The sequence below is a fragment of the Streptomyces sp. EDA2-14 genome (assembly GCF_054963755.1).
Genome location: NZ_JBUEGE010000001.1, coordinates 797,666 through 852,491, shown reverse-complemented (window position 1 = coordinate 852,491; position 54,826 = coordinate 797,666). Strand labels below are relative to the sequence as shown.

The 54,826-nt window shown below is 71.9% G+C and carries 52 protein-coding genes and 1 other RNA gene (2 of these 53 cut by a window edge); 30 read left to right on the top strand and 23 right to left on the bottom strand.

Annotated features, from left to right (window positions below; genetic code table 11):
• A protein-coding gene (locus ACY34M_RS03780) for a bifunctional [glutamine synthetase] adenylyltransferase/[glutamine synthetase]-adenylyl-L-tyrosine phosphorylase (protein WP_462717592.1) crosses the window boundary here: on the bottom strand, positions 1–1,303 show its 5' portion. It extends 1,715 nt beyond the left edge of the window; only the first 1,303 of its 3,018 coding nucleotides appear in the window; the start codon lies at positions 1,301–1,303; the stop codon falls past the left edge of the window.
• A 135-nt stretch (positions 1,304–1,438) separates the two neighbouring features.
• Here ACY34M_RS03780 and ACY34M_RS03775 point away from each other — a divergent pair, with 135 nt between their 5' ends.
• From ACY34M_RS03775 to ACY34M_RS03765, 3 genes are all read left to right on the top strand, one after another.
• Positions 1,439–1,957 (top strand): pyridoxamine 5'-phosphate oxidase family protein, encoded by a 519-nt coding sequence (locus ACY34M_RS03775; protein WP_462717591.1) that lies wholly within the window; start codon positions 1,439–1,441, stop codon positions 1,955–1,957.
• A 72-nt stretch (positions 1,958–2,029) separates the two neighbouring features.
• Positions 2,030–2,446, top strand: a complete 417-nt coding sequence (locus ACY34M_RS03770; RefSeq protein ID WP_462717590.1) for a VOC family protein — start codon at positions 2,030–2,032, stop codon at positions 2,444–2,446.
• Between the two features lie 142 nt (positions 2,447–2,588).
• On the top strand, positions 2,589–2,909 hold the full coding sequence (locus ACY34M_RS03765; protein ID WP_462717589.1) for a hypothetical protein: 321 nt from the start codon (positions 2,589–2,591) through the stop codon (positions 2,907–2,909).
• A gap of 32 nt (positions 2,910–2,941) precedes the next feature.
• On the opposite strand, the gene ACY34M_RS03760 is transcribed toward ACY34M_RS03765, so the two are convergent.
• Complete coding sequence (locus tag ACY34M_RS03760) at positions 2,942–4,303, bottom strand: glutamine synthetase family protein (protein WP_462717588.1); 1,362 nt, start codon at positions 4,301–4,303, stop codon at positions 2,942–2,944.
• Between the two features lie 467 nt (positions 4,304–4,770).
• Between ACY34M_RS03760 and ACY34M_RS03755 the strand changes: the two genes are divergently transcribed.
• From ACY34M_RS03755 to ACY34M_RS03745, 3 genes are all read left to right on the top strand, one after another.
• On the top strand, positions 4,771–6,702 hold the full coding sequence (locus ACY34M_RS03755) for a S53 family peptidase (protein ID WP_462717587.1): 1,932 nt from the start codon (positions 4,771–4,773) through the stop codon (positions 6,700–6,702).
• Between the two features lie 111 nt (positions 6,703–6,813).
• Positions 6,814–7,236, top strand: coding sequence for a DUF6153 family protein (locus tag ACY34M_RS03750; protein ID WP_462717586.1), 423 nt, complete (start codon positions 6,814–6,816; stop codon positions 7,234–7,236).
• 69 nt (positions 7,237–7,305) lie between these two features.
• Positions 7,306–8,952 carry a multicopper oxidase family protein gene (locus ACY34M_RS03745; protein WP_462717585.1) on the top strand — a complete coding sequence of 549 codons (1,647 nt, stop codon included), beginning with the start codon at positions 7,306–7,308 and terminating at the stop codon, positions 8,950–8,952.
• Between the two features lie 46 nt (positions 8,953–8,998).
• Here ACY34M_RS03745 and ACY34M_RS03740 read toward each other — a convergent pair whose 3' ends face one another.
• From ACY34M_RS03740 to ACY34M_RS03725, 4 genes are all read right to left on the bottom strand, one after another.
• Positions 8,999–10,216, bottom strand: a complete 1,218-nt coding sequence (locus ACY34M_RS03740; protein WP_462717584.1) for an MFS transporter — start codon at positions 10,214–10,216, stop codon at positions 8,999–9,001.
• A gap of 117 nt (positions 10,217–10,333) precedes the next feature.
• On the bottom strand, positions 10,334–11,353 hold the full coding sequence (locus tag ACY34M_RS03735; RefSeq protein ID WP_462717583.1) for an endonuclease/exonuclease/phosphatase family protein: 1,020 nt from the start codon (positions 11,351–11,353) through the stop codon (positions 10,334–10,336).
• Between the two features lie 162 nt (positions 11,354–11,515).
• Complete coding sequence (locus ACY34M_RS03730; RefSeq protein WP_462717726.1) at positions 11,516–12,184, bottom strand: TetR/AcrR family transcriptional regulator; 669 nt, start codon at positions 12,182–12,184, stop codon at positions 11,516–11,518.
• A 118-nt stretch (positions 12,185–12,302) separates the two neighbouring features.
• Positions 12,303–13,910 (bottom strand): DHA2 family efflux MFS transporter permease subunit, encoded by a 1,608-nt coding sequence (locus ACY34M_RS03725; protein ID WP_462717582.1) that lies wholly within the window; start codon positions 13,908–13,910, stop codon positions 12,303–12,305.
• A 183-nt stretch (positions 13,911–14,093) separates the two neighbouring features.
• Between ACY34M_RS03725 and panB the strand changes: the two genes are divergently transcribed.
• From panB to ACY34M_RS03710, 3 genes are all read left to right on the top strand, one after another.
• Positions 14,094–14,990 carry a 3-methyl-2-oxobutanoate hydroxymethyltransferase gene (gene panB / locus ACY34M_RS03720; RefSeq protein ID WP_462717581.1) on the top strand — a complete coding sequence of 299 codons (897 nt, stop codon included), beginning with the start codon at positions 14,094–14,096 and terminating at the stop codon, positions 14,988–14,990.
• Between the two features lie 336 nt (positions 14,991–15,326).
• Positions 15,327–16,349 carry an ATP-binding cassette domain-containing protein gene (locus tag ACY34M_RS03715; RefSeq protein ID WP_462717580.1) on the top strand — a complete coding sequence of 341 codons (1,023 nt, stop codon included), beginning with the start codon at positions 15,327–15,329 and terminating at the stop codon, positions 16,347–16,349.
• Positions 16,346–17,182, top strand: coding sequence for an ABC transporter permease (locus tag ACY34M_RS03710; RefSeq protein ID WP_462717579.1), 837 nt, complete (start codon positions 16,346–16,348; stop codon positions 17,180–17,182). Before ACY34M_RS03715 ends, ACY34M_RS03710 begins: the two co-directional genes overlap by 4 nt.
• Before the next feature lie 54 nt (positions 17,183–17,236).
• Here ACY34M_RS03710 and ACY34M_RS03705 read toward each other — a convergent pair whose 3' ends face one another.
• Positions 17,237–20,551, bottom strand: a complete 3,315-nt coding sequence (locus ACY34M_RS03705) for a BTAD domain-containing putative transcriptional regulator (protein ID WP_462717578.1) — start codon at positions 20,549–20,551, stop codon at positions 17,237–17,239.
• A 179-nt stretch (positions 20,552–20,730) separates the two neighbouring features.
• On the opposite strand from ACY34M_RS03705, the gene ACY34M_RS03700 reads away from it, so the two are divergent.
• A complete protein-coding gene (locus tag ACY34M_RS03700) occupies positions 20,731–21,531 on the top strand; it encodes a site-2 protease family protein (RefSeq protein ID WP_462717577.1) in 801 nt (266 codons plus the stop codon).
• On the opposite strand, the gene ACY34M_RS03695 is transcribed toward ACY34M_RS03700, so the two are convergent.
• Together ACY34M_RS03695 and npdG are read right to left on the bottom strand one after the other, a co-directional pair.
• A complete protein-coding gene (locus tag ACY34M_RS03695; protein WP_462717576.1) occupies positions 21,521–21,721 on the bottom strand; it encodes a hypothetical protein in 201 nt (66 codons plus the stop codon). The genes ACY34M_RS03700 and ACY34M_RS03695 overlap by 11 nt on opposite strands.
• Before the next feature lie 90 nt (positions 21,722–21,811).
• Positions 21,812–22,525 carry an NADPH-dependent F420 reductase gene (gene npdG / locus ACY34M_RS03690; RefSeq protein ID WP_462717575.1) on the bottom strand — a complete coding sequence of 238 codons (714 nt, stop codon included), beginning with the start codon at positions 22,523–22,525 and terminating at the stop codon, positions 21,812–21,814.
• 126 nt (positions 22,526–22,651) lie between these two features.
• On the opposite strand from npdG, the gene ACY34M_RS03685 reads away from it, so the two are divergent.
• The gene (locus tag ACY34M_RS03685; RefSeq protein ID WP_462717574.1) at positions 22,652–23,263 is read left to right on the top strand and encodes a hypothetical protein; all 612 of its coding nucleotides are present in this window, start codon (positions 22,652–22,654) and stop codon (positions 23,261–23,263) included.
• 95 nt (positions 23,264–23,358) lie between these two features.
• On the opposite strand, the gene ACY34M_RS03680 is transcribed toward ACY34M_RS03685, so the two are convergent.
• Positions 23,359–23,583 (bottom strand): hypothetical protein, encoded by a 225-nt coding sequence (locus ACY34M_RS03680; RefSeq protein WP_462717725.1) that lies wholly within the window; start codon positions 23,581–23,583, stop codon positions 23,359–23,361.
• A gap of 57 nt (positions 23,584–23,640) precedes the next feature.
• On the opposite strand from ACY34M_RS03680, the gene map reads away from it, so the two are divergent.
• Both map and ACY34M_RS03670 read left to right on the top strand, forming a co-directional pair.
• On the top strand, positions 23,641–24,513 hold the full coding sequence (gene map, locus ACY34M_RS03675) for a type I methionyl aminopeptidase (protein ID WP_462717573.1): 873 nt from the start codon (positions 23,641–23,643) through the stop codon (positions 24,511–24,513).
• A 186-nt stretch (positions 24,514–24,699) separates the two neighbouring features.
• Entirely contained in the window at positions 24,700–25,350 is a 651-nt protein-coding gene (locus ACY34M_RS03670; RefSeq protein WP_462717572.1) for a biliverdin-producing heme oxygenase, read from the top strand.
• A 118-nt stretch (positions 25,351–25,468) separates the two neighbouring features.
• Here ACY34M_RS03670 and ACY34M_RS03665 read toward each other — a convergent pair whose 3' ends face one another.
• Positions 25,469–26,125: a PhzF family phenazine biosynthesis protein gene (locus ACY34M_RS03665; RefSeq protein WP_462717571.1), complete on the bottom strand. Its 657-nt coding sequence runs from the start codon at positions 26,123–26,125 to the stop codon at positions 25,469–25,471.
• 157 nt (positions 26,126–26,282) lie between these two features.
• Between ACY34M_RS03665 and efeO the strand changes: the two genes are divergently transcribed.
• Genes efeO through ACY34M_RS03645 form a run of 4 tightly spaced genes read left to right on the top strand, consistent with a single transcriptional unit; the run spans position 26,283 to position 30,644 of the window.
• Positions 26,283–27,428, top strand: a complete 1,146-nt coding sequence (gene efeO / locus ACY34M_RS03660; RefSeq protein ID WP_462717570.1) for an iron uptake system protein EfeO — start codon at positions 26,283–26,285, stop codon at positions 27,426–27,428.
• Positions 27,429–27,478: 50 nt separating this feature from the next.
• Positions 27,479–28,765: an iron uptake transporter deferrochelatase/peroxidase subunit gene (gene efeB / locus ACY34M_RS03655; protein WP_462717569.1), complete on the top strand. Its 1,287-nt coding sequence runs from the start codon at positions 27,479–27,481 to the stop codon at positions 28,763–28,765.
• 3 nt (positions 28,766–28,768) lie between these two features.
• Positions 28,769–29,614: an iron uptake transporter permease EfeU gene (efeU, locus tag ACY34M_RS03650; RefSeq protein WP_462717568.1), complete on the top strand. Its 846-nt coding sequence runs from the start codon at positions 28,769–28,771 to the stop codon at positions 29,612–29,614.
• Positions 29,615–29,663: 49 nt separating this feature from the next.
• The gene (locus ACY34M_RS03645) at positions 29,664–30,644 is read left to right on the top strand and encodes an SCO2278 family lipoprotein (protein ID WP_462717567.1); all 981 of its coding nucleotides are present in this window, start codon (positions 29,664–29,666) and stop codon (positions 30,642–30,644) included.
• 30 nt (positions 30,645–30,674) lie between these two features.
• Here the strand turns inward: ACY34M_RS03645 and ACY34M_RS03640 are convergent, their stop codons facing one another.
• Together ACY34M_RS03640 and ACY34M_RS03635 are read right to left on the bottom strand one after the other, a co-directional pair.
• On the bottom strand, positions 30,675–31,427 hold the full coding sequence (locus ACY34M_RS03640) for a bifunctional DNA primase/polymerase (protein ID WP_462717566.1): 753 nt from the start codon (positions 31,425–31,427) through the stop codon (positions 30,675–30,677).
• A 154-nt stretch (positions 31,428–31,581) separates the two neighbouring features.
• Positions 31,582–32,244, bottom strand: a complete 663-nt coding sequence (locus ACY34M_RS03635; RefSeq protein WP_462717565.1) for a TetR/AcrR family transcriptional regulator — start codon at positions 32,242–32,244, stop codon at positions 31,582–31,584.
• Positions 32,245–32,437: 193 nt separating this feature from the next.
• On the opposite strand from ACY34M_RS03635, the gene ddaH reads away from it, so the two are divergent.
• Entirely contained in the window at positions 32,438–33,307 is an 870-nt protein-coding gene (gene ddaH / locus ACY34M_RS03630; protein ID WP_462717564.1) for a dimethylargininase, read from the top strand.
• Between the two features lie 47 nt (positions 33,308–33,354).
• Here the strand turns inward: ddaH and ACY34M_RS03625 are convergent, their stop codons facing one another.
• The 3 genes from ACY34M_RS03625 to ACY34M_RS03615 are packed head-to-tail and all read right to left on the bottom strand — an operon-like array spanning position 33,355 to position 36,843.
• On the bottom strand, positions 33,355–34,350 hold the full coding sequence (locus ACY34M_RS03625; RefSeq protein ID WP_462717563.1) for a small ribosomal subunit Rsm22 family protein: 996 nt from the start codon (positions 34,348–34,350) through the stop codon (positions 33,355–33,357).
• Between the two features lie 43 nt (positions 34,351–34,393).
• Positions 34,394–35,563, bottom strand: a complete 1,170-nt coding sequence (locus ACY34M_RS03620; RefSeq protein ID WP_462717562.1) for a serine hydrolase domain-containing protein — start codon at positions 35,561–35,563, stop codon at positions 34,394–34,396.
• Positions 35,515–36,843 carry a multidrug effflux MFS transporter gene (locus tag ACY34M_RS03615; RefSeq protein ID WP_462717561.1) on the bottom strand — a complete coding sequence of 443 codons (1,329 nt, stop codon included), beginning with the start codon at positions 36,841–36,843 and terminating at the stop codon, positions 35,515–35,517. The genes ACY34M_RS03620 and ACY34M_RS03615 overlap by 49 nt, the downstream gene beginning before the upstream one ends.
• Positions 36,844–36,950: 107 nt before the next feature.
• Here ACY34M_RS03615 and ACY34M_RS03610 point away from each other — a divergent pair, with 107 nt between their 5' ends.
• A complete protein-coding gene (locus ACY34M_RS03610) occupies positions 36,951–37,946 on the top strand; it encodes a Gfo/Idh/MocA family protein (RefSeq protein WP_462717560.1) in 996 nt (331 codons plus the stop codon).
• A 6-nt stretch (positions 37,947–37,952) separates the two neighbouring features.
• On the opposite strand, the gene ACY34M_RS03605 is transcribed toward ACY34M_RS03610, so the two are convergent.
• Positions 37,953–39,584 carry an alkaline phosphatase D family protein gene (locus tag ACY34M_RS03605; protein ID WP_462717559.1) on the bottom strand — a complete coding sequence of 544 codons (1,632 nt, stop codon included), beginning with the start codon at positions 39,582–39,584 and terminating at the stop codon, positions 37,953–37,955.
• Between the two features lie 109 nt (positions 39,585–39,693).
• Between ACY34M_RS03605 and ACY34M_RS03600 the strand changes: the two genes are divergently transcribed.
• From ACY34M_RS03600 to ACY34M_RS03590, 3 genes are all read left to right on the top strand, one after another.
• Entirely contained in the window at positions 39,694–40,473 is a 780-nt protein-coding gene (locus tag ACY34M_RS03600; protein WP_462717558.1) for an SDR family oxidoreductase, read from the top strand.
• Between the two features lie 117 nt (positions 40,474–40,590).
• The gene (locus ACY34M_RS03595) at positions 40,591–41,154 is read left to right on the top strand and encodes a DoxX family protein (RefSeq protein WP_462717557.1); all 564 of its coding nucleotides are present in this window, start codon (positions 40,591–40,593) and stop codon (positions 41,152–41,154) included.
• 11 nt (positions 41,155–41,165) lie between these two features.
• Entirely contained in the window at positions 41,166–41,513 is a 348-nt protein-coding gene (locus ACY34M_RS03590) for a MazG-like family protein (protein ID WP_462717556.1), read from the top strand.
• A gap of 52 nt (positions 41,514–41,565) precedes the next feature.
• On the opposite strand, the gene ACY34M_RS03585 is transcribed toward ACY34M_RS03590, so the two are convergent.
• On the bottom strand, positions 41,566–41,964 hold the full coding sequence (locus tag ACY34M_RS03585) for an NUDIX hydrolase (protein ID WP_462717555.1): 399 nt from the start codon (positions 41,962–41,964) through the stop codon (positions 41,566–41,568).
• 76 nt (positions 41,965–42,040) lie between these two features.
• On the opposite strand from ACY34M_RS03585, the gene ACY34M_RS03580 reads away from it, so the two are divergent.
• Positions 42,041–42,946, top strand: coding sequence for a glycosyltransferase family 2 protein (locus tag ACY34M_RS03580; protein WP_462717554.1), 906 nt, complete (start codon positions 42,041–42,043; stop codon positions 42,944–42,946).
• 28 nt (positions 42,947–42,974) lie between these two features.
• Here the strand turns inward: ACY34M_RS03580 and ACY34M_RS03575 are convergent, their stop codons facing one another.
• Positions 42,975–44,507 (bottom strand): HtaA domain-containing protein, encoded by a 1,533-nt coding sequence (locus ACY34M_RS03575; protein ID WP_462717553.1) that lies wholly within the window; start codon positions 44,505–44,507, stop codon positions 42,975–42,977.
• Positions 44,508–44,611: 104 nt separating this feature from the next.
• Positions 44,612–46,018 (bottom strand): HtaA domain-containing protein, encoded by a 1,407-nt coding sequence (locus ACY34M_RS03570; protein ID WP_462717552.1) that lies wholly within the window; start codon positions 46,016–46,018, stop codon positions 44,612–44,614.
• A 122-nt stretch (positions 46,019–46,140) separates the two neighbouring features.
• Between ACY34M_RS03570 and ACY34M_RS03565 the strand changes: the two genes are divergently transcribed.
• The 4 genes from ACY34M_RS03565 to ACY34M_RS03550 are packed head-to-tail and all read left to right on the top strand — an operon-like array spanning position 46,141 to position 49,606.
• Complete coding sequence (locus tag ACY34M_RS03565; protein ID WP_462717551.1) at positions 46,141–47,190, top strand: heme/hemin ABC transporter substrate-binding protein; 1,050 nt, start codon at positions 46,141–46,143, stop codon at positions 47,188–47,190.
• A gap of 1 nt (position 47,191) precedes the next feature.
• A complete protein-coding gene (locus ACY34M_RS03560; protein WP_462717550.1) occupies positions 47,192–48,283 on the top strand; it encodes a FecCD family ABC transporter permease in 1,092 nt (363 codons plus the stop codon).
• Positions 48,280–49,107 (top strand): heme ABC transporter ATP-binding protein, encoded by an 828-nt coding sequence (locus tag ACY34M_RS03555; protein WP_462717549.1) that lies wholly within the window; start codon positions 48,280–48,282, stop codon positions 49,105–49,107. The genes ACY34M_RS03560 and ACY34M_RS03555 overlap by 4 nt, the downstream gene beginning before the upstream one ends.
• A 16-nt stretch (positions 49,108–49,123) precedes the next feature.
• Entirely contained in the window at positions 49,124–49,606 is a 483-nt protein-coding gene (locus tag ACY34M_RS03550; RefSeq protein WP_462717548.1) for a hypothetical protein, read from the top strand.
• Positions 49,607–49,610: 4 nt separating this feature from the next.
• Here the strand turns inward: ACY34M_RS03550 and ACY34M_RS03545 are convergent, their stop codons facing one another.
• The gene (locus ACY34M_RS03545; RefSeq protein WP_462717724.1) at positions 49,611–50,990 is read right to left on the bottom strand and encodes an MFS transporter; all 1,380 of its coding nucleotides are present in this window, start codon (positions 50,988–50,990) and stop codon (positions 49,611–49,613) included.
• 106 nt (positions 50,991–51,096) lie between these two features.
• An RNA gene (gene rnpB, locus ACY34M_RS03540) (RNase P RNA component class A) lies at positions 51,097–51,506 on the bottom strand.
• An 81-nt stretch (positions 51,507–51,587) separates the two neighbouring features.
• On the opposite strand from rnpB, the gene ACY34M_RS03535 reads away from it, so the two are divergent.
• Positions 51,588–52,355 (top strand): MerR family transcriptional regulator, encoded by a 768-nt coding sequence (locus ACY34M_RS03535; RefSeq protein WP_462717547.1) that lies wholly within the window; start codon positions 51,588–51,590, stop codon positions 52,353–52,355.
• On the top strand, positions 52,352–53,224 hold the full coding sequence (locus tag ACY34M_RS03530; protein WP_462717546.1) for a hypothetical protein: 873 nt from the start codon (positions 52,352–52,354) through the stop codon (positions 53,222–53,224). Before ACY34M_RS03535 ends, ACY34M_RS03530 begins: the two co-directional genes overlap by 4 nt.
• Here ACY34M_RS03530 and ACY34M_RS03525 read toward each other — a convergent pair.
• The gene (locus ACY34M_RS03525) at positions 53,175–54,620 is read right to left on the bottom strand and encodes an RNB domain-containing ribonuclease (RefSeq protein WP_462717545.1); all 1,446 of its coding nucleotides are present in this window, start codon (positions 54,618–54,620) and stop codon (positions 53,175–53,177) included. The two genes, ACY34M_RS03530 and ACY34M_RS03525, sit on opposite strands and share 50 nt — an antisense overlap.
• Positions 54,621–54,712: 92 nt before the next feature.
• Between ACY34M_RS03525 and yaaA the strand changes: the two genes are divergently transcribed.
• On the top strand, positions 54,713–54,826 hold the start of the coding sequence (yaaA, locus tag ACY34M_RS03520; RefSeq protein WP_462717544.1) for a peroxide stress protein YaaA. Its footprint extends 669 nt past the window's final position; 114 of the gene's 783 nt are visible here — the first part of the coding sequence; it begins with the start codon at positions 54,713–54,715; its stop codon lies beyond the right edge, outside the window.

Below are 54,826 nucleotides of genomic sequence, written 5' to 3'. Positions count from 1 at the left end.
AGAGCTGGATGCGGTGTTCGAGCGTGCGCAGGAAACGGTAGGCGTCGTCGAGCTGCACGGCGTCGACCCGGCCCACGTAGCCGCCGTCGGCGAGCGCGGCGAGCGCGTCCAGGGTCGTCCCGCTGCGCAGCGCTGCGTCGGACCGTCCGTGCACCAACTGCAGCAACTGCACGGCGAATTCGACGTCGCGCAGGCCGCCGGGCCCGAGCTTCAGCTCGCGCTCCATCTCGCCGACGGGGATGTTCGCGACGACCCGCTTGCGCATCTTCTGCACGTCGGGCACGAAGTTCTCCCGCTCGGACACCTGCCACACCATCGGCGACACGGCCGCGACGTACTCCTCGCCGAGGTCCGGGTCGCCCGCGACCGGGCGGGCCTTGAGCAGCGCCTGGAACTCCCAGGTCTTGGCCCAGCGCTGGTAGTAGGCGAGGTGCGAGGAGAGGGTGCGGACGAGCGGCCCGTTGCGCCCCTCGGGGCGGAGGTTGGCGTCGACCGGCCAGATGGTGCCCTCGACGGTCGTGTCGGAGCAGATCCGCATCATGTGCGAGGCGAGCCGGGTGGCGGCCTGGATCGCCTTCCCCTCGTCGGCGGAGCCGTCGGGCTCGGCGACGAAGATGACGTCGACGTCGGACACGTAATTCAGCTCATGGCCGCCGCACTTGCCCATCGCGATCACGGAGAGCCGGCACAGCGCGGCGTCGGCGGGCGCCGCCGTCCGGGCGATGGTGAGGGCCGCGCGCAGCGTCGCCGTCGCCAGGTCGGCGAGTTCCGCGGCGGTCTCGGTGATGTCGGTCGTGCCGCACACGTCGCGGGCCGCGATGGACAGCAGGCAGCGCCGGTAGGCGACGCGCAGCGACACCTCGTCGGTGGCCTCGGCGAGCCCCTGCTCGAACTCCTCCACGCCGGGGTGCAGATCTCCCGACTCGTACGTGACCAGGGCCCGCCAGTCCGTCTCGTGGCGGGCGAGGTGGTCGGCGAGCGCCTCGGACGAGCCGAGCACGCCGAGCAGCCGGTCGCGCAGCGGCTTCGCGGCGACGAGCGTGTCGAGCAGTTCGCGCCGCGCCGTCTCGTCGTCCTGCGCCTCCACCAGCCTGACCAGGCCGAGCAGCGCCAGGTCCGGGTCCGCGGCGGCGCCCAGCGCGTCCAGGAGCAGCGGGTCGGCGCGGACCGCGGTCAGGGCGGGGGCGTCGAGCAGCCGCTCGGCGGTGGACGGATCGGTGAAGCCGAGACGCAACAGCCTGGTGAAGGTGCTGCTCCTCCGGCCGCCCGTCCACCGGCCCCCCTCGTGCGGCACCGACATCATCGCCCGGCCTCCTGTTCGATCAACGGTGGCCTTGAGCCTACTGCGCTCCGCGCCGCACCGATGAGTTGTGCGGGCCCGACAGGTCCGCATCTGTATATGTACGAGAGTCCCTGCCCGCGGAAAGGACACCGCGCAATGCCGGACGACACCAGCACCCCGCACACCTCCGTCGATCCCCGCTACAGCTCGCCCGGTGCGGCGCCCAGCCCCTGGGCGACGGCCGAGCGGCTGCTGACGGGCGCCGAACTGTTCTGGATCTCCACGGTGCGCCCCGACGGCCGCCCCCACGTCACGCCTCTCCTCGCCCTCTGGCAGGACGGGGCCCTGCACTTCAGCTCCGGCGAGCGGGAGCGCAAGTCGCTCAACCTCGCCGAGAACCCGGAGGTCGTCCTCACCACCGGCACCAACACCTGGGCGGCGGGCTTCGACGTGGTCGTCGAGGGCCGGGCGGTACGGGTCACCGAAGCGCAGCGGCTGCGCTCCCTCGCCAAGGCATGGGAGGAGAAGTACGGTCCGGCCTGGCACTTCGAGGTCAGCGGCGGAGCGTTCCAGGGCCGGGAGGGCCCGGCCCTGGTCCACGCGGTGACACCGCGCACGGTCTTCGGCTTCGGCAAGGGCGACGAGTTCACACAGACCCGCTGGCACTTCGGATAACCCGATCGAGTGGCCCGGGCCGGGCCTCATCCGGCCGGTCCGGAACCGACAGTTCGCCCCTACCTTTTCCCCATGGAGATGACCCTCGAAGTAATCGGCCTCCCGGTCTCCGACATCGACCGGTCCAAGGCCTTCTACGTGGACAAGGTCGGCTTCCACTGCGACGTCGACCGCGAGGTGATGCCGGGCGCCCGCGTCGTCCAGCTCACGCCACCGGGATCCGGCTGCTCGATCGCCCTCACCTCCGGCCTCCCGAGCCCCACCGGGACGGCCGCCCCCGGCACGTACCACGGCCTGCAACTCTGCGTCACCGACATCAAGGCGGCCCACGAAGCCCTCCGCGCCCGCGGCCTGGACGTCTCGGACCCGATCACCTACGCCCCCGACGACGGCGGCACCTTCATGCACTTCACCGACCCGGACGGCAACGGCTGGTCCATCCAGCAATACCGCAAACGCACCACGGTGCCCCTCCGGGACACGTTGTAGCCCGCCCGAGTCAGGACGTTCGGCCACACCTTCCGGGCCCATGGGCCGTTTTGCGGCGCCCTCCTGTCAGCGACCTTGGAGGGCGTTGTCAATTGTCGACCGTCCACCCCAAGGACGGCCGGAAGCCCGGAAGGTACATCGCATGAGCGCGCCCGTCACACCCCCGCAGCCGCAGTCCCCGGTCCCGCCTCAGTGGGAGGCCCCAGTCGCCCAACCGAAGAAGAAGCGGCGCGTCTTCCTTTGGTTCTTCCTGGCGGTCCAGGCCCTGTTTCTGGTGTGGATGATCACGGGCGCGAACAGCGGCGGTTCAGGCGACTGCGGCACCCTCGACGCCCAGACCTGCAAGGACGCCGGCGACGTGGGCACCGCCATCGGCCTCGGCCTGGTCCTCGTCCTGTGGATGGTCGTGGACGTCATCCTCGCCATCTCGTACGGCATCTACCGCCTCTGCAAACGCTCCTGACACCAACCGAACGGCCCCTGCCCGACCTACGCCTACAGCACCGGCAGATTCTTCCTCAGCTCGAACGCCGTGACCTCCGAGCGGTACTCCTCCCACTCCTGCTTCTTGTTGCGCAGGAAGAAGTCGTAGACGTGTTCGCCGAGGGTTTCTGCCAGGAGTTCGGAGCGTTCCATCAGGGTGATGGCCTCGCCGAGGTTCTGGGGCAGGGGCTCGATGCCCATGGCGCGGCGTTCCGCGTCGGAGAGGGCCCAGACGTCGTCGTCGGCGCCCGGAGGGAGTTCGTAGCCCTCTTCGATGCCCTTGAGGCCGGCCGCGAGGAGGACGGCGTAGGCGAGGTACGGGTTGCAGCCGGAGTCGAGGGAGCGGACCTCGACGCGGGCCGAGCCCGTCTTGCCGGGCTTGTACATCGGGACGCGGATGAGGGCCGAGCGGTTGTTGTGGCCCCAGCAGATGTACGAGGGGGCCTCGCCGCCGGCGCCCGCGGTGCGCTCGGAGCCGCCCCAGATGCGCTTGTAGGAGTTGACCCACTGGTTGGTGACGGCCGAGATCTCGGCGGCGTGCTTGAGCAGGCCCGCGATGAAGGAGCGGCCGACCTTGGAGAGCTGGTACTCGGCGCCCGACTCGTAGAACGCGTTCCGGTCGCCCTCGAAGAGCGAGAGGTGCGTGTGCATGCCGGAGCCGGGGTGCTCGGAGAACGGCTTCGGCATGAAGGTCGCCTGGACGCCCTGCTCCAGCGCCACCTGCTTCATGACCAGGCGGAACGTCATGATGTTGTCGGCCGTGGAGAGCGCGTCGGCGTAGCGGAGGTCGATCTCCTGCTGGCCGGGGGCGCCCTCGTGGTGGCTGAACTCGACCGAGATGCCCATCGATTCGAGCATGGTGATCGCCTGGCGGCGGAAGTCCATGCCCACGTTCTGCGGGGTGTGGTCGAAGTAGCCGGAGGTGTCGGCGGGCACCGGGCGGGTGCCGTCCAGCGGCTTGTCCTTGAGCAGGAAGAACTCGATCTCGGGGTGCGTGTAGAACGTGAAGCCGAGGTCGGAGGTCTTGGCGAGGGCCCGCTTCAGGACGTAGCGCGGGTCGGCGAAGGACGGCGAGCCGTCGGGCATCAGGATGTCGCAGAACATGCGCGCCGTGCCGGGGGCCTCCGCGCGCCACGGCAGGACCTGGAAGGTGCCCGGGTCCGGCTTGGCGATCATGTCGGATTCGTAGACACGGGCGAAGCCCTCGATGGCGGAGCCGTCGAAGCCGATGCCCTCGTCGAACGCCTGTTCCAGCTCGGCCGGGGCCACGGCCACCGACTTGAGGAAGCCCAGCACGTCCGTGAACCACAGACGTACGAACCGGATGTCGCGCTCCTCAAGGGTGCGGAGCACGAATTCCTGCTGCTTGTCCATCTCTCGCTTCCACCCATCCTTGCTGGTCAGGCCTACTGCTCCCATGCCGCCCAGAGGGCCTGGTCACATCCCACCACACGCCGGTTTCCGGCGCGTTGCCGACCTTGATCGTCCTTGATCGGCCGGTGATGTGTTCATACTGCCCGCTGAACCCCTCAGGGCCATAGTGCCTGCTTTACGACCCGTACCGCCGGATGGGCGAAGCCGGTGCCGGGCCGCGTGCGGCGGACCGGCTCCCGATGTGCCCAAATCGGCTTATCCTGACCGTAGTTGGGCCGACTTGACGTCTTCTTGATCGGCTCATTCCCCCCGCGTGAACGGTTGTTGGCAAGAGTGGGCCCCCTGCGTGTGCATTACACGTGCACTTCAGCACTGTGCACTTCAGCACTGTGCGCTTCAGCACCGTGCTCTTCCGTGCCCGTCCGTGCTCTTCCGTACCTCAGTACCTCGAACCAGGGGGGTTCCACATGAGATCCGATCGCGGCGCACGCCGCACCCGGGCCGGCCTGAGTCTCGCGGCCACCCTTCCGCTGCTCGCCGGCGCCCTCGCCCTCGCCGCGCCCGCGCACGCCCAGTCCGGCCGCGACACCCTCTCCGGCACCAAACCGCTGTGGGCCACCGGCGCCGCCGACAAGGGCGACAGCGCGGACGGCGGCAAGGTCGGCGCGCGCGTCTACCTCGCGGGCCGGGACGCCAAGGGCCTCGCCGCGTACGCGAAGGCCGTGTCCGACCCGTCGTCGAAGCAGTACCAGAAGTATCTGAGCGCCAAGGAGGCACGCAGCCGCTTCGGGGCGACGAAGGAGCAGATAGCCGAGGTCACGGCCTGGCTGAAGTCCTCAGGGCTGACCGTGACCGGCTCCACCGCGCACTACCTGTCCGTGTCGGGCGACGTGGCCGCCGCCGAGAAGGCCTTCGGCACCGAGCTGCACGACTACAAGAAGGGCGGGCACACCTACCGCGCCCCGTCCGCCGCCGCCTCCGTCCCGGCCTCCCTCGACGGCGCCGTGCTCACCGTGACCGGCCTCGACAGCGCCCCGCACAGGGCGACGAAGCAGGACCAGCTGCCGCCGCCGAGCGCCGTGTTCCGCAACGCGGGCCCGTTCTCCACGTACTACGGCTCGAAGACCGCGAGCACGCTCCCGGACGCGTACGGCACCAAGGCCCCGTACGCACCGAAGGGGTACACGGGCAAGCAGCTGCGGGCCGCGTACGGCGCCGGCAAGGCGAGCGGCAAGGGCGTCAAGGTCGCGATCACCGACGCGTACGCCTCGCCGACCATCGCCAAGGACGCGGCGACGTACGCGAAGAAGCACGGTGACGCGCCGTACAACACCGGGCAGCTGAAGCAGGTCCTGCCGAAGAAGTACTCGAAGATCAAGGAGTGCGACGCGGCCGGCTGGTACGGCGAGGAGACCCTCGACGTCGAGGCCGTGCACGCGGTGGCCCCGGCCGCGGACATCACGTACGTGGGCGCGTCCTCCTGCTACGACGACGATCTGCTCGACTCGCTCGGCAAGGTCGTCGACAACCACCTGGCCGACATCGTCTCCAACTCCTGGGGCGACATCGAGGCCAACCAGACGCCGGAGCTGGCCGCCGCGTACGACCAGGTGTTCCAGCTGGGCGCCGTCGAGGGCATCGGCTTCTACTTCTCGTCCGGCGACAACGGCGACAACGTCGCGTCGACGGGTACGAAGCAGGTCGACACGCCCGCCAACTCGGCGTGGGTGACCGCGGTCGGCGGTACGTCGCTGGCCGTCGGCAAGGGAGACCGGTACCAGTGGGAGACCGGCTGGGGCACGTTGAAGTCCAACCTGTCGGCGGACGGCAAGAGTTGGACCGACTTCCCCGGCGCGTACACCTCCGGCGCGGGCGGCGGCACCAGCAGGACGGTGGCGCAGCCCGACTACCAGAAGGGCGTCGTGCCGGACGCGCTGGCGAAGGCCAACGGCGGCGTGAACCGCGTCGTCCCGGACATCTCCGCGATCGCCGACCCGAACACCGGCTTCCTGGTCGGCCAGACGCAGACCCTGCCGGACGGTTCGCTGGGCTACGACGAGTACCGCATCGGCGGCACCTCGCTCGCCGCGCCGGTCGTCGCGGGCGTACAGGCGCTCGCGCAGCAGACGGGCGGCGGCAGGTCGCTCGGCTTCGCCAACCCGGCGATCTACGACCGGTACGGCACGGCGAAGTACCACGACGTGGTGGACAAGCCCACCGGCAAGGACCTCGCCGTGGTCCGCGTCGACTACGCCAACAGCTACGACGCGTCGGAGGGCCTGCTCACCTCGGTGCGCAGCCTCGGCAAGGACGCCTCCCTGAAGGCCGTCAGGGGCTACGACGACGTGACGGGGGTCGGCTCGCCGGCTCCGGGTTACGTGAACTCGTACCGCCGCTGACCGAGGACGCCCCGGCGGCGGGTGGGCGCTCGCCCGCCGCCGGGGCCCAGGGCTCCGTTCCGCGGGGAGGCCGCGCGTCGCGGGATACCCGGTGGGGGTAAGGTGCGGGGCATGGCGAGGACGCGGGGCGGCACCGGGCGGTGGCAGCGGTTGCTGCTGTTCGCCGCGCTGCTCCTCGGGGTCGTGGGGATGCACACTCTGGGGCATCCGTCGGGGCACGGGCCGGGGCACGACGGGGCGATGCCGATGCCGGGCGCGCACGTCGCGATGGCCGGGCACGGCTCACCGCACAGCACCGCCACCACCGTTCACGAGCGCCCCGGCTCCCCCGGTCACGGCGGCATGGACCCGTTGAACGTGTGCCTCGCGGTGCTGGGCTCGTTCACGCTGCTGTTGCTGACGGTGGCGGTGCTGCGCCCGCTGCTCGTGGCGGCGGCACCGGGACCGCGCGCCCGCGGACTGTCCTTCGCCCAGCACCCCAACCCGCCCCCGCCGCGAAGAGTTCTCTCCCGGCTGTCGGTGTTGCGCATTTAGGCCTGCGCACGAGTTCGCGCGCCTGAATCGCACCGCATCCATCACCACCGACAGTTGAGGTACTCACCCATGCGCAAGCAATCCCTTCCGCATGCCCCGGCCCGGCGGACGCTGCTGAGCGCGGCGATCGCCGTGGCGGGCACAGGCACCCTGGCCGCCTGCTCCTCCGGCTCCTCCGGTTCCTCCGGCTCTTCCGCCCACGGCGGCCACGGCGGTTCCGGCGCCGCACCCGGCGGCTACGTCGACCCGGCGGGCAAGGAGGTCGCCGCCGCCGAGAAGAAGCGCGGCGCCGACGGCCGGGTCCGCGAGGTCCGGCTCACGGCCGCCGCGACCCGGCTCGACCTGGGCGACCGCACCGTCACGTCCTGGTCGTACGGCGGCGAGCTGCCCGGCGAGGAGGTCAGGGTCACTGCGGGCGACACGCTCGACCTCACCCTCGCCAACCACCTCCCCGAGCCCACGTCGATGCACTGGCACGGCATCGCGCTGCGCAACGACATGGACGGCGTACCGGGCCTGACGCAGAGGTCCGTCGCGCCGGGCGCCGACTTCACGTACCGCTTCAAGGTGGCGCACCCCGGCACGTACTGGTTCCACCCGCACTCCGGCACGCAGCAGGACCGCGGTCTGTACGCGCCGCTGATCGTGGAGGACCCGAAGGAGCCGCTCTCCTACGACAAGGAGTGGGTGGTCGTCCTCGACGACTGGGTCGACGGGGTGGCCGGCTCGACGCCGGACGCGGTGCTCGATGAGCTGCGGTCGGGGATGGACCACGGGGACGGTTCCGGCGGTTCGAGCGGCGGTCACTCCGGTCACTCCGGCCATGACATGCCGGGGATGGAAGGCATGTCGATGCGCTCCGAGGAGTCCCCCGCGCCCTCGGCGGACGGCCCGTCCCGCATGATGATGGGCGCGAAGAGCGAGCTGCTGGGCGGTGACGCGGGGGACGTGAAGTACCCGCACTACCTGGTCAACGGCCGTACGGCGACGGCTCCTTCATCCTTCAGGGCCCGCCCCGGTGACCGCATCCGGATCCGGTTCGTCAACGCGGGCGGCGACACGGCGTTCCGCGTCGCGCTCGGCGGCCACGAGATGACGGTGACGCACACGGACGGCTTCCCGGTGCGGCACGCGAAGACGGAGGCGTTGCTGCTCGGGATGGGTGAGCGGTACGACGTGCTGGTCACGGCGGGCGACGGGGTGTTCCCGCTGACGGCGCTGGCGGAGGGCAAGCAGGCGTCGGGGCTCGCGGTGCTGCGGACGGGCTCGGGTGCGACGCCGAAGGCCACGTCCCGCCCCAGGGAGCTGGAGGGCCGCCTCCTCACGGCGGACAAGCTCCGCCCGGACGACTCGGTGGCCCTCTCCTCCCGCAAGCCGGACCGCACGATCAGGCTCCGGCTGACCGGCGGGATGGCCGAGTACGACTGGGCGTTCAACAAGAAGCCGTACGACCCGGGCGAGCGCTACCCGGTGCGCGCGGGCGAGCGGGTCCGCCTGGTCTTCGCCAACTCGACGTCGATGTGGCACCCGGTCCACCTGCACGGCCACACGTTCTCCCTGCCGAACGGCCCCCGCAAGGACACGGCGATCGTCCTGCCGAACCGCACCCTGACGGCCGACTTCGACGCGGACAACCCCGGCCTGTGGATGGTCCACTGCCACAACGTGTACCACTCGGAGGCGGGCATGATGACGGTGCTGGGCTACCGGAGCTGACCCGCACGCACGACGGAGGGCGGGGCACACGCGTGTGCCCCGCCCGTCAGTGCCGCACCGTCTCCTGCTCCACCGGCACGTGCGAGGCCACCAGCCGCCCCGGTGCCACCGAGGCACGCCCGCGGTCCACCGCGTACGCCACCGATGCGACGCCCAGGCCGAGGACCGCCAGGGCCGCGCCGGCCGTCGCCGGGGAGGTGACGCCGAAGCCCGCGGCGAGGGCCAGGCCGCCGATCCAGGCGCCGCCGGCGTTGGCCAGGTTGAAGGCGGCCTGGTTGGCGGAGGAGGCCAGGGAGGGGGCCGCGGAGGCCTTCTCCATCACGATGAGCTGGAGCGGGGAGCCCGTCGTGAACGCCGCCATGCCGAGGAGGAAGACCGCGAGCGCCGCGCTCCACTCCGTACGCATCAGGAGCGGGAACAGGGACAGGACCACGGCCAGTGAGAGCAGGCCGCCGAAGAGGGTGCGGCGCAGGGAGTGGTCCGCGAGGCGGCCGCCCATGAGGTTGCCGATGGTGGCGCCGATGCCGAAGAGCGCGAGGAGCAGGGTCACGGATGCCTCCGCGTAGCCCGCCGCGTCCGTGAGCATCGGCGTGATGTAGCTGTACGCCGCGAAGAGCGCCCCGAATCCGGCGACCGTGGTGCCGAGCGCGAGCCACACCGGCAGCGACTTCAGGGCGCGCAGTTCGCCGCGCAGACCGGCGGCGGCCGTCCCGTGGCCGTGGTCGGCGGGGACCAGCGCCACCAGCGCCGCGATCGCGACGAGCCCGATCGCGCTGACCGCGAGGAACGTGGCGCGCCAGCCCAGCTGCTGCCCCATCGCGGTCGCGGCGGGCACGCCCACGACGTTGGCGATGGTCAGGCCGAGGAACATCAGCGAGACCGAGCGGGCCTTGCGCTCCGGCGCGACGAGGGACGTCGCCACCACCGCGCCGACGCCGAAGAACGCCCCGTGCGGCAGCCCGCTGACGAAGCGGGCGAGCATGAGCGAGTGGTAGTCGGGGGCCGCGGCCGAGACCGCGTTGCCGACGACGAACAGCGCCATCAGACCGATGAGGACGCGGCGGCGCGGCATCCGCGCGGTGACCGCGGCGAGCAGCGGCGCGCCGATGACCACTCCGAGCGCGTACGCGGAGACGAGGTGTCCGGCAGACGGGATCGAGATGTGCAGGTCGTCGGCGACATTGGGCAGCAGGCCCATGATGACGAACTCGGTCGTGCCGATGCCGAAGGCGCCCACGGCGAGCGCGAGCAGGGCGAGGGGCATGAGGGAACTTTCGTGTAGCGAGGGCGTAAGTACGTAAGTTTACGTACGGAACAAAGCCTCGCGCGCCGACTATTCCGTGAGGTTAAAGCCCCGTGACGAGCGGTGAACCGCTGAACGTCACAAGTCGACCCGGGCCGCGATCGGCAGGTGGTCGCTCCCGGTCCGCGGCAGCGTCCACGACGTGACCGGCTCCACACCCTTCACCATGATCTGGTCGATCCGGGCCATCGGGAACGCGGCCGGCCAGCTGAACCCGAAGCCGCTGCCCGCCGCGCCCTGCGTGGAGCGCATCTGGGCGGTGACCCCGTTCAGGGCGCGGTCGTTCATCGTGCCGTTCAGGTCGCCGAGCAGGACCACCTTGTCCAGCGGCTCGTCGGCGATCGCCTCGCCGAGCGCGTCCGCGCTCTCGTCGCGCTGGCTCGCGGTGAACCCGGAGTTGACCTTCACCCGCACCGACGGCAGGTGGGCGACGTACGCCGCGACCTTGCCGTGCGGGGTGGCGACGGTCGTGCGCAGCGCCCGCGTCCAGCCCAGCTTGATGTCGACGGACCGGGTGTCCGAGAGCGGGTACTTGCTCCACAGCCCGACCGTGCCCTTGACCGCGTGGTACGGGTACGTCTTCGCGAGCGTGTCCCGGTACGTCGGCAGCGCCTGCGCCGTCACCTCCTCCAGGGCGACGACCTGCGCGCCGGACGCGGCAACGTCCTTCGCGGTGGCGGCCGGGTCGGAGTTCTCGGCGTTGACGTTGTGGGTGACGACGGTCAGGTCGCCGCCGCTGCCCGTCTTGTCGGTGAGCAGCCCGCCGAACAGGTTGAACCAGACGATCGCCGGGGCCAGCACCGCGATCACCGCGGTCGCCGACCTGCGGACGAGCCCCAGGACGAGCAGCACCGGAATGAAGACGCCCAGCCACGGCAGGAACGTCTCGGTCAGCGAACCGAGGTTGCCGACGGTGTTCGGGATCTGCGCGTGCAGCAGCATGACCAGCGCGAGCAGGATCGCGAGCACCGCGAGGACGATCCCGCGCCGCCAGTAACCGCGGTCCCCGCGCAGCCGGCCGCCCTGACGCCGGAACCGGGCCCCCGGTCCGGTGGTCCCGGATCCGCTGCCGTCGCCACGCTTGTACGTCTGCGCCATGCCGTCGTCGCCTCACTGCCTGCCGTGCCCGCTGCCCCCGCCAAACACTAGGCGATGAGCAGCGGCTTTCCGTTCCTCTACGGTGTGGGGGACGTGTGCGGCGGCGTCCCGAGTTCCGGGTGACGGCGCCGGACCCCGGCTTGTGACGAAACCCGCACACGATCATTCAAGCCCCTGCGGCGATTGAGCAGCGGGGTCCGGGGCGGAGCCCCGCGACCGCAACCCCGCCAGCACCGTATCGACGATCCGCTCGGCCAGGTCGTCCGCCAGCGGCGCGTCGGACCGCATGACGGTGCGCAGCAGCATCGGCCCGGTGAACAGGTCCGCGGCGAACTCGACGTCCGTGCCGGCCGGCAGTTCCCCGTCGGCGACCCCGCGCCGCACCACGTCGTGCGTCGCGCGCCGCCGGGGGGCCACGACGAGTTCCTGGTACGCGTCCCAGAGCCTCGGCAGCGTCTTCATCTGCGCGAGGACGTTGTGCAGCAGGGCGGAGGTGCGCATGCTCAGGCCCCGTCTGCGCATGTGCTCCAGGAGCCGGACGAGGTCGTCGCGCATCGAGGTGCCGGGCAGATCGGCGGGGTCGGGCTCCTCGATGGAGGCGACGACGTCGACGAAGAGCGCTTCCTTGCCGCTCCAGCGCCGGTAGATGGTGGCCTTGCCGACGCCCGCGGTGCGGGCGATCCGCTCGATGGACAGCTCGGTCAGGGGCACGCCCTGTTCGAGGAGCTGGATGACGCCCTCGATGATCGCCTGCTCGACGGCCTCGCTGCGCGGACGCCCCCGCGCGGGGGCGGACGGCTCCGGGGTCCCGGCGGCCCTTCGCTGCCGCACCTGCCGCTCGGCCCGTTCCGTGCCCGCGTCCACCGCACTCCGCCTTTCACCGCGCCCCGGGGGCCGAGCCCTGCGGCCGGCCCCGGCGCATTCTCTCAATCAGCAGGTCAGTGGCGGATCAGTGGCCCGCACCGACCTTCTCAGGCTGCTCGCCGCTGTGCTCGGCGGGCGGGCCCTTGGGCTTGCGCGGCAGGAAGAGGCCGGTGAGGACGGCGCTGAGCACGGCGACGCCCGCACCGCACAGCGCGGTGATGTGCATGGCGTGCACGAAGGAGTCGTTGGCCGCCCCGACCAGCGCCTCGCCGCGCGGCCCCAGCTTCTCGGCGACACCGAGCGTCGCCTCGATGGACGCGCCCGCCGCGTCGCGCAGCCCGGCGGGCAGCGGCAGCAGCTGGTCCTCGATCCCGTTCTTGTACGCGGTGGACAGCACCGAGCCGAGCACGGCAATCCCGAGCGCGCCGCCGACCTGCCGGAACGTATTGCTGAGCGCGGAGGCCGAACCCGCCTTCTCGCGCGGCAGCGCCTGCATGATCACGACGCTGGTCGGCGTCATGACGTGGGCCATGCCCGTACCCATGAAGAAGAAGATGACCTCCATGACCCAGATCGGGGTGTCCTGGTCGAGCAGGGTGAACGCGGCGAGCATGGCCGCGAGCAGCAGCAGTCCCCCGGTCGTCGTGACGCGGACGCCGAGCCGGTCGACGACGAGCCGGGCGCGCGGCGCGAAGATCAGCTGGGCGGCGGCGAGCGGCAGCAGGAACGCGCCGGTCTGCAGCGGCGAGTAGCCGCGCACGCTCTGGATGTAGAAGGACGCGAAGAACGTGACGCCCATCATCGCGAAGAAGACGAGCGCGATACCGGCCATGGCGGCCGAGAACACCTTGTTCTTGAAGTAGTTCATGTCGAACGACGGGTGGTCGCTGCGCTTCTCGTACAGCACGAAGGCGACCAGGACGGCGAGGCCCGCGGCGATGGTGGCGAGCACCCGGGCGCCGGTGAAGTCGCCCTCGTCGCCGCCCTTGATGATGCCGTAGACGAGCAGCACGAGTCCGACGATGGAGAGCACGACGCCGATGAGGTCGATTCGGCCGGGCTTGGGGTCCCTGGAGTCGGGCACGAGCGCGAGCATCAGCAGCACGGCGACGATCACGATCGGTACGTTCACGAGGAAGACCGAACCCCACCAGAAGTGGTCGAGGAGCAGACCGCCGGTGATCGGCCCGATGGCGATGGCGAGGCCGACGCCGCCGGCCCAGATACCGATGGCCTTCGGCTGCTCGTCGCGCTCGAAGACGTTCATCAGGACGGCGAGCGTGGCGGGCATGACGAAGGCGGCACCGAGGCCCATCACCGCGCGGAACGCGACGAGTTGGGCCGGCGTGCCGGACTCGGCGGCGAGCGCGGAGCCGATGCCGAACACGATGAGGCCGCCGATGAGGACCTTCTTGCGGCCGATGCGGTCGCCGAGCAGTCCGGCCGTGAACAGCAGGCCCGCGAAGACGAGCGTGTACGCGTTGATGGCCCACTCGAGTTCGCTCTGCGAGGCGCCGAGGCCGACCGGTTCGGGCGTCGAGATCGTCTTTATGGCGACGTTCAGGATCGAGTTGTCGAGGACGACGATCAGCAGGCTCAGCATGAGCACGCCGAGGATCACCCAGCGGCGGCGGTGCACGGACTCGGCTATCCGGGGAGCCCGGGAGTCCTCGGGGGCGGCAGGAGTGGTCATGGACCCGACCCTAGACCCATTTCGATACGGAACCGTCTCGTATTGAAAGCATCGCGGAAAGCCTTGCCGAGGCTTTACCGGCGGACGGGGGGCCTGGCGCGGGAGCGGCACGCGGTGCCACCATGGAGGTGATCCGGGGACGCCGTGAGGGTGCCTCGAGACGACATGAATGGAGCCGTTGCGATGACGCAACCCACAGAGCTTTCGGCTGCCCAGAACACACAGAGCGCGCAGGCCGCACAGGCTGCCCAGAAGTCCACCGCGTTGTACGGGGGCAAGGGCACGCGGCGGGTCACCACGCGGGACATCGGGCTCGCCAAGGAGCGGGGCGAGAAGTGGCCCATGCTCACCGCCTACGACGCGATGACGGCGTCGGTCTTCGACGAGGCCGGGATTCCCGTGATGCTGGTCGGCGACTCGGCGGGCAACTGCCACCTCGGGTACGACACGACGGTGCCGGTGACCATGGACCAGATGGTGATGCTGTCGGCGGCGGTGGTACGGGGCACGTCCCGCGCCCTGATCGTCGGCGACCTGCCCTTCGGGTCCTACCAGGAAGGGCCCACGCAGGCGCTCCGGTCGGCGATGCGTCTGGTGAAGGAGGCCGGGGTCGGAGCGGTGAAGCTGGAGGGCGGCGAGCGCTCGCACGCCCAGATCAAGCTCCTTGTCGACGCCGGGATCCCGGTCATGGCGCACATCGGCCTGACCCCGCAGTCCGTGAACACGCAGGGCTACCGGGTGCAGGGGCGGGGCGAGGAGTCGGCCCAGCAGTTGCTGCGCGACGCGAAGGCGGTGCAGGACGCGGGTGCGTTCGCGGTCGTCCTCGAGCTGGTTCCGGCGGAGCTGGCGGCCGAGGTCACGCGGGCCCTGCACATCCCGACCGTGGGCATCGGGGCGGGGGCCGGTACGGATGCGCAGGTCCTGGTCTGGACGGATGCGATGGGCCTCACCGGCGGGAAGATGCCGCGGTTCGTGAAGAAGTACGCGGAGCTGCGTGGGGTGATGTCCGACGCGGCGAAGGCGTTTGCGGAGGACGTTGTCGGCGGAACGTTCCCTCAGGAGGAGCACTCCGTGCACTGAGCCGAGCCCGGGCGGGGCGATCCGTCCGCTGAGCCAATCCGGTACGACCGCGGCCCGTCGATCTTCCCCCGTCGACGGGCCGCGCCATGCGCTCCGCGGGTCGACCGGTGGGTGTGTGCCGCGGCGTCGCCCCCACGCCACGGGGCTCCGCCCCGGCCCCCGCGCCTCAATCGCCGGCGGGGCTGGAAAAGATCGGGGCTCCGCCCCGGACCCCGCGCCTCAATCGCCGGCGGGGCTTGATTTACCGGCGCCGGCCGGTGCCGCGCAACCGTGACGGTAGGCGCCATGTCGGGGGGATGTCGGTGGGTTGTCGGTGGGGGGTGGGAGCTTGAGGGCATGACGCGAATCGACAAGAACCCCGTAAGCGACCGGCCGGTCGCCGTATCGGTCCGGGGACTGGTCAAGCACTACGGCGAGACCAAGGCCCTGGACGGCGTGGACCTGGACGTGCACGAGGGCACCGTGATGGGTGTGCTCGGGCCGAACGGCGCCGGCAAGACGACGCTCGTGCGCTGCCTGTCCACCCTCATCACCCCCGACTCCGGCACGGCGATCGTCGCCGGCTACGACGCGGTGCGCCAGCCCCGCCAGCTGCGCCGCGTGATCGGCCTCACCGGCCAGTACGCCTCGGTCGACGAGAAGATCTCCGGTCGGGAGAATCTCTACATGATCGGGCGGCTGCTCGACCTGTCCCGCAAGGACGCCAAGGCCCGGGCCGACGGGCTCCTTGAGCGGTTCTCGCTCACCGAGGCCGCCGGCCGCCCCGCGAAGACGTACTCCGGCGGTATGCGCCGCCGCCTCGACCTCGCGGCGTCGATGATCGGCCGCCCGCACGTCCTCTACCTGGACGAGCCGACGACCGGCCTCGACCCCCGTACCCGTAACGAGGTGTGGGAGGAAGTGCAGAACATGGTGCGCGACGGCGTCACCGTCCTCCTCACCACCCAGTACATGGAGGAGGCCGAGCAGCTGGCCTCCGAGCTGACCGTCATCGACCGCGGCCAGGTCATCGCCGCCGGCGGCATCGAGGACCTCAAGGCGAAGGTCGGCGGCCGCACCCTGCGGATCCGCCCGACCGACCCGCTGGAGCTGCGCCCGCTGGCGCACGCGATAGACGACATGGGGCTCACGGGCCTCGCCACCACCACCGTGGACACCGAGTCCGGGGCCGTCCTGGTCCCCGTGCTCAGCGACGAGCAGCTCACCGCCGTGGTCGGCGCGGTCACCGCGCGCGGCATCACGATCGCCTCGATCGGCTCCGAACTGCCCAGCCTGGACGAGGTGTTCCTGTCCATCACCGGCCAGAAGGCATCCGCTCCGCAGGACGCCAGGCCCGAACTCGAGGAGGCCGCCGTATGAGTGCCACCACCCTCAGCCCCACCGCGGCCCCCACGATCACCGTCGAGGCCGACCCCAAGATCGGCCTGCGCGGCCATCTGCGGCACACGGGCGCCCTGGTCCGCCGCAACCTGCTGTGGATCCGCAACGACCCGGAGTCGATGTTCGACGCGGTCCTCATGCCGATCGTCTTCACCCTGCTGTTCGTGTACGTCTTCGGCGGCTCCATCGGCGCCTCGATGGGCGGCGGCCAGGACGCGTACGTGCAGTACGTGATCCCCGGCATGATCGCGATGATGAGCATGAACATCGCGCAGGGCGTCGGCACCGGCTTCAACGAGGACTTCCACAAGGGCATCATGGACCGCTTCCGTACGCTGCCCATCGGGCGCGGATCGGTCCTCATGGCCAAGGTCTCCGTCGAGCTGCTGAGGCTGCTCGTCGCCACCACGATCCTGCTGATCGTCGCGCTGCTCGTCGGCTTCGACATCACCAACTGGGCGGGCCTGTTCGGCGCGATCGGTCTGACCGCGCTGTTCGGCTCCTCCATCATGTGGATCTTCCTGACGCTCGGCGTCACCATGAAGACCGCGCAGGCCGTGCAGGCCATGGGCTTCCTGGTGATGATGCCGCTGCAGTTCGGTTCGTCGATCTTCGCGCCGACCCAGTCGATGCCGGGCTGGCTGCAGTCCTTCACGGACTACAACCCGATGTCGAACCTCGCGGACGCCTGCCGCGGCCTGATGACCGGCGGCCCCGCCGCCCACGACGTGTGGATGACGCTCGGCTGGTCGGTGCTGCTCACCGCGGTCATGGCGCCGGTCGCGATCCGCAAGTTCACGAAGCAGGCCTGAACCGGTCGGCACAGCGGGGCCGGGCGAGCCTCCCCCGTCGATCCGCGTCAGTCGTCAGTCGTCCAGCAGGGCGGTGGCCTCCTCCACGGAGAGGCCGCCGCCCTCCGCGTGTGCCCGGTCGTACGTCTCCTCGTCGAGCAGCGCGCGGACATCGGTCTCGGTGTCCGCGCGCCATTTTCGTTCCAGGAGGGCCGGCTTGTGGCCCTCGGGCGTCGCCGCGTCGGAGGCACCCATCAGCCGGGCGGCGGTCACCGCGTCGCCGGCCCCGCCGCGCTGGGCGACGGCCCGCGCCGCCGTACACAGGTGCAGCCCCACCAGTTGCGGCATGACGAGCGCGGACAGCGGGTCGCGGGCGATGTCGAGGCAGTCGCGCACATGCGTGACGGCGTCGGCGGCGTGCCCGTCGACGACGTCGATCATCGCCTCCATACCGACCGTCATGCCGTGGAAGAAGCCGATCTGCGCCACCTTGAACTCTGCCCGCAGCAGCGCGAGTTGCTCGCGGGCCTCGGCGGTGCGGCCGAGCAGGGCGAGATGGGAGACGAGGAAGAGGCGGGCGGCGGGCCGGGACTCGTTGGTGTGCCGGTGCCCGTCCGCGAGGGACTCCCACAGCAGCGCCTCGCCCTCCTCGGTCGCCCCCTGCTCGATCCGCGCCTGCCCGAGCCGGACCGTGAGGATCGCCGACTGGGAGTGGGCGCCCATGCTCCGCGCGACCTCGCGGGCGCGCAGATAGTCCTCGGCGGCGTCCTCGTACCGGCCGAGCTTCTCGTACGCCTCGCCGCGCGCGGACAGCGCCTCGGCCGTGCCCCACTCGTCGCCGAGCCGGCGGAACAGGGCCAGCGACTCGTCAGCGTCCGCGAGCCCGGCGTCGGCCCATTCCGTGCGGTTGGCGAAGATGTTGGCCCGCATCTGGAGCATGAGGGCCAGTTCCCAGTCGTAGCCGAGTTCGCGGCAGGTCCGGGTGGACACGTCGGCGAGCCGCTGCAGCCGGTCCATGTCGCCGGTCATCAGGACGGCGAAGTACCAGATGTTGCCGGGCGGGCGGCAGGCCTGCGGGAGGTCGGCGCGGTAGGTCTCGATGACGGACTGGAGCCGGTCCTGCGCGGCCTGCGTCTGCCAGTGGTCCATCTCCATGTCCATGTAGCCGAGCCGGCACAGGTGGACCTGGCGGCGTGCCTCTTCGAAGAGCTCGCCGGTCAGCGGGGGCGGGACGTCGGTGCAGCGCTGGTGGATCGGCGGGGCGGGGTGTCCCGGCCCCGCGAACGGGTCGGGGCCGAGCGCCGCGGCCTCCCCCGTCCACGTACGGGCGTCGGTGCGCAGGTCCCGCATCTGCCAGAACCAGGCCAGGGAGAGCACCAGGCTGAACGCCTCCTGCTCGTCGCGGGCGGCGACCGCGTGCCGCAGCGCCGTGCGCAGGTTCTCGTAGTCCCGCTCGATCGTGGCGACGGCCGCGCGCTGGCCGCGGCCGCGGAGCAACGGGTCGGTGGTGCGGGCGAGTTCGCGGTAGTACGTGAGGTGGGCGCGCTCGGCGCCCGCGCGGTCGCCGGACTCGTCGAGGCGGTCGCCCGCGTACTCGGAGACGGTTTCGAGGAGCCGGTAGCGCATGCCGCCGCCGTCGTCCTCGGGGGCGGCGACCACGAGGGACTTGTCGACGAGGGAGGCGAGCGTGTCGAGGGCGTCCGGGCCGCAGACCGCCTCGGCGGCGGGCAGGTCGCAGCCGCCGCTGAACACGGAGAGCCGGGCGAGGGTGTCGCGCTCGGGCGCGTCGAGCAGGTCCCACGACCAGTCGACGACCGCGCGGAGCGTCTGCTGGCGGGGCAGGGCGGTGCGGGCGCCGGAGGTGAGGAGCCGGAAGCGGTCGTCGAGGCGGTCGGCGATCTGGCGGGGCGTGAGCATCCGGAGCCGGGCCGCGGCGAGTTCGATGGCGAGCGGGAGGCCGTCGAGGCGGCGGCAGATCTCGCCGACGGCCGCCGTGGTCTCCTCGGACTCGTCCACCGTGAAGCCGGGGCGCACGGCGGCGGCGCGCTCGCCGAACAGGCGCAGCGCGTACGGCTCCGGGAGCGGTTCCACCGGATACAGCGATTCGCCCGGTACGCCGAGGGGTTCGCGGCTCGTGGCCAGGATCGTGACGCCGGGGCAGTGGGCGAGGAGGTCCTCGGCGAGTGCGGCGGCCGCGTCGACGACGTGCTCGCAGTTGTCGAGGATCAGGAGCAGGCGGCGGCCCTCGCAGTGCTCCACGAGGCGCGCGAGCGGGGTGTCGCCCTGCCGGTCGCCCGCGACGCGGAGTTCCTCGGCGCCGGCGCCGCGCAGCACGGTTTCCCGGGCACCGAGGGCGCCGACGACCGCCTCCGGCACCGCGGCGGGGTCGCCGACCGGGGCGAGCTCGGCGAGCCACACCCCGTCCGGGGCGGTGGGCAGCCCCTCGGCGGCCTCCTGCGACAGCCGTGTCTTTCCGGCGCCGCCGGGCCCGAGCAGGGTGACAAGCCGTACGCGGGCGAGGTCGGCACGGATGGCGTCGAGGTCGCCGCCCCGCCCGACGAACGAGGTGAGCCGGGCGCGGAGGTTACCGGGGACGGCCGGGGCCCTCACATCAAGCCCCGCCGGCGATTGAGGCGCGGGGTCCGGGGCGGAGCCCCGCGGCGTAGGCGCGGCGGGCGCCAACAACTCCTCGTGCAACGCCCGAAGTTCCGGCCCCGGATCCGTACCGAGGCTCTCGGAAAGCTCCCGCCGCACCCCCTCGTACGCCACCAACGCTTCCGCCGCCCGCCCCGCCGAGCGCAACGCCCGCAACCGCAACACCTGCAACGGCTCGTCCAGCGGATGCGCCTCGCACAGCGCCGTCAGCTCCGGCAGGATCTCGGCCGCGTGCCCGAGCGCCAGGTGCGCGGCGAGGCGGGTGCGGCGGGCGTCGAGGTGGCGGGTGTCCCAGCGGGTGGCCTCGGTCGACCGGTCCGGAAGATCGGCGAGGGCGGGCCCCCGCCACAGCGCGAGCGCGTCGTCGAGCGGGTCGAGCGCCTTGGCCGGGTCCCCGTCCGCGAGGGCCCGCACCCCGTCCCCGGTCAGTCGCTCGAAGCGGAACAGGTCGACGTCGTCCGCGGCGGCGGCGAGCCGGTAGCCGCCATCGGTGGAGGTGATCGCCCCGGCCCCCAGGGCTCTGCGCAGCCGCCCGACCAGCGCTTGTAGCGCGCCCGGCGCGTCCGCGGGCGGTTCGTCGCCCCACACCTCGTCGACGAGGAACGCGGCGGGTACGGCGCGGCCGGGCCGCAGCGCGAGCGCCGTGAGCAGCGCGCGCAGCCGCGCCCCGCCGACGGGGACGGCCGTGCCGTCGTCGCGGAGTGCCCGGGTGGTGCCGAGGATGCGGTAGCGCACGTCCCTATTCTCCCCGCCGCCGCGCGACCGCCGCGCCGGGTACCTGCCTGAACGTCCCCCTGAGCATCCCCATGCCCCCTACCTTGACCGGAACTCCCGCAGGACCGCGACACGTTTCCCGCATACAGCGAGTACGTTCGGTGAGCCAGCCGACCAGTCTGCCTCGGGAGTTCCACCCCATGACCACCGCCACCGCACGTCGCGGCGACAACAGGATCAGCCCCGTATTCCTCGGCATTGCCGCGATCACGGCGGTGGCCGGCTGGGCGGTGTGGACCGATTTCGCGTCCCAGCCGGGCTTCGCCGTGTTCCTGTTCGTGACGGGCGCCTGGGTCGTCTCGCTCTGTCTGCACGAGTACGCGCACGCGCGCACGGCGCTGCACAGCGGCGACATCTCGATCGGCGCGAAGGGCTATCTGACCCTGAACCCGCTGAAGTACACGCACGCCCTGCTCAGCATCGTGCTGCCGGTGATCTTCGTGATCATGGGCGGGATCGGTCTGCCCGGTGGCGCCGTCTTCATCGAGCGGGGCCGCATCCAGGGCCGCTGGAAGCACAGCCTGATCTCGGCGGCGGGCCCGCTGACGAACGTCCTGTTCGCGATCGTGTGCACGGCGCCGTTCTGGCTGGACGCGCTGGACGGAGTGCCGGACACCTTCCGGTACGCGCTCGGGTTCCTCGCCCTGCTCCAGGTGACGGCCGCGATCCTGAACTTCCTGCCGGTGCCGGGCCTGGACGGGTACGGGGTGATCGAGCCCTGGCTGTCGCACAAGATCCGCCGGCAGGTGGAGCCGTTCGCGCCGTTCGGCCTGCTCGCGGTGTTCGCGGTGCTGTGGATCCCGGAGATCAACCAGTGGTTCTTCGACGCGGTCAACTGGGTGCTCGAAGCGCTCGGCGTCCACCGGTGGGACACGTACTTCGGCCAGCAGTTCTACCGGTTCTGGCAGGGAACCCCGGACATCCCGGTCTTCACGCGCTAGGCGCGGCCTCGGCCCTCGACGCCTGCTTGTCGGCCTTCGCCTTGCGCAGGTAGAACCACGACATGTTGGACGTGACGCCCGCGATCAGCACCCAGACGATCCCGAGGAAGCTGCCCTCGGCGAAGGAGATCACGGCCGCGACGACCGCGAGGGCGCAGGCGACGAGGGCGAACAGTGCGATGCGGGGCATGGGGTTCGGCTCCAGAGGGCGGCGCGACGGGCAGTACGCCGACCAGTGTCCCCCATGCCCCGCGAGCGCCGGAAGGCACCCCGTACGTGGCTATACGTCTGTTACGCGCAGACCCGCGTGCGCCTTGTAGCGGCGGTTCACCGAGATGAGGTTCGCGACCAGGGACTCGACCTGGTGGGCGTTGCGCAGCCGGCCCGAGAAGATGCCGCGCATGCCCGCGATGCGCCCGGCGAGCGCCTGCACCATCTCCACGTCGGCGCGCTCCTCGCCGAGCACCATGACGTCGGTGTCGATCTCGTCGACCTCCGGGTCGGAGAGCAGCACGGCCGACAGGTGGTGGAAGGCGGCCGTGACCCGCGAGTCCGGGAGCAGCGCCGCGGCCTGTTCCGCCGCGCTCCCCTCCTCCGGCTTCAGGGCGTACGCGCCCTTCTTGTCGAAGCCGAGCGGGTTGACGCAGTCGACGACGAGCTTGCCCGCGAGGTCCTCGCGCAGGGCTTCGAGGGTGGCGCCGTGGCCGTCCCAGGGCACGGCGACGATCACGATGTCGCTGCGGCGGGCGCACTCGGCGTTGTCGGCGCCCTCGACGCCGAGGCCGAGTTCATCGGCGGCGGACTGCGCGCGCTCGGCGGCGCGGGAGCCGAGGATCACCTTCTGGCCGGCGCGGGCGAGTCGGTAGGCGAGGCCCTTGCCCTGCGGGCCCGTCCCGCCGAGCACGCCGACGACGAGTCCGGAGACGTCGGGCAGGTCCCAGGGGTCCTTGGCCGGGGCCTTCTGGCCGCTCTGGCTGCTATCGGTAGAGGTCATACAGCGACCCTACTCAAGCGTATGAGCCTCGTACGGGGCTCATCCCGGTCCCGCACAGGTCTCGTACGGGCGGACTTCCCGCGAACGGGACGAAACGGCACGCCACTTGAGGCACCATGCGACCCCATGGACGCCGTACGAGTAGCACTGCTGCGCGAGGTACTCGCCGGAACCGAGTGGCCCGCCGCGACCCGCCGCTTCGCCGGGGCGCTGCGTTCCTCGGTCGCCGCGCACGGCGGCGGACTCCTCCTCGTGGGCACCCCGACGTACGAGCCCTGGCACCTGGCGGCCCATCTGGTCGACGAGGCGGCCTGGTCCGGCATGCCGGAGCTCGCCCCCACCCTCGTCCGGCACGCGGCGCGCCCCGACGATCCCGCGCATCTGGCCGTCGGGCTCGGGCGCCTGGAGGCGGCGCGGCGCGGCGAGACGCTGCTCGTGGTGACGCCGACCGATCCGGGCGCTCCGCTCCTTGAGCGGGTGCACGATGCGCGGCGGGCGGGGGCGACGGTCCTCGCGCTCGACGCGGAGGCATCCGGCGGGGGTGACCTGCACGCCATGGCGCACGACGGGCTGAGCGTCCCCGGCGACACCGACCTCGATCTGGACACGGTGCAGCATCTGGTCAGTGCGGCGGCCGGGGAGAACGCGACGTCCGCTCCGCGGGGGCGGCGGGGGTTCCGGGACCGGTTGTCCCGGCTCGCGGATCATTTGACCGCGCCGCCGCCCGCGCGGTGGTGAGCCTGCGGTCACCCGCACGGGGCTCCGCCCCGGACCCCGCGCCTCAATCGCCTGCGGGGCTTGAACAACTCAACCTCCGCAGGGGCTGGAGACACTCACTGGTCCGGCTCCTGCGGCTTGTCGTGCCAGCGGGGGTCGGACTCCCACTCCAGGTTGCGTTCCTTCGCGGTGTCCATCGCGTGCTGGGCCTCCTCGCGGGAGGCGTAGGGACCGAAACGGTCCTTGTTCGGGCACTCCGGCCCCTCTTCGACCTTCTTGTGCTCCAGGCAGTAGTACCACTCGCCCGGCTTTCCGACGGTTCGCTTCTTGAACAGCGCCACGGCGGCTCCTCTCGTCTCCGCCATGCTCCCCCACGCGCGCTCGTTACACTCGCTGGCATGTCTGGCCAGTCGCAAGCGTCGCCCACCCTGCTCGTACCGGGGGAGATCTCCCCCATCCGCTCCGTGCCCGGGAACATCCGGCGCCCCGAGTACGTCGGCAAGCCCGCGCCGACCCCGTACACGGGCCCCGAAGTGCAGACCCCGGAGACCGTCGAGGCGATGCGGGTCGCCGGGCGGATCGCGGCGCGGGCCATGGAGGAGGCGGCCAAGGCGATCGCGCCGGGCGTCACCACGGACGAGCTGGACCGGATCGCGCACGAGTACATGTGCGACCACGGCGCGTACCCCTCGACGCTCGGCTACCGCGGCTTCCAGAAGTCGCTGTGCACGAGCGTCAACGAGGTCATCTGCCACGGCATCCCCGACTCGACCGTCCTCAGGGACGGCGACATCGTCAACCTCGACGTGACGGCGTACATCGGCGGCGTGCACGGCGACAACAACGCCACGTATCTGGTGGGCGACGTCGACGAGGAGTCGAGGCTGCTCGTCGAGCGGACCCGCGAGTCCCTCAACCGCGCCATCAAGGCCGTCAAGCCGGGCCGTCAGATCAACATCATCGGCCGGGTCATCGAGTCGTACGCCAAGCGCTTCGGCTACGGGGTCGTGCGCGACTTCACGGGCCACGGCATCAACTCGTCGTTCCACAGCGGCCTGATCATCCCGCACTACGACTCCCCGCAGGCCACGACCGTGATCCAGCCCGGCATGACGTTCACGATCGAGCCGATGCTCACGCTCGGCACGTACGAGTACGACATGTGGGAGGACGGCTGGACCGTCGTCACCAAGGACCGCAAGCGGACCGCGCAGTTCGAGCACACGCTCGTCGTCACGGAGAGCGGCACGGAGATCCTCACGCTGCCGTAGCCGACGCCTTCCGCGCATCGAGCCCGCCCCCCTGTGGGGCGGGCTCTTCCGTTTTCCGTTCCTCGGGTCGGAAGACCGGGTAAGTTTTTACCGACAGACTGTCGGGAAGGCTGTAATCTTAGGCAAGCCTAACCTAATTAATACGTGTTGACCGCTCATTGTTGACTGCTCATTGACGGAGGCCCCATGGACACCCCGTTCTCCACCCTCATCCGCACCGCTTCGCACGAGCAGCACACCGAGGCGGAGTCATCGACGTTCATGGGCGACATGCTCGGCGGCCGGCTCGGCGTGGACGCGTACGCGCGGTACACGGAGCAGCTGTGGTTCGTGTACCGGGCACTTGAGGACGGTGCGCGGCGCCTCGCCGACGATCCGGTGGCCGGGCCGTTCATCCAGCCCGAGCTGGAGCGCCTGCCCGAGCTGGAGCGCGACCTGGCGCATCTGCGGGGCGCGGACTGGCGGGAGACGGTTTCCGCGCTGCCGCAGACGCGGGCGTACGCGGAGCGGGTCGCCGAGTGCGCGGCGTCCTGGCCGGGCGGATACGTGGCGCACCACTACACGCGCTACCTGGGCGACCTCTCGGGTGGGCAGATCATCCGCGACACGGCGGAGAAGACGTGGGGCTTCGCCCGCAAGGGAGACGGGGTGCGGTTCTACGTGTTCGAGCGGGTGGGCAATCCGGCGGCGTTCAAGCGGCACTATCGCGAGCTGCTGGACGCCATCGCGGTGGACGAGTTGGAGAAGCAGCGGGTCGTGGCCGAGTGCAAGGCGGCGTTCGCCTTGAACACGGGGGTGTTCCACGGGCTGGGCGAGGAGTTCCGGTCGGCCGCCTGAACGTCTCGGGGCTCCGCCCCGGACCCCGCTGCTCAATCGCCGCAGGGGCTTGATTGGCCCAGCCGCTCAATCGCCGCGGGGGCTTGATTGGCCCAGCCGCTCAATCGCCGCGGGGGCTCTAAATACCCATGCGGACTCGGCCGCCCACCTCGATCAGGCCGCACGGCTGGGGTGCCGTCAGGATTTGGGAGCCGCGGCCCTGGCGGATGTTGAGGGCGCGGTCCAGGCGGCCGGCCAGGGCCAGGGCCGCCGCCCCCGTCGCCTCGTCCTCCACGATGCCGTCGCCCCGGCCGGGGAAGCCGCGGGCGCGGACCCGGCCCGCGGCCTCGTCCTCCCAGGCCCACGCGTAGATCCACTCGCCCTCCGGGGGCACCGGCAGCGCGTCCACCTCGGCGGCGGAGCCGTACTGGCGCAGGGTGCGCGGCGGGGCCCATTCGGCGCGGGCCTCGATCCAGCTGAACTCGCCGTCCAGGCGCGCCCCGACGACGCCCGCGGGCACGACGAGTTCGGGCACGTCGAGCAGCCAGGCCGTGCCGACGCACGGGTGGCCGGCGAACGGCAGGCGCTCGGTCGGCGTGTAGATGTCGATGACGCCGCGCTCGGGATCGTCGACGAAGACGGTCTCACTGAAGCCCAGCGTGCGGGCGAAGGCCTGCCGCTCGCCCCTGTCGGGCAGGCGGGAGCCGTCGCGGACGACACCCAGCGCGTTGCCCTCCCGGCCGTCGGGGGCGCAGAAGACACGCACCACGTCGTACTCGATGCCGTACTCGTTCATGGCGGCAGTCAACCACGCGACATTCCGGACTTGACCAGCACTTGACTCTTCTCTGACTTGGCCATGGGCGGTACTGAGGTAAGCCTCATATAAGTTAGGTCGGCCTTAGTTAGCCCTGTGCACCCCCTGTGCCATCGCTGTACGTCTTGGAGCCCGCATGCGCGCCGCCCGACTCACCCTGCCCGCCGCCGTTGCCGCAGTGGCCGCCCTGACCGCCGTCACGGGCTGCACTCAGAAGAGCGACGCCAAGAGCGCCGGCACCGGCGCGGTCACGGTGACCGCCGACGACGACAGCTGCACGGTGTCGAAGAAGGAGTTCCCCGCCGGGCACGTGGAGTTGGCGGTCGAGAACAAGGGATCCAGGGTCACCGAGGTCGAGATCCTCTTCCCGGACGACCGGATCGTCTCCGAGCGCGAGAACATCGGCCCCGGCACCAAGCACACCCTCACCGCCGAGGTGAAGAGCGGCGACTACCGCATCGCCTGCATCCCCGGCATGAAGGGCAAGGGACACCGCCAGGACGTGCAGGTGACCGGCGGCACGAGCGCCGCGAAGCGGGACCCGAAGCTCGACGACGCCGTCGCAGCCTACCGCCAGTACACCCAGGCGCAGGCCGACGAGACGCTGCCGAAGGTGAAGACCTTCACCGACGCCGTCCGCGACGGGGACCTGGAGGCCGCCAAGAAGGCGTACGCCCCCTCCCGTATCGGCTGGGAGCGCACCGAGCCGGTCGCCGAGTCCTTCGGTGACATCGACCCGAAGGTCGACGTGCGGGCCGACGGCCTCGAAGAGGGCCAGAAGTGGACCGGCTGGCACCGCCTGGAGAAGGCGCTGTGGCAGGACAAGAAGATCGGCAAGACCGAGAAGGGCCTCGCCGACCGGCTCGACAAGGACCTCAAGGACTGGCAGCAGCGCGTCGGCAAGGCCGCGATCACGCCCACCTCCATGGCCAACGGCGCCAAGGAGCTGCTCGACGAGGTCGCCACCGGCAAGGTCACCGGCGAGGAGGAGCGCTACTCGCACACCGACCTCGTCGACTTCAAGGCCAACGTCGAGGGCGCCGAGAAGGCGTACGAGCTGCTCAAGCCGGTCGCGTCGAAGAACGACGCCGCGCTGGCCAAGGAGCTGGACAAGCAGTTCGCCGCGCTGGACGAGCTGCTCGACAAGTACCGCGAGGGCAGGAGCGGCTACGAGTTCACCTCCTACGACAAGGTCGGCAAGGCGGACCAGAAGGAGCTGTCCGACGCGGTCAACGCGCTGGCGGAGCCGCTGTCGCAGCTGGCCGCAGCGGTCGTCAAGTAGCCGAGGAAGCGGCCGAGAACGTGCACGCGCACCACGAGGAGAGGGTCGCCATGACTGACGACGAGACCTCCAACTCACCGTCCCCTTCCGCCCCTTCGCCGTCCCGGCGTTCCCTGCTCGCCGTCGGCGGCGCCGGGCTCGCGCTCGGTGCCGCGGCCGCGGGCGGCGCCGTCGCCCTGGCCCGCTCCGACGACGGTTCGGACATGCAGCCCGCCGGTGACGCGGGCGGCGCGGTGCCGTTCCACGGAGCGCACCAGGCCGGCATCGCGACGGCGGTGCAGGACCGGCTGCACTTCGCGGCGTTCGACGTGAAGACGGCCGACCGCGAGGAGTTCGTGCAGCTCCTGAAGGACTGGACGAAGGCCGCCGCGCGGATGACCGAGGGGCGCACCGTCGGCGAGGGCGCGTACGGCGGGCTCGTCGAGGCGCCGCCGGACGACACGGGCGAGGCGCTGGGGCTGCAGCCGTCCCGGCTCACGCTGACGATCGGCTTCGGGCCGTCCCTCTTCGAGAAGCACGGCAAGGCCCTCGGCATCGCCGACAAACGCCCCGAAGCCCTCGTCGATCTGCCGAAGTTCCCCGGCGAGAACCTGGAGAAGACCCGCAGCGGCGGCGATCTGTGCGTACAGGCCTGCGCCGACGACCCGCAGGTCGCCGTGCACGCCATCCGCAACCTCGCCCGGATCGGCATGGGCAAGGTCGCCATCCGCTGGTCGCAGCTCGGCTTCGGCAAGACCTCGTCGACGACGCCGGACGCGCAGACCCCCCGCAACCTCATGGGCTTCAAGGACGGCACCCGCAACATCGCGGGCACGGAGAAGGACCGCCTCGCCAAGCACGTGTGGGTGGACTCCGCGGACGCCGGCTGGATGCGGGACGGCTCGTATCTGGTGGCCCGCCGGATCCGGATGAACATCGAGACGTGGGACCGCACCTCGCTGCAGGAGCAGGAGGACGTGTTCGGCCGCGACAAGGGCGAGGGCGCCCCGGTCGGCAAGGCGAAGGAGCGCGACGAGCCGTTCCTGAAGGCGATGAAGCCGGACGCGCACGTGCGGCTCGCGCACCCCGACTCCAACCACGGGGCGACGCTGCTGCGCCGCGGCTACTCGTTCACCGACGGCACGGACGGGCTCGGCCGGCTGGACGCGGGCCTGTTCTTCCTCGCGTACCAGAAGGACGTGCGCAAGGGGTTCATCCCGGTGCAGCGGAGTCTGGCGACCGACGCGCTGGGCGAGTACATCCAGCACGTCGGTTCGGCGGTGTTCGCCGTGCCGCCGGGGGTGCGGGACGAGAAGGACTGGTGGGGCCGCGGCCTCTTCGAGAAGGCAGGGGCATAGGGCATGTTCGCGAACTATCTGATCGGGCTGCGCGAGGGACTCGAGGCGAGCCTCATCGTCTGCATCCTCGTCGCCTACCTGGTGAAGACGGAGCGCAGGGACGCCCTGAAGCCGGTGTGGGCGGGGATCGGCGTCGCCGTCCTCGTCTCGCTCGGGTTCGGCGCGGGCCTGGAGTTCGGCTCGCAGGAGCTGACGTTCCAGGCGCAGGAGGCGCTCGGCGGCTCCCTGTCGATCATCGCGGTCGGCCTGGTGACGTGGATGGTGTTCTGGATGCGGCGCACCGCCCGGCACCTGAAGTCGGAGCTGCACGGCAAGCTGGACAGCGCCCTTCAGATGGGCACGGCGGCGCTGGTGGTGACGGCGTTCCTCTCGGTGGGCCGCGAGGGTCTGGAGACCTCGCTGTTCGTGTGGACGGCGGTGCACGCCACCAGCAACGGCACGACGGACCCGGTGATCGGCGCGCTGCTCGGGCTCGCCACGGCGGTCGTCCTCGGCTGGCTGTTCTACCGGGGCGCGCTCCGCATCAACCTGGCGAAGTTCTTCACGTGGACCGGCGGCATGCTGGTCGTCGTGGCGGCGGGTGTCCTCGCGTACGGCTTCCACGACCTCCAGGAGGCCGACTTCATCGGCGGTCTGAACAACCTGGCGTTCGACATCAGTTCGACGATCTCCCCCGACGGCTGGCTCGGCACGCTCCTCAAGGGCGTCTTCAACTTCCAGCCCGACCCGACGGTCCTCCAGGTAACCGTCTGGTTCGTCTACCTTGTCCCCACCCTCGCCCTGTTCTTCGCGCCTCCCGGGCTGCTTTCCCGCAGGGGCGCGGCAGTGCGGGCGTCCTCTTCCCGGTAGGGTTCGGGCCCGTGGCAGGGGCCGGGGAGCGGAAGGTGAATCGAACGTCATGAGCGAGGCCAGGAACAGGATCGGCCGGCCGGTCGCGGCGGCGGCCGCCGCGGTCGTGCTGTCCCTCACGGCGAGCGGCTGTGTCACCGTGCACGGCGAGCTGGAGATCGTACCGACGACCACGAAGGCGCAGGCGGCGCGGGCCGTCGACACCTTCGTGGACGCGTACAACGAGGCGGACAAGACGTACGACGCGGACGCCGACGCCAAGTACGTGACCGGGCCGCTCGGTGCGATCGACGCGGCGAAGCTGAAGGCGGGCCGTGCGCTCAACCCGAACGGCAACCCGAAGCACGCGCCGCTCGAACTCACCGACACGCAGATCACGGTGCCGAAGAAGGCGGGCTGGCCGCGCTGGTTCGTGACGAACTCGGACAACAACCGGGTCGACGGCTACCGCTGGGTCATGGTGTTCACCCGCAACGCCCAGAACGCGCCGTGGGCGGTCTCCTACCTGTCGCTCCTGCGCGACGGCACGGTCCCCAACTTCAAGACCGACAAGGACGGTTGGGGCGAGGCCGTCGACCCGGACGCCTCGGGTCTCGCGCAGCGTCCGAAGGACATGGGCGAGAAGTACATCCAGTACCTCAAGAAGGGCGGGGACGGCTACGCCCCCGGCCCGCACACCACGCGCTGGCGCCAGACCCGCGAGAAGATCGGCACGCGCCCCGGCCTCACCACGCAGTTCATCGACGAGTCCCTCACGCAGGGCGACTACGCCCCCGTCGCCCTGCGCACCGAGAACGGCGGCGCCCTCGTCTTCTTCTCGACCCGCCGCTACGAGAAACTGACCGCGTTCCCCGGCAGCAACCTCCCCGCGATCGGCCCGGACGTGAAGGCCCTGATGACGGGCGAGCCCAAGGAGTCGGCGATGTACGGCTACGTCTCGGGCCAGGCCGCCATCGACCCGCCGAACACCACGGGCGAGGTCAGGGTCGTGTCCCGGGTCGAGGGCATCACGACGGCGGAGGGCAAGTAGCCCCGGCGGGGCGGATCACGCCGGGGTGCCCTACGGCCACGCCGACGTGAAGTCCGGCTCCTCCGCCCCGACATAGCGCGCGCACGCGTCCGTCAACGCTTCCAGCAACGTCAGCGGATCGGGCAGCGGATGCTCCGGCCCCCGCACCCAGAACACGGCCCGCTCACCGGGCAGCCGCGCCGGCGGCACCAGAACGTAGGACCCACGGCAGTGCCAGCGCAGGCCGGGGTGCTCGTCCATGGTCTCGGGATGGCAGTCCAGCTCGCACGGCCACCACTCGTCCTCCTCGTCCGGCGTCCCTCGGGTCGCCGTGAAGAAGAGCATGCGGTCGCCGCCGGACTCGGCGACGGGTCCGACCTCGACCCCGGCGGCGAGCAGCCGCTCCAGCGCCTCGTGCCCGGCCTCCAGCGGAACGTCGAGGACGTCGTGGACCATGCCCGTCGCGGTGATGAAGTTGGCCTGCGGCTGATGTCTCGCCCAGCGCTCGATCTGCCCGCGGTCCGTCGTGGACTGCGTCTGCCAGGCGAAGGAGACGGGGTGCCTGCCGGGGGTCGGACAGCCGACGCGGTTGCACGAACATCGGTAGTCGGCGGGGTACGCGGCCGGGGCGAGCGGCAGCCCGGCGGCGGCAGCGGCAAGCAGCAGGTCCTCGCGGTCCGCGTCGGGGACCCCGGTGTCCTTCGGTCCTCGCGCGGCTCCGAGCCAGCGCGAGATCAGACCGCCCGCCGCACGCCCCGCCGTACCGCTCCGCCCGCCGAAAAGGCGGCCCCGCTCCGCGCCCATCAATCCCCTCACCATCGCCGTCGAGCCACTGCTGTCGTGCCGAGTCCGGATGAACCTTGGACCAAAAGTGTCCCACCATCCTGCTCCTCGGGGGGCCACAGTCCACATCCGGGGTACGCGAGCGCGGCTGAGGGGCCGGTTCCGGGCCCCTGTCCTAGCGGCGGGGGCGGGCGCTGATTCCGTAGAGCGCGTACTCGACGAGGGTGTCCGCGTAGGCGTGGTCGAGGGGGCCGGTGTTCTGCAGCCAGCGCTGGGCGAGCGGCCCGGAGAACAGGTCGCGGGCGACGGTCGGATCGACGTCGGCGCGGACCTCGCCGGCGTCCTGCGCGGCGCGCAGCCGGGCCGCGTACAGGTCGAGCCCCGGCATGAGGAGCTTGGCGACAAAGTCCTCCGCGAATTCGCGGTTGGCGAGCCCCTCGGCGGCGAGCGCGCGGGCCGGCGCCTCGAAGGCGGGGTCCTTGAGCTCGTCGACGGTGGCGCGCAGCACCAGCTTGAGGTCGGCCTCGATGTCGCCGGTGTCCGGCAGGGAGTCGAGGTCGATCGGGTAGTCGGGGTGGTGGGCGGCGGCGGTCTCCTGGTTGCGCTCGCCGAGGTCGAGGAAGGCCTCCATGAGGACCTCGGCCTTCGAGCCCCACCACCGGTAGATCGTCTGCTTGCCGACACCGGCGCGGGAGGCGATGCCCTCGATGGTGGTGCGCTGGTAGCCGATCTCGCCGACGAGGGAGAGGGCGGCGTCGTAGATGGCACGGCGGGAACGCTCGCTGCGGCGGGTGGAGTCGGGTGCGGCCTTCTTCGCTGCCTGGCTCTGCGTGGACATGCTTCGAATGTAGCAGCGTACAAGCCGAGACGTACCGTCTCGTGAGCCCTTGACAAGACGGACCGTCTCGACCACAGGCGGGACCCGCGGCAATCCGTCCCGGAGGAGCGCGGTGCGCACGGCGCATCGTGATCAGGGCCAGTCGTGAACCACCCGTTCGGTTCACAGCCCGGAGGGCTCCTCCGGCCGCACCATGGGCTGCACCCAGCCCTGCGGTCGTGAGGAGCCCTCATTGAGTAATCCGCGCCTTGTCGAACGTCGCGCCACACCCCGGCGCTATCTCATGTGCCCACCGGCGCACTTCAAGGTCACGTACTCGATCAATCCGTGGATGGATCCGGCGAAACCCGTCGACGTCCCGCTCGCCGTCGCCCAGTGGGAGGACCTGCGGGATCGTTACCGCGGGCTCGGCCACACCGTGGAACTGCTCGACCCTCGCCCCGGCCTCCCCGACATGGTGTTCGCGGCGAACGGCGCGACCGTCGTGGACGGGCGGGTGCTCGGCGCCCGGTTCGCCCACCGCGAGCGGGAGGCCGAGGCCGCCGCGCACCTGGAGTGGTTCAGGGGGCACGGGTACGCGCAGGTGCACGAGCCCGTCCACGTCAACGAGGGCGAGGGCGACTTCGCCGTCACCGCCTCGTACGTCCTCGCGGGCCGCGGCTTCCGGGCCTCGCCGCTGTCGCACGGGGAGGCGCAGGAGTGTTTCGGGCGGCCGGTGATCGGGCTCGATCTGGTGGATCCGCGCTTCTACCACCTGGACACGGCGCTCGCCGTCCTCGACGACGCGGACGACTCCGTCATGTACTACCCGGAGGCGTTCTCGCCCGGCAGCCGCGCGGTGCTGCGGCGGATGTTCCCCGACGCGCTGATCGCCTCCGAGGCGGACGCGGTGGCCTTCGGCCTCAACGCCGTGTCGGACGGCCGGAACGTTCTGCTGCCGCAGGGGGCGGTGGGCTTGTTCGGGCCGCTTCGTGAGCGGGGGTTCGTGCCGGTGGGGATGGATCTGGGTGAGTTGTTGAAGGGGGGCGGGTCGGTGAAGTGCTGCACGCTCGAACTGCGTTGACCTGCACCGTGGCCGGGGTCGCGGGGCTCTGCCCCGGGCCCCGCGCCTCAATCGCCGGCGGGGCTTGAATATGCGTCGCCCCACTCCGCCTTCCTGGCCACGCGATAAGCGGCCCCGTGCTTCTTCGTCACCGTCACCCGGTCCAGAACTCCCTCCGGCTCGCACAGGTCGAGCAGTACCTGGCCCTTGCGGATCTGAGGCTTGCGGATCACGCGCGCGGGGGCCGGGGTCGGGGTGAAGCGGGTCGCGGCGACGTAGGCGAACTTCTCGTCCTCGTACGCCAGCGAACCGCCCTTGACCTGGCGGTGCAGTGAGGAGCGGGCCACGCGGGCCGAGAAGTGACACCAGTCCGTGCCGGGGACGATGGGGCAGGTGTCGCTGTGCGGGCAGGGCGCGGCCACCTGGAGCCCCGCCGCGACGAGGCGGTCGCGGGCCTCGATGACGCGCGCGTAGCCGTCCGGGGTACCGGGCTCGACGATCACCACGGCGCCGGTGGCGGCCCGCGCCGCGGCGTCGACCACGGTCGTACGGTCCGCCTCGGTCAGCTCCTTCAGGACGTAGGAGACGGTGACGAGCTCGGCCTCGGGCGCGTCGTGCACCCCGATGCGTCCGCGCTCCCACCGCACGGAGTCCGCCGTCCCGCCACCGGAAGCGGTCAGTTCGCGGCCGAGGTCGAGCGCGGGCTGCGACCAGTCGACGACCGTCGTGGTCCGCTCCCCCGGCCACACGTCCCGCGCAGCCCACACGGCCGCGCCCGTGCCGCCACCGATGTCCAGGTGGCTCGCGGGCGACCAGTCGGCGGCGGCGTCGAGCGCGTCGAGCGCGGAGCGCACCGCCTCGAACGTGGCCGGCATCCGGTACGCCGCGTACGCCACGACGTCCGCCCGCTCGCGCAGGATCGGGGCGTCGGTCGGGGTGGTGCCCCGGTAGTTCGCGATGAGCCGCTCGACGGCCTTCGCCGCCTGCGTGGGCGGGAGGCCGTCGACGAGCGCGGCGAGGCTGGACCGGAGGGTGTCGGAGGTCGACTGGAGCGGGGCGTTCACCCCGTGATTCTACGAAGTGGTGGACACCGCTCCGGGCCCCGCGTCAGACGACGGCCCGCGCCAGGCGGTTCGCCGCCGCGACCCGTGGCGCGTTGTCCGGCACCCGGCGCCGTGGATGCACCGTGTTCGCGAGCAGGACCAGGAACGTGTCGGTGGCCCGGTCGACGACCAGGGACGTGCCCGTGAAGCCGGTGTGGCCCGCCGCGCCCCGGCCCGCCAGCTCCCCCATGAACCACGGCTGGTCGATCCGGAAGCCGAGGCCGGGCGGGGACAGCATCAGGTCGACGAAGTCGGGGCCGAGGATGCGGGCCGTGCCGTAGGAGCCGCCGGTGAGCAGGGTGCGGCAGAGCACGGCCAGGTCGTGGGCCGTCGAGAACAGTCCCGCGTGTCCGGCCACGCCGCCGAGCGCCGCGGCGTTCTCGTCGTGCACCTCGCCGCGCAGCATGCCCCGGTCGGCCTTGGCCCAGGGGCGGCGCTGGTCCTCGGTCGCGGCGGCGTCGGGGCGCGGCCCGTACGACGTGCCGGTCATGCCGAGGGGGCGGGTGATGCCCTCGCGGATCAGGACGTCGAGGGTGCGGCCCGTGACGCGCTCCAGGACCTGCTGGAGCAGCAGCATGTTCAGGTCGGAGTACAGGTACGTGCCCGGCTGCGACAAGGGCTCCTCCGCGCGCAGCATCGCCGTGCGGGCGGCCGCGTCGGGGGCGTCGTACAGCGGGAGTTCGGGGCGCAGGCCGGAGGTGTGGGTGAGCAGTTCGCGGATCGTGATGCCGTGCCGGGCGGCGGCCGTGAACTCGGGGACGTAGGCGCCGACCTTCGCGTCGATGCCGAGTCTGCCGCGCTCGATCTGCTGCACGGCGGCGATCGACGTGCAGAGCTTGGTGAGCGAGGCCAGGTCGAAGGGGGTGTCCACCGTCACCGGGACGCGGGCCGCGAGCGGCAGCTCGACTCCCGTGTCCGTCCTCTCGTCGTACACCGCGTACCGCACCGCCCAGCCGCACGCGACCTCCGCCGCGATCACCGGGCCGCGGCCCGCGAGCAGGACGGCACCGCCGCACCAGGGGCTCGGGCCTTCGGGGAGTCGGCGCACGTCGGCGACGAGCCCGGCGAGCTGTTCCGCGTCGAGTCCCGCCCGCTCGGGGGTGCCGTGGCGCAGTCGTGGCGCGTTCAGCGCTGAGCCACCTCCCCCGCCGTGCGCTGCTGCCAGGGGCGGCACAGGGTGACGAAGGCGAGCGCCGCGACGATCCCGCAGACGAGCTGGACCAGGGCCATCGGGACGGCCGTGTGCTCGCCCGCGATGCCAACGAGCGGGGAGGCGATCGCGCCGATCAGGAACGAGGACGTGCCGAGCAGCGCCGAGGCGGAGCCCGCCGCGTGCGGGGTGCGCATGAGGGCGAGGGCGTTGGTGTTGGGCGTGGTCAGCGCCATCGACGCCATGAGGACGAAGAGGCCGGTGGCCACGGGCGCGAGGCCGAGTGCCTCGGGGGTGCCGAAGACGCCGGTCGCGGCCAGCAGGAGGAAGGTGGCGGAGAGGACGACCAGGGTGAGGCCGATGCCGAGCACCTTGTCGAGGTTGACCCGGCCGACGAGCACCTTGCCGTTGAGCTGGCCGACGGCGATCAGACCGATGGAGTTGAGCCCGAACAGGAGGCTGAACGTCTGCGGGGACGCCCCGTAGATCTCCTGGATCACGAACGGGCTGGCGCTGACGTACGCGAAGAGCGCGGCGAACGCGAAGCCGCCGACGATCGTGTAGCCGAGGAAGACGCGGTCGGCGAGCAGTCCGCGCATCGTGCGCAGGGCCTCCATGGTGCCGCCGCCGTGCCGCCGCTCGGGCGCGAGGGTCTCCGGCAGGAACTTCCACACGACGGCGGTGAGCGCGATGCCGATGCCGGTGAGCACGACGAAGACGCCGCGCCAGTCGGTGAACCGCAGGATCTGCCCGCCGATCAGCGGCGCGACGATCGGGGCGATGCCGGAGATCAGCATCAGGGACGAGAAGAACCTCGCCATCGCGACGCCGTCGTACAGGTCGCGGACCACGGCCCGCGCGATCACGATGCCCGCCGAGCCCGCGAGCCCCTGCATCAGCCGGAAGGCGATGAGCAGGCCGGCGTCCGGTGCGAAGGCGCAGATGGCGGTGGCCACGATGTAGATCAGCAGGCTGACGATCAGCGGCCTGCGCCGGCCCCACTTGTCGCTCATCGGGCCGACGACGAGCTGCCCGAGCGCCATGCCGGTCAGGCACGCGGTGAGGGTGAGCTGGGCGGTGGCGGCCGAGGTGTGCAGCACCTCGGTGACCTCCGGCAGGGCCGGGAGGTACATGTCCATGGACAGGGGTGGTACGGCGGTCAGACCGCCGAGGATGAAGGTGACCAGGAGGCTGGCTCCGGCCCCGACTGCCGCCTTGGGAAGGTGGGTTGGGGCTGCGGCGCGGACCTCATCGGCCGCGTTGCGCCCCGTGGTGCTCCCGGTGGAACATCCGCTGTCCTTCATCCCGCTGCCCCTCGTTTCCCTTCGTCTCTCCCGGCCACCTGTGCGATTCCCTATGCTCTCAGCTCGGTGGTGCGGTCGAGACCAATTTCTGGAGTGGGTGGGGCACGATGGCGAAGCAGGTGCGCTGGGGAATTCTCGCGACGGGAGGGATCGCCGCGTCGTTCACGGCCGATCTGCTGGACCTGCCGGACGCCGATGTGGTGGCGGTGGCCTCGCGGACGGACGCCTCGGCGAAGGCGTTCGCGGAGCGGTTCGGGATCGACCGGGCGTACGGCGACTGGGCCTCGCTCGCCGCGGACGAGGACGTGGACGTCGTGTACGTGGCGACGCCGCACGCCGCGCACCGGGAGGCGGCCGGGCTCTGCCTGGAGGCGGGGCGCGCGGTGCTGTGCGAGAAGGCGTTCGCGCTGAACGCGCGGGAGGCGGCGGAGCTGGTGACGCTGGCGCGCTCGCGGAGCGTGTTCCTGATGGAGGCCATGTGGATGTACTGCCATCCGCTGGTGCGGCGGCTGAAGGCGCTGGTCGACGACGGGGCGATCGGTGAGGTGCGCACGGTGCAGGCCGACTTCGGGCTCGCCGGACCGTTCCCGCCCTCGCACCGGCTGCGCGATCCGGAGCAGGGCGGGGGCGCGCTCCTGGACCTCGGGGTGTACCCGGTGTCGTTCGCGCAGCTGATCCTCGGAGAGCCCTCGCGGGTGACGGCGTCCGCGCAGCTCTCCGAAGAGGGCGTCGACCTCCAGACCGGGATGCTGCTGTCGTGGGACAGCGGGGCGCACGCGCTGCTGCACTGCGCGATCAACGCGGGTACGGGTGTGACGGCCTCGGTGACCGGCTCCGCCGGGCGGATCGACGTACCGGACGGGTTCTTCTGTCCGGAGCGGTTCGTGCTGCACCGGGACGGGCGGGATCCGGAGGAGTTCACGGCGGCGCCCGAGGACGGGCCGCGCGATTCGATGCGGCACGAGGCGATCGAGGTGACGCGGCGGATCCGGGCGGGCGACACCGAGTCGCCGCTGGTGCCGCTGGACGGTTCGCTCGCCGTGATGCGGACGCTCGACGCCGTCAGGGAACGGGTCGGCGTCCGCTATCCCGGCGAGCGGTGAGGGCGCCTACGCGGGCTTGAGCCCGGGCTCCCCGACGGCGGTCACGAAGGATGCCGCCGTCGTGAGGGCGGCCCCCGGCGTCGTCACCGCGGACACCGTCTTGAAGTCGGCGCGCGCCGCCTCCTGGCCCAACTCCACGGTCACGTAACCGCGCTGGCCGTTGTAGTGCTTCATGTGCGGGTTGCGGGCGAGGTAGCCGGCCCAGTTGGACGGCTTGGCGGAGCCGTCCTTGCCGCTGGTGATCGAGGTGGTGACGATCTCGGTGCCGACCGTGCGCGAGTCCTGGTCGGCGGCGTCCCGCTTGATGTCCATGGCGTACGAGACGTGGACGTCGCCGGTGAGGACCATCAGGTTCTCGACGCGGGCGGCGTCCGCGCCCTTGAGGATCCGCTCGCGGGAGGCCGGGTAGCCGTCCCAGGAGTCCATGGAGAGCGTGGTGTTGCCCGCGGTCGGGCTGTTGCGGCGGGAGAAGGTGACCTGCTGCGGCACGACGTTCCACAGGGCCCGCGAGTCGCGCCAGCCGTCGGTCAGCCAGCGCTCCTGGGTGAAGCCGGGCAGCGTCTGCGAGGCGGCCTCGGAATCGGGCGTCGGGGTCTTCCAGCCGTCGCCATTGGCCTGGTCGGTGCGGTACTGGCGGGTGTCGAGGATGTCGAACTGGGCGAGCCGGCCCCAGTGCAGCCGCCGGTAGAGCTTCATGTCGGGGCCGCTCGGCACCTGCGGGCGGCGCAGCGGCTGGTTCTCCCAGTACGCGCGGTACGCGGAGGCGCGGCGCAGCAGGAACTCCTCGGGCGGGTTGCCGTTCTCGTCGGTGTCGCCCGCGTAGTTGTTCTCGGTCTCGTGGTCGTCCCAGGTGACGACGAAGGGGTGCGCGGCGTGCGCGGCGCGCAGGTTCTCGTCGCTCTTGTAGAGGGCGTACCGCAGCCGGTAGTCCTCCAGCGTCATCGTCTCCCGGTTGAAGACGTCGGGCAGGACGCGGTCGGTGTAATTGCGGGCGCCGCCGACGGACGTGACGGCGTACTCGTAGAGGTAGTCGCCGAGGTGGAAGACGACGTCGACGTCGTCCTGCGCCAAGTGCTCGTACGCGGTGTAGTACCCGTCGTGGTACGCCTGGCAGGACACGGCGGCGAGCGTGAGCGCGGATGTCTTCGCGCCGGTGGCGGGCGCGGTGCGGGTGCGGCCCGTGGGGCTGACCCAACTGCCCGTACGGAAGCGGTAGTAGTACACGCGCCCGGCGGCGAGCTTGTCGACCTCGACGTGCACGGTGTGGTTGTACTCGGGGTGCGCGGTGGCGGTGCCGCGCCGCACGACGCGCCGGAACTTCTCGTCGAGCGCCAGCTCCCACGCCACCTCGACACGGGCGGCGGGCAGCCCGCTGCCGGTCTCGTACGGGGACGGGGCGAGCCGCGTCCACAGCAGCACGGAGCCGGGGAGCGGGTCGCCGGAGGCGATGCCGAGGGTGAACGGGTCGCTCTTGATCTTCCGGGCGTCGAGCTCGGCGGCGGCCGCGGTGCCGGCGGTCGGCAGATTGGTCGCGAAGGCGAGCGCGGCGGCGGCGCCGGTGACGGTGAGGAATCTTCTGCGGCCCAAGTGCTGGGCCGCGACACGGAGTTCGGGTGCGTGCTGCGGTATGCGGGGCATGAAGCGTTATTGGAGTGGCCGGGGACGACGTCCGACTGTCACGTACACAACAGCCACATGGCGGAGCGATGATCTCCGCGTGGCCGCCCCACCCGTACGCTGCGGCCTCATGAACGAACAGCAAACAAGCCGGACGGACTCGAACGCGCGCACCGCCGTCGTCACCGGGGCGGGCTCCGGCATCGGCCGGGCCGTCGCCCTCGAACTGCTCCGTGCGGGCTGGCGGGTGGCCCTCGCGGGCCGCCGCACCGAGACGCTGGAGGAGACCGCGGGCCTCGCCCCGGACGCCGAGTCCCTCGTGGTCCGCGCCGACGTGTCGGACGCCGAGGCCGTGGCGGCCCTCTTCGCCGCCGTCCGCGAGCGCTTCGGCCGACTCGACCTGCTCTTCAACAACGCGGGCACGTTCGGCCCCGGCGGCGTCGGCATCGAGGACCTCGACTACGCGGCGTGGCGGCACGTCGTCGACGTCAACCTCAACGGGGCGTTCCTGTGCGCGCAGGCCGCGTTCCGGCAGATGAAGGAGCAGGACCCGCAGGGCGGCCGGATCATCAACAACGGCTCCATCTCGGCGCACGCGCCGCGCCCGCACTCGATCGCGTACACGACGACGAAGCACGCCCTGACCGGCCTGACGAAGTCGCTCTCCCTCGACGGCCGCCCGTACCGGATCGCCTGCGGGCAGATCGACATCGGCAACGCGGCGACCGACATGACCGAGCGCATGCAGTCCGGGATCCTCCAGGCGAACGGGGAGCTGGCGGCGGAGCCGGTGATGGACGTCGCGGACGTGGCCCGCACGGTGCGGCACATGGCGGAGCTGCCGCTCGACGCCAATGTCCAGTTCGCGACGGTCCTGGCGACGAACATGCCGTACATCGGCCGGGGCTGAGGTCCGCCTTCCGGTTTCCCCCGCCCCCCGCTGTGCGGACTTGATCAACTGAACTAGGGTCACTCGAACGGGCCCGCGCACCGCGTGCGGGCCGCACGAGTACCGGACGGTGAGGTCATGACCTGCTCACGTTTTCGTACGACTCGTAAGTCCCGCTCCGGCCGCCTCGACCTGGGGCTGCTCGCGCTGCGCGTCGGCACCGGAGGGGTGCTGGCCGCGCACGGCGCGCAGAAGCTGCTCGGCTGGCTCGGCGGCGGCGGTCTTTCCGGCACGGCCGCCGGCATGGAGGCCATGGGGTACCACCCGCCGAAGGCGAGCGCCGTCGCCGCCGGGCTCGGGGAGGCGGGCGGCGGGGCGCTGCTCGCGCTCGGCCTCGCGACGCCGGTGGGCGGGGCGGCCGCCGCCGGGACCATGGCGGGCGCGGCCGCGGTGCACGCCCCCAACGGGTTCTTCGCACAGAACGGCGGCTACGAGTACGCGGCGTTCCTCGGCTTCGTCGCGGCGGGCCTCTCGGTGACCGGCGCGGGCCGCTACTCCCTGGACCACGCGCTCGGCCACCGCCTCGACCGGCACTGGATGGTCCCCGCGGCGCTCGTCGGGGCGGGCGCGGCGGCGCTGGCCGTGGTGTCGTCCCGCAACAAGCAGGTGGCCGCCCGGCAGGAGGAGTCGGAGGAGGAATAACCTCGTCGTCCGTGACTACGGACGACGACGACAACCTGTGGGCGACGGTCGGCCGCCTGCGCGCCTGGCTCGACGACACCAACGAGCGCCCGCCCGGGGAGGCGCTGCTCCTGCGCGTGCTGAAGCTCTCGGAGGAGGTCGGCGAGGTCTCCGAGGCGGTGATCGGCGCGGTCGGCCAGAACCCGCGCAAGGGCGTCAGCCACTCGTGGGGTGACGTCGAGTCGGAGCTGTGCGACGTGATCGTGACGGCGATGGTCGCGCTCGGCACCCTGACCCCCGACGCACGGGGGACGCTGCGCTCGCACGTGGCGAAGGTCGCGGAACGTTCGCTGGGCGGGTCGAGCCCCTCCGGCGGTTGAGGAGCGGGGTCCGGGGCAGAGCCCCGGGACGCCACCCCGTGAGGCCGAACGCCTACAGCCGCCCCAGCCTGCGCAGCAGCGGCACCACCTGCCCACCGACCGCCGGCGCGAGCCGCACGCCGTCCCGGCCGTCGGTCCACCGCAGCGCGGCCAGCTCCGCGGCGGGGGCCGGGGCGCCGGACAGCGTGGCGGCGAAGACCACCATCCGCATGGGCACCCCCTCCAGCGCCGCCACGTCCTCCACCACGGCGAGCCGCTCGATGCCGAGCGGCTTGACGCCGAGCTCCTCGTCCAGCTCCCGGGCCAGCGTCTCCTCGGCGCTCTCCCCCGGCTCGGGCTTCCCGCCCGGCAGGTAGAAGACGTCGGGCGCGGCCTGCTTGCTGACGACGAGCAGCCGGCCGTCCTCCACGACGGCGGCGGCGACCACGTCCATCACTGTTTCCTCGTGCATGCGACCATTCTCGTGTCCACGCCCGTGTGCCCCCGCACCCGCCGAGGGCCGCAGGTGAACGGTTACCATCGCCGCCATGACTGACAGGCACCGAAGCTCCGAACTCCCGCGCCTGGGTGTGGCCATCGTCACCATGGGCAACCGGCCCAAGGACGTCGAGGCGCTCCTGGAATCGGTGGCCAAGCAGGATGCGGTGCCGACCCGCGTCGTCATGATCGGCAACGGCGCGCCGCTGCCCGCCTACACCGGCTACCCCTTCGAGGTCACGACGGTCGAGCTGGACGACAACCTCGGCTGCCCCGGCGGCCGCAACGTCGCCCTCGCCCGCCTGCGCGAGTTCGGCGACGTGGACGTGGCGGTCGAGCTGGACGACGACGGGCTGCTCGTCGACGCCGACGTGTTCTCCACCATTCAGCGCCTGTACGCCGCCGACCCGGAGCTCGGCGTCGTCGGCTTCCGCATCGCCGACGAGCTCGGCGAGACCCAGCGCCGCCACGTCCCGCGCCTGCGCGCCAAGGACCCGATGAAGCGCGGTCTCGTGACCGCGTTCCTCGGCGGCGGCCACGCCTTCTCGATGGAGATGCTCGCCGAGACCGGCGACTGGCCCGCCGACTTCTTCTTCACCCACGAGGAGACCGACCTCGCCTGGCGCGCCCTCGACGCCGGCTGGAAGGTGCTGTACGAGCCGGCCCTGCTGCTCCAGCACCCGAAGACGTCCCCGGCCCGGCACGCCGTCTACTACCGGATGACCGCAAGGAACCGGGTGTGGCTGGCCCGCCGCCGCCTCCCCCTGCCGCTGATCCCGCTGTACCTGGCGGTGTGGACGGGGATCACGCTGCTGCGTACGAGGTCGCTCGGCGGCCTGCGCGCCTGGGCAGGCGGCTTCGCCGAGGGCGTGCGCGCCTCCGCGGGCGAGCGCCGCCCGATGCGCTGGCGGACGGTGTGGCGCATGACGCGGCTCGGCCGCCCGCCGCTGATCTGACACGCGACGGACGGCCGGGGGCCGACGGTCAGGACCGCGTACGCCGCCTGCGCGTGGCGTACACCGTGCCCGCACCCGCGGCGGCGATCAGCGCGGCGGCCGCGGCCGGCGGACCGGCCGGGACGCCGGCGCCGGTCGCGGCGAGCGAACCGCCGGTGGTGGAGCCGGTGCCGCCCGTGGTCGAGCCGGCCCCCGTACCGGCGCCACCGGTCGTGGCCGAAGTGCCGCCGCTCGCAGCGCCGTTGGAGCCCGCGGGAAGCGCGGCGTCCTCGTCGAGGGAGACGGCCGCGGTGACCGGGTCGAGCGCGGCGCCCGCCTCGTAGAAGCCGCCGAAGGCCTTGGCCCCGTCGGCGGTGAGGGTGGCGGCGGCGCCGTCCAGCTCGACGACGTCGTCCTTCGCGGTCAGGTCACCGGAGCCGAGCTTCAGGGTGGCCACGGTCAGCCCGTCGTACGTGGAGACCTTGCCGGTCTCCCGGTCCTTGCTGGAGACGTCGGCGACGAGCTTGCCGCTGCTCCCGTCCGCCGTGACGCGCAGCCCGCTGAACTGCAGGTCGAGGGCGTACGCGCCGTCCTCCTGGTGGCCGAGGAAGCGGACCTTGCCGGCGAACTTCGCGTCCAGCGACCTGGCGTCGGCGTCGTAGTTGCCGCTCGCGTCGCCGAACCGGTAGCCCGAGCCGTTCTTGCCCGCGCCGCCGGAGAGTTCGACCTTGCCCTTGGCGATGGGGCCGGTGACGTAGGTACGGAAGGACTCCTTGACGCCCCAGTCCAGGTTCCCGTCAACGATCTCGCCGGAGACGGCCGCGTCGGCGGCCTTGGTCGCGGACGCGCTCGGCTTTCCGGTCGGCGTCGCGGTCTTCGTGGGCTTCGGCTCCGTGGTGGCCGTGTCGGTCGGCGACGGCGACTTCGTCGGTGACTGGCTCGGCGCGGGCGTGGTCGGGGCGGAGGCCGCGGTGACGGTCAGCGTCGCCGGGTCGAGGGCGGTGCCCTCCTCGTACATGCCGTTGAACGCCTCGGCGCCGTCGGCGGTCAGCGTCGCCGGGATGTCCTTGAAGGTCATGGCGCCGCCCGCGCCCTGGCCCGGCTTCACGGCGGACAGGTCGAGCGTGGCGAACTCGATGTCGTTCCGCGTCGTGCCGTTGAGGGTGACGTCGGCGTCGATGTGGCCGGTCGTGCCGGAGGTCACCACGTTCACGTCGGCGACCTTGATGTCGAAGCCGTGCGCGGTGGAGGAGAACCGGACGGCGCCCTTGAAGCCGGTGTCCGTGCCGTGCGTCGCCGTGTCGTACGTGCCCGTGCCCTCGCCGAAGGTGAAGGCGCCGTTGTCGGCGGCCTGCGTCGCCCCGTCGGTCGCCTCGATCTTCCCGAGGGCGATGCCGGTGACGTACTTGCGGAAGGACTGCTTGATGCCCCAGTCGAGGGTGCCGTCCTTCAACTCGACACCCGGCGCGGCCTTTTCGGCGGCGAAGGCGGGCAGGCTCAGCGCGCCGCTGCCGAGCACGACGGCGGTGGCGGCGGCGAGGGCTATCGGGTGTCTGGTGATCGGGTTTCCGGTGCGGGACATCTGCTTCTTACCTCAACTCTTCGAGTGGGAGCGTCTTCGAGTGGGAGCGTCTTCGAGTGGGAGCGCCCGTTCAGGGACGCGGGGAGTTCAGGGACGCGGGGAGTTCAGGGACGCGGGGAGCGGCGCGAGCGGAGGACCAGGAATCCGGCGCCGGCGAGCACGAGGGCCACGACGGCGACGATCCCGGACACCGCGCCCGCGGAGAGCCCCGAACTGTCGGCCGCCGAGGCGGACGTGGCCTTCGGGGCGGCGGAGCTCTTGGCCGGGCCGGGCGAGGCGGAGCTGCCGAGGTCCGGCAGCGCGGGCAGTTCGGCGTCGGCGTCGAACGCGACGGCCAGGGAGACCGGGTCCATCGCGGCGCCCTCTCGGTACATCCCGCCGAAGGCCTTCGCCCCGGCGGCGGTGAGCTTCGCCGGAGCCTCGTCGACGCGTACGAGGCCGTCCTTCGCGGCGAGTTCGTCGACGTCGAAGGTCACGAGGGCGGTGTTCTTGCGGGTGCTCCCCTCGCCGGTGACGTCGGCGCGCAGCGTCCCCTTGCCGTCGGCGACGTCGACGGTCGGGTCCGCGAACTTCACGTCGAGCCCGTGCTTGCCCGTGAACCGCACGGATCCGGTGAACCCGGCGTCCAGGGTCTGCTTCTTCTTGTCGTACGTCCCCTCCCCCCTGGGGAAGCGGAACAGCGCGCCGCCGTCCTGCGCCCCGTCGGTGAGCTTCCACTCGCCCCGGGCGATGTCCCCGGTGACGTACTCGCGGAAGGTGCGGCGCACACCCCAGTCGACGGCTCCGTCCCGGACGGTGCCGGTGTCGGCCTCCTTCGCCTTCCCGGCCTTCTTGGTGGCCGTGGCGGAGGGGGACGTCCCGGGCTTCTTCCCGGACTCGGCCTTCTTGGGTTCGACGTCGGCGGACAGGCTGACCGGGTCGAGCGCGGTGCCCGCCGTGTAGTAGCCGGCGAAGGACGTGGCGCCCTGCGAAGTGAGCGTGGCGGGCAGGTTGTTGAGGGTGACGGCGTCGCCGTCGCCCTTCATGTCGATCCCGCCGAGGGAGAGGGAGGCGAAGGGCACCTGACGGGACGACGTGACCGCCCCTGTGCCCTTCGCCTTGCTCACGACATCGACGTAGAGCGTCCCGCTGCCGCCCGCGATGCGGACGCTCGGGTTGCTGATCGTCATGTCGAGTTCGTGCGAACCGTCGTCCTTCTTGTGCCCGACGAAGTGCACTCCGCCGGAGAACGAGGAGGTGAAGGCGCCGGTCGAACCGTCGTAGCCGCCGCTGGCCGAGTGGAAGCGGAAGCGGCTCGCGCCGACGGTCGCCGCTCCCCCGGTCAGGGTGTAACTGCCCTTCGCGATGGGCCCGGTGATGTAGCTCTGGAAGGACGACTTCACGCCCCAGTCGAGCCGGCCGCCCTGCACGGTGCGGGTCGCGGCGTGCGCTCCGGCGGCCGGGAGCAGGGCCGCGAGCAGGCTCGTGAACAGGGTGACGGCGAGGACGCGTATCGGTGCGCGTCGGGACATGACGGTTCCTCCGGGACTCCAGCACCAGACGCCACCAGACCCCTGGTGACTTAGGTAAGGCTAACCTAAACTATGATCGCCTCTGCCAACAGCCCCTCCGCTCACGACAGGACGGTCCCCGCGTGCCGACGCCAGCCGCTCCCGCCCCGCCCGCCACCCGACGGACGGGCGTGCTGATCTCCGTACTCGTCGCCGTCCTCGCCCTGTTCGCCACGGCCTGCGGCGGCGGCTCCGCGAAGACGGGCGTGGCCGGATCCGACGGCGGGGCTGAGGCGTCCGCGACCTCGAACCGCCTCGAACCGCTCGCCCCGACGCCTGAGCCGAAGCTGCCGGCCACCGTCGCCTCGGCCGACGGGAAGAAGATCACCGTGCGGCGGGCCGACCGGATCGTGCCGCTGTCCGGCAGCCTCAGCGAGATCGCCTTCACGCTCGGTCTCGGCAAGCGGGTCGTGGCGCGGGACATCACGGCCACGTTCGACCAGGCGAAGAAGCTGCCGGTGGTCACCCGCAATCACGACGTCTCGGCGGAGAACGTCCTGTCGCTCGAGCCGGACCTTGTTCTCGCCGAGACGACCTCGGGCCCCGAGGAGGCGATGGAGCAGATCCGCGACGCGGGCGTCCCGGTGGTCGTGATCGACCCGGCGAAGGACCTCGCCGACGTCGGCACCCGCATCCAGGCGGTCGCGGACACGCTCGGAGTACCTTCGGCGGGGCGGGAGTTGACGAAGCGTTCGGAGGACCGGATCGCGGCCGTGCAGAAGGACATCCCCGCCGGACGCGGCGACAAGCCCCGCGTCGCCTTCCTGTACCTGCGCGGCTCGGCCTCCGTCTACCTCATCGGCGGCAGGGAGTCCGGCGCGGGCTCACTGCTTGAGGCGGCGGGCGCGGTCGACGCGGGCGCGGAGTCCGGCCTGAAGAAGGACTTCACCGCGATCACCAGCGAGGCCCTGGCGAAGGCGGCGCCGGACGCGATCCTCGTCATGACCAAGGGCCTCGACTCCGTCGGCGGCATCGACGGTCTGGTGAAGATCCCCGGTGTGGCCGAGACCCCGGCGGGCGTCGACCGCAGGGTGGTCTCGGTCGACGACGGCGTGCTCCTCAACTACGGCCCGCGCACGGACCAGGTGCTGCGGTCGATCGTGGAGCAGCTGTACGGGAAGGGCGGGGCGTGACATGGCAGCGACGGTGACGAAGCCGACGGCGCCCGAGGCGCGGCCCACCGGACCACATCCGCAACGACGCGGCAGAAGCAGGCTTCTGACGCTCTGTCTGGCCTCGGCCCTGGTGGTGCTCGCCCTGGCCTCGGCCGGGATCGGGGCGTACGACATCGCGCCCGGCGACGTCCTCGGGTCGGTGCAGCACCGGCTCGGCCCGGGTGGTGCGGCTCTCGACCGGGTCGGTGAGTCGGTGCTGTGGAACGTACGCCTTCCCCGCGTCGTCCTCGCCCTCCTCGTCGGCGCCTCGCTCGGCTGCGCGGGCGCGCTCATGCAGGGCGTGTTCGGCAATCCGCTCGCCGAGCCTGGCGTCATCGGCATCTCGTCGGGCGCGGCGGTCGGCGCGGTCGCCTGCATCGCGCTCGGCCTGGACTTCTTCGGTACGTGGACCATCACGGCCTGCGCGTTCGTGTCGGGCCTCGCGACGGTCCTGATCGTCTACGTGATGTCCCGCTCGGGCGGCCGCACGGAGGTCGTCACGCTCATCCTCACGGGCATCGCCGTGAACGCCTTCGCGGGCGCCCTGATCGGCCTGTTCCTCTCCTACGCCGACGCCGCGGCCGTCAACCAGATCACGTTCTGGCAGCTCGGCTCGCTGGCACAGGCGACCTGGCCGAAGGTGCTGGCAGTCCTGCCTTGCGCGGCGCTCGGCCTGCTGGTGGCACCCTTCTACTCCCGCAAGCTGGACCTGCTCTCGCTCGGCGAACGCCCCGCCCGGCACCTGGGCGTGGACGTCGAGAAGCTCCGGATCACACTCATCCTGGTCATCGCGCTTCTCACGGCGGCGGCCGTGGCGGTGTCGGGCGTCATCGGCTTCGTGGGCCTGGTGATCCCGCACCTGCTGCGCATGCTGGCGGGCCCCGGCCACCGCTTCCTGGTCCCCGGCAGCGCCCTCGGCGGCGCCGCCGTCCTGGTCGCCGCCGACCTCGCGGCCCGCACGGTGGCGGCCCCCGCCGAACTCCCCATCGGGGTGCTCACCGCCCTGACCGGCAGCCCGTTCTTCTTCTGGCTGCTGCGCCGCACCCGCCGCAAGCAAGGAGGCTGGGCATGACGACCCGGTGGAGAACGCGCCGCCGCGCCCTTCCCGAGCGGTACGAGGCCGGGGACACGGTCGCCGAGGCCCGCGACCTGCACGTGCACCTGGGCGGCAGGCCCGTCCTGGCCGGCGTCGACCTGGATGTGCGGGCGGGTGAGGTGCTGGCCCTGGTCGGGCCCAACGGGGTAGGCAAATCCACCCTGTTGGCGGCGCTGGCGGCGGACCTTCCGGCCGCCTCCGGTGAGCTGCGCGTCCACGGGCGCCCGGCCGACGCCTGGACCCCGGCCGAACTGGCGCTGCGCCGCTCCCTGTTGCCCCAGTCGGCGACGCTCTCCTTCCCGTTCCCGGTGGCGGACGTCGTCCGGATGGGCCGGGCGCCGTGGGCGGGCACGGAGCGCGAGGACGAGGACGACGCGGCCGTCGCGGCGGCGCTCGCGGCGACGGAGACCGGGGCCTTCACCGCCCGCCCCTTCTCCGCCCTGTCCGGCGGCGAGCGCGCCCGCGTGGCCCTGGCCAGGATCCTCGCCCAGCGCGCGGCGCTGCTGCTCCTGGACGAGCCGACGGCCGCCCTCGACCTGCGCCACCAGGAACTGGTCCTGCGGGTGTGCCGGGAACGGGCCGCCGAAGGCGACGCGGTGGTCGTCGTCCTGCACGACCTGGGCCTGGCCGCCGCGCACGCCGACCGGGTGGCGGTGCTGAGCGGCGGCCTTGTCACGGCGGCGGGCCCGCCCGCGGAAGTCCTCGAAGGGCCGCTGCTCAGCGACGTGTACCAGCACCCGGTCGAGGTGCTGCCGCATCCGCGGACCGGGGCACCTCTGGTGGTGCCGGTGCGGCCGTGACTGGTTGGCTGTGCCCATGGTCGTCGTCATCACGAGCGTCATAGCGGTCCTCGGCACCCTGTTGGGCGCGGGCCTGAGCCACGTACTGCAGGGCCGAACGGCCGCGCGCGGCCAGGACTTCGCGCGCGCCGAGCGGCTGCGGCAGGAACGCATAGACGCCTACTGCGCGTTCGGCGGGGCGCTCGCCAACTACCGGCGCGGGCAGCTGGATTACTGGTTCCGCCGCCATGACGGACGTACCGACGACTCGACGGGCGTGCACGAACTGCGGCGCGAGGCACAGCGGTTGCGGGCCGCCGCGATGGAGGCGCTGTTCCGGGTGCAACTGCTCACCGACGCCCCGCCGCTGACCGATCTCGGCCGGGAGGCGCTCGAAGCGGTGGAGCGCATCACGACAGCCGCGGACCGCGACGAACTGGCGGGGCTGCGGGAGCGGTCCCGCGCCCTCATCCATGACTTCGTCAGCGCGTCCCGCCCCCACGTGAACCCGGTCGCCTAGCGCCTCAGATCGACTCCAGGCTCCGCCCGGTGGTGCGCGGCCCGAGCAGCCGCACGTTCAGACACAGCACCAGCATCAGCACGCCCGAGCCGATGAACACCGCGTTCGCGCCCAGGTCTTCGAGCACGTCGATCGCGACGAACGGCAGCACCACCGAGGTCAGCCGGGACAGCGAGTAGGCGATGCCGATGGCGCTGGAGCGCAGGCCCGTCGGGAAGATCTCGGTCTGGTAGACGTGGAAGGCGTTCGAGAAGACGTTGGAGCACACGGTGAGCAGGAAGCCCGCGCCGACGATCAGCCAGGACGCCTCCGCGAACCCGAAGACCAGGCCGAACCCGGCGATCCCGAGCGCCGACAGGATGATGAGCGTGCGCCGCTCGATCCGGTCGATCAGCGGCACGGACAGCGCCGAGCCCACCGGGTAGCCGAGGTAGCTGAGGGCCGCGTACGAGAGCGACTCGGTGACGGTGTGCCCCTTGGCCTGGAGCACGACGGGGGCCAGCGAACCGAAGCCGTAGTAGCCGACGGTCTGCAGGATCTGGAAGATCCACCACATGACGGTACGGCGGGCGTAGGGGGCCTTGAACATGCGGCTGAGCGGCACCGTGGTCGACGTCTCGGGGCTCTGCCCCGGACCCCGCCGGCTCTCGTCCGACGGCGGGGCTTGATCGGGCTCGACCTGAGAGGCGATGTCCCGCACCACCGCGTCCGCCTCGGCCGTCCGACCGCGCGAGGCCAGCCAGCGCGGCGACTCCGGCAGCCGGGTCCGCAGCACCTGGATGAACGCGGCGCCGAGCGCGCCCCCGACGAGCAGCCACCGCCACCCGTCGATCCCGAACAGCTCGTGCTTGGCGACGAGCCGCGCGCCGAGCAGCGCCGCGACGGGCACGCCGACGAAGCCGAGGGTGTACGCCCAGGCGATGTAGCGGCCGCGCACCTTGCGCGGCAGGAATTCCGCCAGGTACGTGTCGACCAGCACCAGTTCGGCGCCGAGGCCGAGGCCCGCGAGGAACCGCAGCACGGACAGCTGGGTCGCGTCCTGGGCGAAGGCGCAGGCGAGCGAGAACAGCGAGTAGAGCCCCAGGTTGACCAGGAACATCTTCCGCCGCCCGAACCGGTCGGCGAGCACGGACAGCACATTGGCGCCGACGAACATGCCCAGGAACCCGGACGCGATCAGCCACGACTTCTCGGTGCCGGACAGCTCCCAGGACTCGGCGAGCGCGGCGGCGAGCACGCCGCCGAGGAACACCTCGTAGAGATCGAAGAAGGCCCCTACGCCGACGATCGCGGTCAGCCGGCGATGCCAGGGCCCGACGGGCAGCCGGTCCAATCGCTGTACGGGATCGGCCACTTCGTCCGTTTCCGGGGCGGCCCCGGCCATGTCGTGCGTGCTCACGCGGTCAAATTAACTGCACGTGACACGCAAATGGAAGACCTGTTTCACCCGCTGGGAAAGCGGCGCCCGAAAAGCGGAGAAGGAGAAGGGGCAGACGAGTCGGGCTGTACGCCGGGTTCTGTTCCGCGGGTCCTCTCGGACGTCGCGGCGACGGCCATCCATCTAGGACCGGCGTTGCCACCGGCCTCCTGCGGTCTACCCGCGAACATCGGGCGGGCAGCCCTCGATCGTCCGCGCAGGACCGTCTCCGAAGAGGCGGTCCCTCTTGACCTTGCTCCAGGTGGGGTTTACCTAGCCGCCTGAGTCACCTCAGGCGCTGGTGGTCTCTTACACCACCGTTTCACCCTTACCGAGGGCCTTGCGGTCCCCGGCGGTCTGTTTTCTGTGGCACTGTCCCGCGGGTCACCCCGGGTGGCCGTTAGCCACCACCTTGCCCTGTGGAGCCCGGACGTTCCTCGGGAGACCCCCGAAGGGATCCCACGCGGCCGCCCGCCCGGCTCGTCTGCCGTGCCGGTCATCCTACCCGGCCCGGGCGGGGCGTCCGCTTGACCTTGCCGCAGCGTCAACGTTTCTACTGAGGTCATGCGGATCGGAGAGCTCGCCGGCCTCGTCGGCGTCACCACGCGTGCCATCCGGCACTACCACCACCTCGGCCTGCTGCCGGAGCCCGAGCGGCTCGGCAACGGGTATCGCGAGTACGGGCTGCGGCACGCGGTGGAGCTGGCCCGGATCCGGCGTCTGACCGAGCTGGGGCTCGGTCTCACCGAGGTCCGGGACGTGCTGGCGGACGACGCCGGCCGGGACCTCGTGGAGGTGCTCGGCGAGCTCGACGCGGACCTGGCGAAGCAGGAGGCGGCGATCCGCGACCGCCGGACGCGGCTGCGCACGCTCCTGTCGGAGGCCGAGCGGGGGCGGCTGCCCGCGGAGGGGCCGGTGTCGCCGGAGCTCGCCGAATTCCTCAGTGAACTGGGGGACGTCGACGCCGGGTCGCCGATGGCCGCCAAGGACCGCGAGGTGCTCACGCTCATCGACACGACCGCCCCGCCGGAGGCCCGCGCGCAGCTGATGGCGGCGCTGCTGCCCCGCTTCGCCGAACCGGGCGCCCTGGCCGCGGCCCGCGAGGTCTACGCCCGCCTGGACGACCTCGCCGACGCGGACCCGGACGACCCGCGGGTGGCGGAGGCCGCGCGGGCGCTGCTCGCGAGCATGCCGGAGGACCTGCCCGTGGACGGGCTGACGGAGACGAACCCGCTGCTGGCCACCTTCCTGGCCGACTTCTCCCCCGCGCAGGCCGCGGCCGTGCGCCTCGCGGTGCGGATGGCGGCGGGCGAAGGGGGTGCGGAGCAATGACCGGGACCTCGACTGCGGGCCGCCACTACCGGCCGGGCCGGCGGGTCCGGGCCACGCTGCGCCGGCTCGCGTACGGCATGGTCGCGGCCGAACTCACCGTCGCCGTCTGCGCGGCGGCGGGGATCAGGCCGCCGTGGTTCGTGGAGGCGCTGATCGTCGCCGCGTTCCTCACCGAGGCGACCGCGCTGCTCGTGCTGTACCGGCGCGGCGGGGTCCGGGCGGTACGGGACGTCGTGCCGGAGAAGGCGTGGCGGCTCGTCGGGCACGAGCTGCGGGTGCTCGGCAGTTACGCGCTGTGGGTGACGCGGCGCCGCAACGGCGTCCCCGCGGGGGCGAGCGCCTTCGCGTACGCGCGGGGGCAGGCCGTGATGATGTACGGCCTCGCGTTCGCGTGCGTCGTCGAGACCGGCGCGATGTGGGCGCTGCTGCACAGCTGGCCGCTGCTGCACCGCGTCGTACTCGTCCTCGACGTCTACACGCTGGTGTGGATCCTCGGTCTGCACGCGTCGGCCGTGACCCGCCCGCACGTGGTGTCGGACGACACCCTGCGGGTGCGCCGCGGCGCCCTCGTCGACCTTCGGATACCGCTGGAGCGGATCGCGCACGTGCGCCGCGAGAACAAGTACACGCACGAGGCGGCGGACGGCGAGCTGAACCTGGACATCGGCGCCCAGACCTCGATCACCGTCGAACTCGCCGCACCCGTCCGGCACTTCACGCTCCTCGGCCGCCCGCAGGACATCCACCTGGTGCGCCTGCACGCGGAGGAGCCCGACCGGCTCGCCCGCACGGTGCGGGAGCGGCTGACGGACCGGCGGCTCACGCCGGAGCGAACAGCACCTTCGCCGCTCCCGGGTCCGCCTGCGTGAGCCGGACCCGCAGCCGCTCACCCAGCGGCAGCGCGGACGTCCCGCCCTCGATCCGGGCGACGACGGCGGGCTCGGTCAACTGGACCGTTCCGACGGCCGGTTCACGGTCCTTCACGTCCACCACCACCGCCTCGAAGAGCTCGCCGACCCGGTGCCCGAGGATCGCCGCCTCGACGATGTCGACGCACTCGCGCTCCACGGAGTTGGCGCGCCGGGTCCCCTCGGCCATCTCCTTCGGGAGGCCGTCCAGGGCCGTCAGCACCCATTCGGGAACGCCCCGGTCGGCGCACGCGGCCAGGCACAGCTCGGACGCGTAGCGGTCGACGAGGCGGCGCAGCGGGGCGGTGCAGTGGGTGTAGGGCGCGGCGACGGCGGCGTGCGTGGCGAGGGCCGGGGGCTCGCCTCCGGTGAAGGCCGTGTAGCCCGCGCCGCGCAGCAGCGTCGTGCACTCCTGGAGGAACGCCGCGTGGTGCGGGATCCGCGGGTCGAGGGAGCGGACCAGGTCGGAGTACGGGACGTGGTGGGGCCACTCGATGTGCAGGGCCTTCGCGGTGCGGCGCAGGCGGCCGACCGCGCCGTCGGGGGCGGTCGGCAGGGTGCGCAGGATGCCGGTGCCGGCGGTGAGCATCAGCTCGGCGGCGGCCATGCCGGTGAGCAGGGAGATCTGGGCGTTCCACGAGTCGGCGGACAGCGGGGCGCGGTAGGCGAGTTCGTACGCGGTGTCGCTCGCGACGATCTCCTGCTCGGGCACGTCGAGCGAGATGCCGCCGCGCTCGACCTCCAGCCGTCCGCGCAGCGTTCCGATGTCCTTGAGCAGCGCGAGCGGCTCCTCGGCGGTGCCGTCGTCGATGGCCTGCTGCACGCCTGCGTAGTCGAGCTTGGCGCGGCTGCGGACGAGGGCGCGGACGACGTCCGTGGACTCGGCGCGGCCGTCGGCGTCCAGGTCGATCGTCCACAGGACGGCCGGGCAGGTCTGGTCCGGGAGCAGGCTCGCGGCGCCCTCGCTGAGCACGGTGGGGTGCAGCGGGACCTTCTCGTCGGGGAAGTAGAGCGTGGTGACGCGGCGGTGCGCCTCGGCGTCGAGGGGACCGCCGGGCGTGACGTACGCGGCGACGTCGGCGATCGCGTAACGGACGCGGTAGCCGCCGCCGGGGCGCCGGGACAGGTGCATGGCCTGGTCGAGATCGGTCGACGTGGGCGGGTCGATGGTGAAGAAGGGGATCGCCGTCTCGTCCCGGTCCGGCAGCCACGGCGGCTCTGCGGCGACCCGCTCCGCCTCCGCGAGCACGTCGGCCGGGAACTCCGCGGGCACGTCCAGCTTCGTACGCAGTTCGCGCAGCACGGCACCGAGCGGCTCCCGTGCCGCGCCGGTCACTCGGAGGTGGCGACGGGGCATGGCACGAGCCTAGAACCGGGTGGCGGGGTCGGCACGCCGTACGCTGGGGCGGCGATCGACCTGTGTTCCCGTACGTGCTTGAGGAGTGCCCCGTGCTTGTGCTGTTGCCGCCGTCGGAGGGTAAGGCCGCTTCCGGACGCGGGGCTCCGCTGAAGCCGGAGGGGCTCGCGCTGCCGGGGCTCGCCGAGGCGCGGGCGGCCGTCCTC

Excerpts from the sequence above, each read along its gene's own strand:
- ACY34M_RS03775 (WP_462717591.1), top strand. The coding sequence starts at position 1,439 with ATGCCGGACGACACCAGCACCCCGCACACCTCCGTCGATCCCCGCTAC.
- ACY34M_RS03770 (WP_462717590.1), top strand. The coding sequence starts at position 2,030 with ATGGAGATGACCCTCGAAGTAATCGGCCTCCCGGTCTCCGACATCGAC.
- ACY34M_RS03765 (WP_462717589.1), top strand. The coding sequence starts at position 2,589 with ATGAGCGCGCCCGTCACACCCCCGCAGCCGCAGTCCCCGGTCCCGCCT.
- ACY34M_RS03760 (WP_462717588.1), bottom strand. The coding sequence starts at position 4,303 with ATGGACAAGCAGCAGGAATTCGTGCTCCGCACCCTTGAGGAGCGCGAC.
- ACY34M_RS03755 (WP_462717587.1), top strand. The coding sequence starts at position 4,771 with ATGAGATCCGATCGCGGCGCACGCCGCACCCGGGCCGGCCTGAGTCTC.
- ACY34M_RS03750 (WP_462717586.1), top strand. The coding sequence starts at position 6,814 with ATGGCGAGGACGCGGGGCGGCACCGGGCGGTGGCAGCGGTTGCTGCTG.
- ACY34M_RS03745 (WP_462717585.1), top strand. The coding sequence starts at position 7,306 with ATGCGCAAGCAATCCCTTCCGCATGCCCCGGCCCGGCGGACGCTGCTG.
- ACY34M_RS03740 (WP_462717584.1), bottom strand. The coding sequence starts at position 10,216 with ATGCCCCTCGCCCTGCTCGCGCTCGCCGTGGGCGCCTTCGGCATCGGC.
- ACY34M_RS03735 (WP_462717583.1), bottom strand. The coding sequence starts at position 11,353 with ATGGCGCAGACGTACAAGCGTGGCGACGGCAGCGGATCCGGGACCACC.
- ACY34M_RS03725 (WP_462717582.1), bottom strand. The coding sequence starts at position 13,910 with ATGACCACTCCTGCCGCCCCCGAGGACTCCCGGGCTCCCCGGATAGCC.
- panB (WP_462717581.1), top strand. The coding sequence starts at position 14,094 with ATGACGCAACCCACAGAGCTTTCGGCTGCCCAGAACACACAGAGCGCG.
- ACY34M_RS03715 (WP_462717580.1), top strand. The coding sequence starts at position 15,327 with ATGACGCGAATCGACAAGAACCCCGTAAGCGACCGGCCGGTCGCCGTA.
- ACY34M_RS03710 (WP_462717579.1), top strand. The coding sequence starts at position 16,346 with ATGAGTGCCACCACCCTCAGCCCCACCGCGGCCCCCACGATCACCGTC.
- ACY34M_RS03700 (WP_462717577.1), top strand. The coding sequence starts at position 20,731 with ATGACCACCGCCACCGCACGTCGCGGCGACAACAGGATCAGCCCCGTA.
- ACY34M_RS03695 (WP_462717576.1), bottom strand. The coding sequence starts at position 21,721 with ATGCCCCGCATCGCACTGTTCGCCCTCGTCGCCTGCGCCCTCGCGGTC.
- npdG (WP_462717575.1), bottom strand. The coding sequence starts at position 22,525 with ATGACCTCTACCGATAGCAGCCAGAGCGGCCAGAAGGCCCCGGCCAAG.
- ACY34M_RS03685 (WP_462717574.1), top strand. The coding sequence starts at position 22,652 with ATGGACGCCGTACGAGTAGCACTGCTGCGCGAGGTACTCGCCGGAACC.
- map (WP_462717573.1), top strand. The coding sequence starts at position 23,641 with ATGTCTGGCCAGTCGCAAGCGTCGCCCACCCTGCTCGTACCGGGGGAG.
- ACY34M_RS03670 (WP_462717572.1), top strand. The coding sequence starts at position 24,700 with ATGGACACCCCGTTCTCCACCCTCATCCGCACCGCTTCGCACGAGCAG.
- ACY34M_RS03665 (WP_462717571.1), bottom strand. The coding sequence starts at position 26,125 with ATGAACGAGTACGGCATCGAGTACGACGTGGTGCGTGTCTTCTGCGCC.
- efeO (WP_462717570.1), top strand. The coding sequence starts at position 26,283 with ATGCGCGCCGCCCGACTCACCCTGCCCGCCGCCGTTGCCGCAGTGGCC.
- efeB (WP_462717569.1), top strand. The coding sequence starts at position 27,479 with ATGACTGACGACGAGACCTCCAACTCACCGTCCCCTTCCGCCCCTTCG.
- efeU (WP_462717568.1), top strand. The coding sequence starts at position 28,769 with ATGTTCGCGAACTATCTGATCGGGCTGCGCGAGGGACTCGAGGCGAGC.
- ACY34M_RS03645 (WP_462717567.1), top strand. The coding sequence starts at position 29,664 with ATGAGCGAGGCCAGGAACAGGATCGGCCGGCCGGTCGCGGCGGCGGCC.
- ACY34M_RS03640 (WP_462717566.1), bottom strand. The coding sequence starts at position 31,427 with ATGGGCGCGGAGCGGGGCCGCCTTTTCGGCGGGCGGAGCGGTACGGCG.
- ACY34M_RS03635 (WP_462717565.1), bottom strand. The coding sequence starts at position 32,244 with ATGTCCACGCAGAGCCAGGCAGCGAAGAAGGCCGCACCCGACTCCACC.
- ddaH (WP_462717564.1), top strand. The coding sequence starts at position 32,438 with ATGGGCTGCACCCAGCCCTGCGGTCGTGAGGAGCCCTCATTGAGTAAT.
- ACY34M_RS03615 (WP_462717561.1), bottom strand. The coding sequence starts at position 36,843 with ATGAAGGACAGCGGATGTTCCACCGGGAGCACCACGGGGCGCAACGCG.
- ACY34M_RS03610 (WP_462717560.1), top strand. The coding sequence starts at position 36,951 with ATGGCGAAGCAGGTGCGCTGGGGAATTCTCGCGACGGGAGGGATCGCC.
- ACY34M_RS03605 (WP_462717559.1), bottom strand. The coding sequence starts at position 39,584 with ATGCCCCGCATACCGCAGCACGCACCCGAACTCCGTGTCGCGGCCCAG.
- ACY34M_RS03600 (WP_462717558.1), top strand. The coding sequence starts at position 39,694 with ATGAACGAACAGCAAACAAGCCGGACGGACTCGAACGCGCGCACCGCC.
- ACY34M_RS03595 (WP_462717557.1), top strand. The coding sequence starts at position 40,591 with ATGACCTGCTCACGTTTTCGTACGACTCGTAAGTCCCGCTCCGGCCGC.
- ACY34M_RS03585 (WP_462717555.1), bottom strand. The coding sequence starts at position 41,964 with ATGCACGAGGAAACAGTGATGGACGTGGTCGCCGCCGCCGTCGTGGAG.
- ACY34M_RS03580 (WP_462717554.1), top strand. The coding sequence starts at position 42,041 with ATGACTGACAGGCACCGAAGCTCCGAACTCCCGCGCCTGGGTGTGGCC.
- ACY34M_RS03575 (WP_462717553.1), bottom strand. The coding sequence starts at position 44,507 with ATGTCCCGCACCGGAAACCCGATCACCAGACACCCGATAGCCCTCGCC.
- ACY34M_RS03570 (WP_462717552.1), bottom strand. The coding sequence starts at position 46,018 with ATGTCCCGACGCGCACCGATACGCGTCCTCGCCGTCACCCTGTTCACG.
- ACY34M_RS03560 (WP_462717550.1), top strand. The coding sequence starts at position 47,192 with ATGGCAGCGACGGTGACGAAGCCGACGGCGCCCGAGGCGCGGCCCACC.
- ACY34M_RS03555 (WP_462717549.1), top strand. The coding sequence starts at position 48,280 with ATGACGACCCGGTGGAGAACGCGCCGCCGCGCCCTTCCCGAGCGGTAC.
- ACY34M_RS03550 (WP_462717548.1), top strand. The coding sequence starts at position 49,124 with ATGGTCGTCGTCATCACGAGCGTCATAGCGGTCCTCGGCACCCTGTTG.
- ACY34M_RS03545 (WP_462717724.1), bottom strand. The coding sequence starts at position 50,990 with ATGGCCGGGGCCGCCCCGGAAACGGACGAAGTGGCCGATCCCGTACAG.
- ACY34M_RS03535 (WP_462717547.1), top strand. The coding sequence starts at position 51,588 with ATGCGGATCGGAGAGCTCGCCGGCCTCGTCGGCGTCACCACGCGTGCC.
- ACY34M_RS03530 (WP_462717546.1), top strand. The coding sequence starts at position 52,352 with ATGACCGGGACCTCGACTGCGGGCCGCCACTACCGGCCGGGCCGGCGG.
- ACY34M_RS03525 (WP_462717545.1), bottom strand. The coding sequence starts at position 54,620 with ATGCCCCGTCGCCACCTCCGAGTGACCGGCGCGGCACGGGAGCCGCTC.